Source organism: Enterobacter cloacae complex sp. 372C4 (assembly GCF_050030615.1).
Classification (GTDB): Bacteria; Pseudomonadota; Gammaproteobacteria; order Enterobacterales; family Enterobacteriaceae; genus Enterobacter; species Enterobacter intestinihominis.
This window is the reverse complement of record NZ_JBLGUQ010000001.1, coordinates 3215357-3273027: the sequence shown is the minus strand read 5'-3', so window position 1 is coordinate 3273027 and position 57671 is coordinate 3215357. Positions and strand designations below refer to the sequence as shown.

Sequence of the window (57671 nt, the reverse complement as noted above, 5' to 3'; positions counted from 1 at the left end):
GTGAAACGGTTTCTGGCGATGATGAGCGAGGGGGAACGGGAGCAGGGATGAACCTTTTCAGAAACTGCGGACTGTATTGATGCTCAATTTATTGCGAAGCAGTTTTTGAGGCTGAATTTGAAGGGAGTATGGGCAGGCTGCCATATAAAACTCAGTACCATTACCCTTTAAAAATAAAAAACCCGCACAGGTGCGGGTTAATTTTTATCAGTACAGCTTAACTGCTCGGACTATTGTCTTCATCGCTATCGTACGCCGCACTGATATTTAGCGCGGGTTACAGTGGAGAAACGTTTCCAGCTGCTGGACCTTTTGCGCCATTCTCAATGGTAAAGGAAACTTTCTGACCTTCATCAAGCGTTTTGAAGTTGTCGCTCTGAATTGCAGAGAAGTGTACGAATACATCTTTGCTGCCGTCGTCAGGGGTGATAAAGCCGAAACCTTTATCTGCGTTGAACCATTTTACTAAACCAGTCATTTTATTAGACATAGATAAATCCTTAATTTATGAGCCACATAAGCGCGGCGATGATGGCCTGTATTTCGAGAGTTACTTATTTGGCACTTAGGAGGAGGCTCACGAAGAAGGAGTATCTACTGATAACACCTGAACTGAGGACTGCTTTACTAAAACTGCTTTCATAAGGTCTGTATTCCAAACCGATGACGCTATTAAGACACAGCGAAATTTATTGCGCAATGATTATTATTATTTATTTTAACCATTTAAACGCCCGGATGGCTGGTCGCGGTGCCAGACATCGTTCTGGCTTGAGGTCTACCATGTACTACAAAATGTCTACGCTTTCACTGTGCCGGGAGTTTGGGGTGTTTTGTTCACAGGCGGGAAAATCCTCCCGCGCCACGCAGACGTTATTAGAAGGGATGCTCAAAATGAAAAGGTCTGCGTAAGACGTAATCACAGTGCAAACTGGGCCCGGCGGCGCTGCGCTTGCGCGGGCCTACGGGTCGTATCGCGGTGGTTTTGGAGGCCGGGTCGGGCGTAGCCGCCACGCGGCAATCCCCTTCTGGAAGCCGCCTCGCAAACCTGCAAGCAACCTTATGTAATTCAGGGTTATCCCTTTTCATCCCTTCTTCACGGTCGTAAAGTGCCTGCGTTGCGGAACATCCGTAACCGGGCGTAGGAACCCGTTAGCATAACATGACATTTTTTGGACAACGAGGATGCTAAATGGCGACTACCCCTGGATTTTCATACGTACACGCTGAAGAAAGCGCTCTTCATCACCTTCTTCATCTGCAACTTCCCTATTCTGCGGATCTCTTTGAACTGGCTGACACCTGTGCGGCATACGTGAGCGTACTGGTGGACACGGACGATGCGGTGAAATTTGCCACGCTCTGTATGCAACTGCTGGCAGCGCTGAAGCGGCTGCGGGAATGCTGCGATGCCGAACTGCCTTCGTATCTGGTTGAACAGCTGATCGCAGGGGAAAAGATCGCCTCCTGTGTGCCGGACTGCTGGCAGGATACGGCGTTGCAGGTGGACTATGCCGTAGCGTTAACGCTGGCGGTGATGGGCGGGACGTTGCCTGTGAGCGTGGCGAAAGAACTCACCGGGCTACTGCATGATATGGTCTGGCTGCTGGCGGAGTTTGTGAAAGAGCCTTACATAACGGCGCACTGAGGCGGGTGATGGGAGGCCGGAATACTGCTGGGTGAGAAGCGGGATTTCGGCCTTATGCAAAGGACAACGTTGTTTGATAAATGTCCATTAGGAGCGAGGAGCAGACATTAGAAGCTATCATCTATAGTTGAAGTGCTACAGAAGATCATAAACTGTACACCTTGTTTTCAACACTCCATAATTGCTTTATGATTCAATTGTAATTTTTATGATGGAATCAAACGGATGAATCAGAAAGCATGGTCTTTTAAAGCAATAGGTAATGATGATCTCCGGTACTTTGGGAATAATGGTTATCACGATGACTCAACTAGTTTTTACCAATATGACAACTTTGTCCCAAATCATAAGCAAGTCAAAAAAGGTGATATTGTCATAGTAACTGATAGGAATAACGTTCTGGGAATATCAGTTATAGATAATTTAACATGTACCTCGTATCTAAAATCTCGTAACCGATGCCCATATGAGAATTGCACACCAGCAAAGTTGACCCTTCGAAAATCAAAAAATCCAAAGTGGCGATGCAGCAATGATCATGAATTTGAGCAGCCTAAAGTAGAAAACGTGCCGGCACTCAAATTTAAAGCTGAGTATAAGCAAAACTTTATACCCATTACTTCTATCTCCCTGATGGATTTAATATCTCATACCCCGCGTTACAACGTTCAAAGTTCAATTCAAGAAATTGATTTTGAATGGGCGAGTAGCCTATTCAATGGCATCATTCAGTTGAAGCCTTCTGAAGCAGACACTGATGATACTCCCTTCGATGTAGATGATCAGCGTAAGGCGGTTCTACGGCAAATTAAGCAAAGGCGCGGGCAAAAAAGTTTCCGTGACAATTTGTTAAATCAAGAAGCAAAATGTGCAGTAAGTGGCTGTGGAATCGTTGATATCCTCGAAGCGGCACATATCACTGCATACAAAAACGATACACATAATCATGTAAGTAATGGACTATTGTTGCGTTGTGATATGCATACTCTTTACGATCTGGACCTATTTGCAATCGAACCGGATTCCTTCGTAATTTACTTCGCCCCACAGATCAAAGATAAAGAGTACGTAAGATATCATGGTAAAAAGCTACATGTAACCTATAAAATTAACCACGGAGCTCTTGTCGAAAGATGGAAAAGGTTTACTAAAAAATTTGATTTGAATGAAGTGAGCTCGCTAAATTTTATCATACATAGTTAAAAAACAATCTCACAAATTTTATATTTAATTAAGCAATTATCATGTTTATAGTCCACTCTTAACCAAGAGTGGACTTGATTTAATTCCATCAATTCCGCAAGGAGCGAGGAAGGTACGTTTCTGGATTAAGTGCATCAACCCTCATTATATTTATCACTCCAATATTGCCGATGATTTTGCAAATGAGTGATTAACGGCCAGTCTTTCTTATCTTTTGGTAATCTTAAGTACCTGCCATCTAACTCTGCATATTCCGCCCCAGTTAGCTGTTCTGATATCCTTATTTTTAGTTCGTCATCAATCCAGAGCAAACCACGATCAAATAAAGTATGAATATCTGTTTTCAATAATAAACCATGCTGGGCGCGGGTATGCCAGGAACCGGCATAAGGTGTTATATGAGCAGCCTCTAGTAACACCTGGATAGAACAACCTGTTACCGCACATCTGCCGTCATAAGCTTCGATTAGTTTTCTTCTAAATGCGGGTTGTCCTTCCCGAATAATAACTTCACGTAAAGCCTTTAGACGGATGTCGTCTTCATCCTCCGGCGACTCCGTGAATAATTCATCCTTCATTTCAAGTACTAACCGATCATATGGCCTTGGGACAGCAATCTGAACTGGCGTTTTCCCATCATCACCAATATCCCATATACCGTGCAGTTCTTGGATATACAGTTCATACCGTGTATTTCGTAGGTTTCCTGTACGAAACAACACGTCGTATGGATTGCCTTGGTCAGTACGTGCGTTTTTACGGCTACCAAGATATCGATACCGTGAATTGCTATTAACAGTTAATGCATCCAATTGAATGCGAATCTCGGTTTCTTTCAGAGTGGCGTTGCTGTTACGGATCCACTTAACAATATTTGCAGCAGAGGCGGAACCGAGTTGTGTCACGGCATACCATACACGTAGGTATTGTGGATAGTGCATTTCTTCAGGGATGATACCCGGCTCACTAGCAACAAATGTTGAGAAATTATGATGGCGCATCCACTCTCCCCATTGGCGAGAATGTGTACTAACACCTATGCGATGTGGTTCACGTTTACCAATTTCGTCATTAAATTCCTGGCGGGAGGGGGCTCGGCCTAGTTTCTCATAAAGTTCATCACAGCACTCCCATACAGTCCGTACCAACGGACCTTGTGGATATCCATCTTTGCGCAGATTCAAAATTATTCTCCGTCAATAAACATATCTTGATATAAGTGATATCCAACTCTGACATACAACTCGCAACAATTCATCAGACTTCTGTGAGCAAGAAGACGACTAACCCGATCAGTGCCTACCTGTCACCTTGATTTAATAAACGAGTCTCAGGAAGTCGCTTCAACACTTTGCGACATTTTTTAAGAGGGACCTAATTTACAGCCCCATCAACAATCTTGAAATTCTCAACTTGTCGATACCAGTTCCCTTAGATGCGCGATATCTAAGATTCATTTTGACAAACTTTAGCCATCTTCCCTCGTCCTCTAAATCACCATGCAATGATCCGCCAGAGAATCGATTTATTAAGGCTGTTCAAACACTATGCCATTTTGACATATCAATACTAAGCCAGAGATCAACAAATTCATGAGGTTTGAAACTTGCCAAAATCGGAATATAACCATATATATTTATCTCTCTGAGGCCATTTCTAGAAATTTGTTCACAAAACTTTCCGGTATCTTCCTTTAAATTTATTTTCAGCTCACCTCTAAAAAGTGGATATTTTTTTTCTTAAGGATATTTGTCTATGCTCCATTAATATCTTGTACAATTTCGCTGAGTATTGTCTATAAGAATCATTTATCCAAAATCCATATCCATAAGCTGAATCACGAATTGGATCATATTCTGTGAAGAGATCAGCAGGTAGGAATTTATCATTAGATTGTAATTTTTTAACGTAATCTAAAAAAAATGAATATATTTCATCAAAACTTTTATCAATATGTTGAGCATCTGATAATAAAAACAATACATTAATGGAATGCTGGATTTCACCGTTTTCGACTTACTGCATATTCTCAAAGCGAGCATAAAGTTCTTCTAACGCTTTATCTACCTCTTCCGTTTTGCATGAATCGAAGCTCAAGATAGTAAACCAAGGTCCATAGCTCTCTGGTTTCATAAAATGACGACTTTTACTTATGCAGTCATGGATTTGCTCTTTAATATATACGCCATTAATAATCGTATTGATTAAAATTTCATTTGAAATCAAATCACTTTCAATATTTAAGAGGACTTCGTTTTTTTTATAATTCTCTTTTATTGTATCAAATATGTCTTCTGTATTTTTGTCCTTATTCATGTAATAATAAATAGAGTTTCTTGATTCAATGTCTTTATCTCTTAGTTGGCCTAGCCTAAAGTTTATATCTATTGCGGTAAATAAGGTAAATAATTCTGACAGTAATCTTTTATCATTATATAAGGATTCAGGAATACAAGGTAGGAATCTTGCACAATCATTAATTACGTAATCTAATACTCTTAATGATTTACATTGCGAAGCAATAAAAGATTTATAAATAATGTCTTTAACCCTTTCAAAAGCTTTTGGTGCCTTGCTTCTTTTGATAAATTGATTAAAGGCGTCCTGAATATCTGGTGAGACTTTTAGAATTTGCCCGAAGATTTTCTCTTTTTTATCTGTCAAACCTTCCTGTAATTTTTTATCATGCGCAATTACAATCACTTTGCATTGATGGTGTTCGATGTATTTATTTATTGCACCAAATATATCTTCCTGATCTATTTTACACCTTTCCAAATCATCAAAAATGATTGATTTGGAGTTATCAACTTTTTCTTTTATAAGAGCATTTGCTATGTTTCCGACTAATGGTCCTAATGCGAGTGTTAAGTCATTAGCTTTCATACTGGAGTTTCCAAACCAGTTGAAGAATTTCCTAATCCGAGATCTATTGGGATACATTTTAACAAAAACTGCTGAGTGTACTTCTGGTATTGTTGTTAATCCAAATAGACTTACATAATCGTTTGGTTTTTCTTTGAAAATTTCATTGATAAGATGGGTTTTACCTACCCCCCACTCACCATCAACTAGCACAGCATACTTGGGATTTGTTAAGCCAGTATAATACTCAAGGTATGTTCTCAAATGTTCATTAAGGGGTTCATCATTTTTTGTCATCTTTTTCACCATAATAATTTAATAGCTTTAACTTTAACGCTTCTTCAAGATTATTAGGTGCACAATAAGCGTATCTCATCGTCATTTTTATATTGGTATGACCGAGTTTTTTTGCAACATTCATATATTGTCGTCATTCATCTCAAAATGAGAAGCAAAGGTGTGCCTAAGTACGTGAGTTAACTGTCCAGCCGATAATTCAATCCTAGCTCTCCCTAGTACAGTTCTGAAATCAGAATCACTTATGATGGAAAAGATCTCCATTATTTCTCTTTAAAAGCAAAATATATATTTCTTGCATAGCGAAGCGGCTGTTGATGCTGTGATATGCTGCACCAGCTACACCCACCTTACAGCAATAGATGGGCTTCGCCAGGTTCACCGCAAGTACACTTTTATTAAAAATCAAGATCGACTTTAACTACCCCTGATGCATCTATTTTATCATCCTGAGCAGTAAGCATATCAACAAACTCGTCGAAGGAGTTTGCTATTTTCGTCAGCCCGGAGGTCACTACCGAATCATTGAATATTGGATCAGACTCGTGATCCCAAAACCAGATCTCTCCCGACATACCTCCCTTGAGGCAAAGACAGATTTGATTATCACCAGACGAGGCTCCTATCGGTAACCATTGATCGCGAAAATCACTCCGGTATGTATCAGCCATTTCAAAGACAGTATATTCTTTACCCGATTCTGCAAGGCCGTACAAAGACTCAAGCGTATCGTTTCCTTGCTCATCAGACCACGGAGATGGTTGTAACGCCTTGAAAACAATATTTACATCAAAAAGAACAGAAACGCCAAAATGAAGTAAATAGGCACGATAACTTTCAGGAATAGGCCCTATTGATGTTTCTAATGTATTTAAATTTTTTTTCAGTTCATCTAATGGTAATGATGTCGGTTTCGCTCCAAAGCGCTCTAATTTTTTCAACATTTTCCTTTCCTCCTCATATCTGATGCGGAGCCAATATGTGGCACATTGCCATGAAGATCTCTTGGGACAAGAATTATAGTATTCGCACTCAGATGATGTGGAGTAAGCATTTTTTCCCTTAACAAATTCTGAGCCGCTTTCTGTGTAATGCCTTTTTTCTCTGCAATGGCACTATATACTTTTGAAAAATCTTTATCCGTCCCATTCAGCACACCATCTTCGAAAGTAAGTGTACCTTTTGACCACGCAGAAAAATCAGGCCTTCCTTCACTGAAAGGTATAGGCTGGTTCGATGTAACTGCATTAACTTTGTCATTATATGAATACCAGTTACTTTCTCCTGGTATACCGTCCCAATGGCCATTATTTCTTGGGAGCCTGACACCTGCTAACCCCCACGGATCAATCCACCCCAACGGATTCGGCGCATACTGATAAAGGTTCCACCCGCCATTCAGCCCAATCGGATCCTGCACAATAAACCGCCCGACCTGCGGGTCGTAGTAGCGGAACAGGTTATAGTGCAGCCCCGTTTCACCGTCAGCGTACTGCCCGGCATAGCGAAGCGGCTGGTGTGCCATCGCCGTGCGATTCACCAACCGTGAGAACCCTTCGCTCTGGTGGCGCACCTCGCCAAAGCTGCCGTACTGGCCGCTCCAGCGCACCGCGCCGCGCTCGTCTGTGACCTCCAGCGGAGCACCGTTCAGATCGGTATTGAACCAGTAAATCTCACCGCTGCTCTGGTCACGAAGGTGATCCACACGCGCCAGCGGGCTCCAGGCTTCATTCGGGTCGTATACATAGGTGCAGCGCAGCCCGCTCGCCTGCTGCTCCTGCAACAGGCGGTAGCCCTGCCACAGGAAGCGGGTGTCGGTGGTGCCGTGCGTCGTGGTGACGATTTTGCGCGTACGGCGGCCCAGCGCGTCGTAGTGATAGCGCGCCTCAAACCGCCCTTCCGGCCCGGTTCCCCGGGCGGATACCAGCCGGTTCTCGGCGTCATACGCGTAATGCTGTTCATACAGCCCGTTGCGGCGGCTGACCAGGTTGCCCCAGTGGTCGTATTTCATAAACAGCGCCTGCCAGTGCTGCAGGCGGTTATTCGTGACCGGTACCGCATCGTCACTGGCGGCGAGGTTATCCGCGGCGTCGTAGCTGAACTGCGCGCGGCTGTGTCCCTGTCGGGCCTCGTAGTGCTTCAGCAGACGCCCTTCGGCGTCGTAGCCGTAATCCACCTCACCGCGCAGGGTGTCGCTGACGCCGGAAAGCTCACCGCGCGCGGTGTAGCGGTACAGGCGTTCCAGTAGCGCCTGCTCCGGCAGGGTCACGTCCGTGCTCAATTCGCTGCACTGCAGGGTGCGTCTGCCGAGGCTGTCATACTGGCGGAGCTGCTCGCGCGCACCCTGGGTGCGGCGCACCTCGCGGTGCAGGCGGTCGCGGGTGAACTCGGTCACCAGCTGCTGCCCGAAGCGGATGGCGCTGACGTGGCCGGAGCCGTAGTGCAGCCAGGCCAGCTTTTGCCCGCCGGGCAGCGTCAGGCCGGTCAGGTTGCTCAGGGCATCCCATTCGTAGCCTACCGCGCCGTTAATGCCGGACTCGCTCAGCACGCGCCCGGCGGCGTCGTGGCGGTAAGCGATCTCATCGCTTTCGATACCCAGGGCAACGCCTTCGGCCGTCGGCGTGCGGCGGATGCGGGTAATCTGGCCGCTCAGGTCGCGGAAGTAGCGGTACTCCGCGTGGCGCTGAGTGCGCCCGATCAGCAGCCCGCTGTCGTCATAGCTGAACTGCTGGACGCGACGGGCGATGCCGCCGTCGGCGGCAGGCCGTCCGTTTTCTTCGAGCGCGCAAAGGAACCCTCGCGCGTCCCATTCCATATGGCGCACGGTCTCGTCCGGGCGCGTTTCGCTGAGCGGGCGGCCCACGGCGTCGTAGGTGAAGCGGTATTCCGCCCCGTTGCCGTTATCGAGTCGCAGCAGGTTACCGCGCGGGTCGTAGCGCCACTGGCGCACGCGACCAATACGGTCGGTAAGGCTGACCGGGAGGCCGAGCGCGTTATAGGCCCAGCTCACCTCGCTTTCCAGCGGGTCGCGCCAGCCCGTGAGCTGGCCGCGTTCGTTCCACACCAGCGACTCGCGGCTGCCGTCCGGATGGATCACGGCGCTGAGCAGCCCGGCACGGCTCCACTCCCGCCGCGTGATATTCCCTTCTGCATCTTCGCTGGCAATCAGCTGCCCGAAGCGGTCGTAGGTGAAGCGGGTGACGCTGCCGGAGCAGTCGGTGCGCTGCGTCAGCAGCCCCTGGTGGTTCCAGACCAGGCGCACCACGCCGCCGATGGCGTCGGTGATGCTCTCCGGGAGGAATTCTTCATCATCGGGATAGCGATACGCGGTGGTGCTACCGGCCGGATCCGTCTCCGACAGCAGGCGACCGCGAAGGTCGTACATGGCCTGCGATGAGGTACCGTCCGGGTAAACCGTGCGGGTGATGCGGTCGGTCAGGCGATGCCAGTGATACTCCGTGCGGCGGCCCGCCGGGTCCGTCTCGCTGGTCATGCGGCCGTATTTGTCCCACGTGCTGCGGCGCATCGCCCCGCCCGGCAGAATGACGTGGCAGAGCTCGCCGTCGCGGTAGACAAACGTCGTCTGGCGACCGTCGTAATCCGTGAAGCGCGCGACGTTGTCGTCGTCATCCACCAGCCAGTGCGCCTGCGCGCCGTCTTCGCGGGTCGCGCGGCGGGTGCCGTTCTCAAAATCGTATTCGAACGTCAGCCGTTCGCCGCCGCTATGGCGGAAGCCGACCACGCGCGGCAGGCCGTCAATCTCCCGCCAGCGGTATTCGCTCAGCAGGCCGTTGGCGTCCTCATGAGCGCTCATCAGCCCGTCCTGCCAGCTGAAGCGTCGGCGCACGCTACCGCCCCGGCCGGTCACGGAGACCAGCTGGCGCTGTTCATCATAAGCGTAACTGACCAGGCAGATCTCGTCATCCAGCCAGGCGCCAACGAGCCTGTCGCGGTCGTAGCGGCAGACCACGCGCTGGCCCGCGCTGTCGGTCAGGGCATGCAGGGTATTATCCGCATTCCACTCAAAGAGGATATCGTTGCCGCAGGGTTCGGAGAGGCGCTGGAGCAGCGACGGGGCATCATCCCGCAGCGGCGCATAGTGCCAGCGCTCGCCGCTGACGTCATACACCGACCAGCTGTCGTCCTGGTGATGTTCAAGCCAGTTTTTTTCGCTTTCGCAGTAGGAGCGCATCCCTTTCGGGACCTTCGGGAAGGCGACGTAATCGCCGGACGGTGCGCGCCACACCAGGTCGTCCTGATACGGCTCCAGGCGGCTTTCCCAGAACAGGCTCCAGCCGCGGCCCAGCACGCTGTCGCCGGGATTGCCGCTGCGCCAGTAACGCTGCCAGCGCACCGGCAGACGGGAAGGCAGGACGAAATCGAGTTCATCATCCCCGCTGAGAAACTTCTGTCCGCTGACGATATCCACCGGGCGGGCGATGATCCCCGCGGCCGCCACGCCGGTCATCAGCGTGCCGGCGCGACAGGCGATACGGGCCAGCTTGTTGATGCCGGGGATTTTGCCCAGCAGCTTAGAGAGCGCCCCGACTTTGCCAGCGGCGCCGCCCCAGCCGCCGAGAAGCCCGGCGAACAGCAGGGTAAGATCGGAGACCTTGTAGAGCCACTCGGGGACTTCAGACTGAATGGGGAGGGTTTGCTGCGGGTCGCCGCCGATAATGACGTTGTCTGAACCGGTCATCACCTTCGCGTCGCAGGTGGTGCGATCCCCGATGCGGGACGCTGGCTGGCTGTTAATGGAGACACGCTTAGAGCCTTCGGCCATCTGCTGCGAGCCGTCGTCAGAACAGTCGACGGTGCTATCGGTGGCAAGCGCGGCGGGTTTACCGTTGATAAACACGTTGGGCGAGCCGGAGGTGATGACGCCTTTCTTCGTCATGCTGGATGCCCCGGCGTCGGCGATGCTGTCCCTGGCGGCAGTCGCTAGCTCCCCAGTGTAATATCCCACGGCCAGGCTGGCGCCGACGAGCAGGACGCCCACGCCAAGACAGGATGCGCCGAGACCGGCAATAAACATGGCCCCCGCCAGAATGCCCCCGGCGGCGGCAATCAGGCCACCGACAATCGTTCCGGCAATCATCCCGGCCAGCGCACCGGAGTGGCCGATATCATCACCAACGCGTGCTGCTTCAAACATAACAACGGTCCCTGAAGTTAATGGTGGAAGCGGAAGCTCCTGAGAAGATCGCCAAACAGCGCGCCGTCGGCATCGCCCGGCGCGCGGGTGCAGGTCATAGTGAACACCAGGATTTTATCGCCGTCGACGTTAAACACGGCCTGCTGCTGCCAGATGCGTTTCCCGTCGCGCAGGTAGCTGGCATGGACGGTTTCCCCCTGTAAAAGGCTGTCGCCCAGCGTAGCGGTGCTGCGCTCACCCTGCTTCCAGCCCTTGATGTGCTTTGCCATCAGGGCGAGCTGGCGATCGATATACGCGGCAAGCGCTTCGCCGGGGTTGAGGGCATCGCGGGAAATGTTGAACGCGGGCGCATCCGCTGCAGGCGGCGCGAAGACATTGACGGTACGGTCCTGATAGCCCTCAGGAAAAGCAATCATTCCTTCATTAAACAGGCACTGCGAAGATGGTTCTGACATTGAGCGGGTCCCACCACATTTTTTCAGAAGCGGTAAGTTTCGCATATGTGTTTAAGGCTGACTATCCCCAGATTATTGCTCCACCGTCACGCTCGCCGAACGGAAAAACAGCGGCCGTTAGCCCGGCCCCTCGCTCCCCGCCGCCAGCAGCGGTACCACCACGTCGCTGATGGGCACCGCAATACCATGCCTGCGGCCATAGCGCTGGATCACGCCGTTACGAATATCCCACTCCATCGGGCGTTCGGCCTGACGGTCGGCAAGGATTGACGTGCCTAAATCCTCGGGCGCACGCTGGAAGTTCGCCAGAATCTCCTGGGCCACCGCATCGTCCAGCTTCGCCCCTTCGGCGCGGGCGACGGCAAGCCCCTCGCGCAGGTAGGCCAGGGCCAGCTCGCTGATATCCTCGCGTCTGAACATCCCGGCGCGGCGGTTGGCCAGCACCATCAGCCCGGCGACCGCGTTTTGCAGCAGCTTGCGCCAGGCGACGGTGGTGAAATCTGTCGAGAGCTCAACATCACAGCGCGTCCCGCGAAGCGCCTCGACCACCCGCTGCGCCTGCGGCACATCCGGTAGCGTCAGACGCGGTTTTGCCCGCAGCCAGACGGAGGCGTCCGGCTCGCGCTGCGCCGGGAACCAGACCACCGACGGCAGCACCGTTGCGCCGTTGACCAAAGGCGCAAGCTGGGCTTTCTGCTCCACGCCGTTTTGCAGCGCGCAGACCACGGTGTTTTCATCGCACAGGGCGCGCAGCCACCCGGCGCTGTTGGCATTTTGCGTCGTTTTTACCGCCACAAAAACGAGGTCTACGGGGCGGGTAATGACGGTGGGATCGGTGAGTACCGGACCGGGCACCACAGTTTCATCCTCATCGTGACGCAGGCGTAATACCGGATGCGCGGTGCGACCGCACAGCAGCGGCGTACGGCCCGCGTCATGCAGCACCGCGGCAATGGTGGTGCCAATCGCACCGGGACCAATCAGCGCAATGGTTGGATAGTCAGACATGGGTCACTCCCCTTTTGCTAAGCCTGCTATCAGTTATACCACCCTGAAAAGAGCGCGCCACGCCCATTGTCTATACTCAACACATAACAGACAACGGAGTGCGCCATGCCCTTACCCGATTTCAAGTCCTCTGAACCTTATACCCTCGGCATTGAGCTCGAACTCCAGGTGGTTAACCCGCCGGGTTACGATCTGAGCCAGGACTCCTCTGCCCTCATCGCCGCCGTCAAAGACGACATCAAAGGGGGCGAAGTCAAACACGACATCACCGAAAGCATGCTCGAAATCGCCACCGGTGTCTGCCAGACAATCGACCAGGCGGCGGCGCAGTTCTCCGTGATGCAGCAGAGCATCCTGCGGGCGGCGTCGGAGCAGCACATCCAGATCTGCGGCGGCGGCACGCACCCGTTCCAGAAATGGCAGCGGCAGGAGGTGTGTGACGACGAGCGCTATAACGTCACGCTGGAGCGCTTTGGCTATCTGATTTTGCAGGCGACGGTGTTCGGCCAGCACGTGCACGTGGGATGCCGAAACGGGGACGACGCGATTTACCTGCTGCACGGCCTGTCGCGCTTCGTGCCGCACTTTATCGCCCTCGCCGCGTCGTCGCCTTATATGCAGGGCACGGACACCAAGTTTTCCTCGTCGCGGCTCAACATATTTTCCGGGTTCCCGGATAACGGCCAGATGCCGTGGGTCAACAGCTGGCAGGAGTTCGAGGGGCTGTTCCGCCGCCTGAGTTCCACCAGCATGATCGACAGCATTAAGGATCTGCACTGGGACATCCGCCCCAGCCCGCACTTTGGCACCGTGGAGGTGCGGGTGATGGATACGCCGCTGACGCTCGGTCACGCCATTAACATCGCCGGGCTTATTCAGGCGACGTCGCACTGGCTGCTGACTGCGCGGCCCTATAAGCATCAGGAACGGGATTTTCTGCTGTACCGCTTTAACCGTTTTCAGGCCTGTCGCTACGGGCTGGAAGGCATTCTGACGGACGTGCATACCGGCGAGCACAAAACCGTGGCGGAGGATATCGCCTGGCTGCTGGAGCAGGTTGCACCGTCGGCCGAGAAACTCGGCGCGACGAGCGCCATCAAGGAAATTGCCCTGCTGTTAAAGCAGGGCAAGAGCGAGGCGCAGCGCATGCGGGACTTTATCGCCGATGGCGGCTCGCTGATTTCTCTGGTGCAGAAGCACTGTGAGCTGTGGGCGACGAGTCCGTAAGGCCGTGCCCCCATTCGCGAAGGCGCTGGAACAGCACGAACAGCGCCGGGATGAACACTATCCCCACCACGGTGGCTACCAGCATGCCGCTGAACACCGTGGTGCCAATGATACGGCGGCTCTGGGCGCCCGCCCCGGTCGCCAGCATCATCGGCAGGACGCCTATGATGAACGACACGGCGGTCATCATTACCGCGCGGAAGCGGCGCGATGCCCCTTCCCGCGCGGCATCGACAATCGCCATTCCGTCCATACGCCGGGCGCGGGCAAACTCCACGATCAGGATCGCGTTCTTGGCGGCGAGGGCTATCAATAGCACCAGACCAATCTGCACGTACACGTCGTTGGCATAGCCTGCCAGCCACAGCCAGACCAGCGCTCCGCCGATGGCGAACAGCACCGAGAGCATCACGCTCGCCGGCAGCGTCCAGCTCTCATACTGGGCGACGAGGAACAGCCACGCCATCACCACCGCCGCCAGCACAATCCATATCGCCTGATTCCCGGTCTGCTGCTCCTGATACGACATGCCGCTCCAGGCGTAGTCGTACCCGGCTGGCAGGTTTTCCGCCAGAATCTCGCCCATCGCCGCCATTGCGGTGCTGCTGCTCACCCCTTCCGCTGCCGAGCCGCTCACCGATACCGACGGGAACTGGTTGTACTGCTGAATAAATGGCGCGCCGACGGTCGGCGTGATGGTGACGAGGTTGCTCAGACGCACCCGCTCGCCGCTGTTGCTGCGCACGAACAGCTCGCTGATTTGCTCTGCGCGCTCGCGCCACTGCATCTCGTTCTGCATCACCACGTGATAGACGCGGTTGTTGACGCTGAAATCCCCGGCGCGCGTGCCGCCAAAGGCGGTTTGCAGGCTGCTGAAGATGCGCGACACCGGCACGTCGAGGCGGGCCGCGCGCTCACGGTCAACGGTGAGCGTCATCTGCGGCACGTTGCTGCTCCAGGTGGTGAACACGCGGCTCAGCTGCGGGTGCTGGTTGGCTTTCGCCAGCACCTCGCGAGTTACTCGCTCCAGCTCCGCCGGGCTCTGCCCCGCCTGTGCCTGAATGCGCAGATCGAAGCCGGAGGCGTTGCCCAGCCCCGGCAGCGTCGGCGGTGCAAAGGTCATGATGGTGGCTTCCGGCAGGGCCAGCAGCTGGCGCTGAAGGGTGCCCATCACCTCATCCAGCGGCGGACGCTCGCTCCAGTCTTTGAGCATGATGGAGATAAACCCGCCGTTCGATGCGCTGGTGCCGTTGAGGATGTTAAACCCGGAGACCTGAATCACGTCTTCCACCGCCGGGTTTTTAGCGATCAGCTCGCGCGCGGTGGTCATCACCGCTTCGGTGCGCTCCAGCGAGGCTGCCTCCGGCAGCTGGACGCTGGCGAAGAAGTAGCCCTGATCCTCCTGAGGCAGGAAGCCCTTTGGCATCGACATAAAGCTGAATACCACCACCGCCGCCGCGCCTGCGGTGGCCAGCAGCGCCAGCCACGGACGGAGGTTGAACACGCTCACGATCCGGGTGTAAAGCGTGCGCGTGGCGTCCAGCCCGCGGTTGAACCCACGGAAAACGGCGGCGGGCTGTGCCGGACGCGGGCGCAGCAGCATCGCGCAGAGCGCGGGCGTCAGGGTCAGCGCCACGAGGCTTGAGAGCGTGACGGCGGTCGAGAGCGTCACCGCGAACTGGCGGTACAGCTCGCCCACGATCCCCGGCAGGAGCGCCACCGGTACAAACACCGCCAGCAGCACCAGCGTGGTGGCAATCACCGGCCCGGCAATCTGACGCAGCGCCAGCGCGGTCGCCGCCGTGCGGCTCTGCCCTTCCGCCATCAGCGTTTCGACACTCTCCACTACCACGATGGCGTCATCCACCACCATGGTCAGCGCCAGAATGATGGCGAACAGACTGAGCGTGTTCGCGGAGTAGCCGAGCGCGTAGAGCACCGCAAAGGTGCCCACCAGCGACACCGGAATGGCAAGGGCGACAATCAGCGTCGCGCGCCAGCTTTGCAGGAACAGGGACACCACGACCACCACCGCCAGCATCGTCAGCGCCATCGAGACGCCAATCTCTTTGATGGTAGCGGCCACAAACGAGGTGGTGTCGAATTTGACTTCATAGACCAGATCGTCCGGGAAGCGCGTGGATAACCGTTCCAGCTCCGCGCGCACCGCATCGGCCACGCGCAGGGCGTTAGCGGACGGCGTCGGGTAGATGCCAAGGTAGGCGGAGTCATGCCCGTTCAGCTGCGCGCCCGAGCTGTAGCTGCGCGAGCCAAGCTCAATGGTGGCGACGTCCTTCAGGCGCACCAGCTGGCCCATCTCCCCGGTGCGGATAATGATGTTGGCAAAGTCGTCGGCCTGGTTTAAGCGCCCTAGCCCGTTGATGGTTAGCGTCTGCTGCTGGCCGTTAAACACCGGCGGCGTGCCGACCTGGCCTGCCGCCCCCTGCACGTTCTGCTCGCGCAGCGCCTGCGCCACGTCATCGCTGGTCACGTTCAGGGCATTCATGCGGTCCGGACGCAGCCAGATGCGCATGCTGTAGTCGCGCGCGCCAAACATCTGTACCTGCCCGACGCCCGGCAGTCGCGACAGCGCCTCGCGCACCTGGGTGCTGGCGTAGTTGCTGACGAACAGCGGCGTGTGAGTGTTATTTGGTGAGTAAAGGCTTACCCCCATCATCAGGTTGGTGGCGCGCTTGCGCACCTGCACGCCGTTTTGCTGTGCCTCGGTCGGCAGCTGCGCCACGGCCTGCGCCACGCGGTTCTGCACGTCGATGGCGGCGAGATCCGGATCGGTGCCCGCCGCAAAGGTGATGTTCAGGCTATACGTGCCTTCGTCCGAACTGGTGGACTCCATATAGAGCATATGATCCACCCCGTTCAGCTGCGTCTCCAGCGGCGTGGCGATGGCCTCCGCCACGTCAGCCGAGCTGGCGCCCGGCCATGACGCTGACACATTCACGACCGGCGGTGTGATCTGCGGGTACTGCTCCACCGGAATAATCCTCAGCGCGATGGCCCCCAGCAGGGTGATGACCAGCGCAATCACCATCGCAAAGCGCGGGCGTTTGATGAAAAACGTCAGCATGATGGCTCCTTAATTCAGTATATGAACGGCAGCGCCTGGCTGCACGCGCTGCGCACCGTCAGTAATTGCTCGCTCACCGGGCTTAACGCCGGAGGCAATCTGGAACTGCTGGCCCATCTGCCCGGCGACCTTAAGCGGACGCATTTCGGCTTTATCCTCGGCGTTAACCACCCAGGCGAAGAACCCGTCGCCATTCTGCTGTACGGCAGCGGCGGGCAGGGTCAGCACCGGTAGCTCGCTTGCCGGACGCAGGTAGACGTTCACGTTGCCGCCGGGCAGCAGCTGATGGCGCGGGTTGGCGAACTCGGCACGCAGCATCACGCTGGCGGTACGCGGGTCGATGCGGTTGTCCACGGAGGTGAGTTCCCCGCTGATGCGCTGGCCGTTGCTGTCAATCAGCGCCTGCCAGGCCTGCTTCATGGCGATGATATCCGCATGCTGTCCGGCTTTGGTGGCAAACGCGCCCTCTTCCAGCGCAAAGGCAATGCGGATCGGATCAAGCTGCACCACCTCCACCAGCACACCGCTGGCAGGATTCACCAGACTGCCGACGTGAAAGTTGCTGTGCCCCACGCGTCCGTCAATCGGTGAGGTAATGCGCGTGTAGTTGAGGGTGACGCTGCGGGTGTCGAGCCGGGCTTTCGCCTGCTCCAGCGCGGCGCTCGCTACGTCTCGCTGCATGCGGGCGTTGTCTACGTCGTGGCGGCTGATGGCGTTGCTGCTGCCCAGGCTTTCAAAGCGGGAAAGCTGCTGCTGCGCCTGACGCAGCGTGGCTTCGGCGCTTCTCACCTCGGCCTGCGCCAGGCGCAGGGCGGCGCGCGGCTCGGCGTCGTCCAGCTCGAACAGCACGTCACCTTTTTTCACGTACTGGCCGTCGCGGAAGTGGATTTTGGTAATCACGCCTTCCGTACGCGCGCGCAGTTCAACGGTGTGAATCGCTTCGATGCGACCCGGGATCTGACGTTCGGCGGCATGGGCGGTTTGCTCCACGGTGGCGACACGCACGGGAATGACTGCGGCGAATGCGGGCGGCAGGGTAGCGGCGAGGAGTATGAACAGGAGCGGGAGTTTCATGGGAGTACCTCAGTATTTTCCCCTCACCCTAACCCTCTCCCCAAAGGGGAGAGGGAACTTGAACACCCTCTCCCCTTTGGGGAGAGGGCAGGGTGAGGGGTAAGGTTTTAGTTATGCAGCCTTACGGAACCTGCGGGTCAGTCGCTTCTCGATTTCGACGACGAAGAACATCACCCCCGCCACCGCCAGCGTCACGAACCAGTAGCGCAGCGGCAGTGCTTCGGTGCCGAACAGCATCTGCATAAACGGCAGGTAGATGATCGCCGCCTGGAGCAGGAACAGTACGCCCGTTACCAGCCAGATCCCTTTATTCGCCAGCAGGCCGCGGTTCAGGGAGAACCCTTCGGTGTTGCGGCAGTTAATCATGTACACCCACTGGGCGCAGACCAGCATCTGGAGCAGCACGGTGCGGATGAACTCCGCGCTGTGCCCGCGCGGGGCCAGCCAGGCTTCCAGCGCAAAGGCGGCGATGGCAATCATGGTGCCGACGAAAGCCACGCGCCATACGGCGTAGGCGTCCATCACGTGCTGCCCGGTCTGGCGCGGCGGGCGGCGCATTATGTTGCGCTCGGCGGCCTCGAAGGCCAGGCCGAAGGAGAGCGTGGCGGAGGTCGCCATGTTCATCCACAGGATCAGCACCGGCGTCAGCGGAATGATATTCCCCGCCAGCAGCGCAATCACAATCAGTAGCCCCTGCGCCAGGTTGGTCGGCATGATGAACAGAATGGTCTTCTTCAGGTTGTCGTAAACGCGACGCCCCTCTTTCACCGCGCTGGCGATGGTGGCGAAGTTATCGTCCGTCAGGACCATGTCCGCCGCCTCTTTGGTGACTTCCGTGCCTTTGATGCCCATCGCAATACCCACATCCGCCTGACGCAGCGCTGGCGCATCGTTCACGCCGTCACCGGTCATGCCGACGATTTCGCCTTTGTCCTGTAACGCTTTCACCAGGCGCAGCTTATGCTCCGGGCTGGTACGGGCGAAGATGTCATACTTCACCGCCGCTTCGGCCAGCTCCGCGTCGTCCATCTTCTCCAGCTCATAGCCGGTGACCGCCTGCTCGCTGTTAGTGATCCCCAGCATCTGGCCTATGCTCATCGCCGTCTGCGGGTGATCCCCGGTGATCATCTTCACGCGGATCCCCGCCTGCTGGCAGGCGTTAATTGCCTCAATCGCTTCCGGACGCGGCGGATCCATCATCCCGGCAATGCCGAGGAAGATCAGGCCGTGGCTCAGGTCGTCGTGAGTCAGTGCCTGCTCACCGTTCGCTGGCCTGAACGCCGCGGCGACCATGCGCAGCCCCTGACGCGCATAGCGCTCCATCTCCGTTTCCCAGTACGCGCGGTCAAAGGCTTGCGCACCGTTGCGGGTCTGCTGCTGCTCACACAGGGCGAAAATCACGTCCGGCGCGCCGGTGATCAATATCTGCTCCTCACCGCCAATCTGGTAGTGGGTGCTCATGTACTTGTACTGCGAGTCGAACGGGATCTTGTTGACCAGGGTGGTCTCGACCGGTGCGAGTTGGGCTTTTGCCGCCAGCACCTTCAGCGCGCCCTCGGTCGGGCCGCCGGTGATGCCCCACAGGCCGCGCTCGTCCTGAATCAGCTGGCTGTCGTTACACAGGTCGATGGTGCGCAGGTACTGCTCCAGCACGGTGCCCGGCTGGATCTGCACCGGCTCGTCGCTGCCTTCGAGGTAGAGGTTGCCCACCGGCTCGTAGCTGTTGCCGTCCACGCGATAGCACGCATCGGCGGTAATGATGGCTTTCACCGTCATCTCGTTCATGGTCAGGGTGCCGGTTTTATCCGAGCAGACCACGGTCATCGCGCCCAGGGTTTCAACCGTCGGCAGCTTGCGGATAATCGCCCGCTTACGCGCCATCGCCTGTACGCCCAGAGAGAGGATGATGGAGATAATCGCCGGCAGACCTTCCGGTACGGAGGCTACCGCCAGGCTAATCAGGGAGAGCAGCAGCTCGCCCATCGGGATCTCGCGGAACACCAGGCTGAAGACAAACAGCGCGGCCATCATCGCCAGAATGATGGCGAAAATCGCTTTGCCCAGCTTGTCCATCTGCACCAGCAGCGGGGTGCGGTGCTTTTCAATGCCCGCCATCATCTGGTTGATGTGGCCGAGCTCCGTATCCTTACCGGTCGCGGTGACCAGGCCAACGCCACCGCCCGCGCTTACGGTCGTCCCGGAGAAGACCATATTGGTGCGGTCGCCCAGCGGCAGTTCACCGCTCAGCGGATTAATGTGTTTATCCACCACGGTGGATTCGCCGGTCAGAATTGCCTCTTCCACGCGTAAATTATGCGCTTCGATTAAGCGCATATCCGCCGGAATACGATCTCCTGCGCGCAACACAATAATATCGCCCGGGACGATTTCCGTCGTCGGGATGGTTTCATGGTTACCATTACGAATTACGCGCGCCTCGCTGGAGAGCATATTGCGAATACTCTTCAGGGATTTTTCTGCGTTACTTTCCTGAATGTGGCCAATTAAGGCATTGATTACCGCCACACCCAGGATAACCAGCGTATCAACCCAGTGTCCCATTACAGCCGTTAATACGGCGGCCGCCAGCAGGACGTAAATCAGGACATCGTTAAAATGCGCGAGAAAACGCAGCCAGCCCGGCTTGCCTTTTTTCTCCGGCAGCGCGTTCGGGCCATGCTTCTGCAAACGCGCCTGCGCCTCGGTGCGGCCCAGGCCATTCGCCTGGCTCTGCGCCTGAGCAAGCACCTGCTCTACGGTCTGCTGGTACGCCTGCCCGCCTGCGGGTGGCATATTCTGCGAGAAATTTTTTTTGGTCATGGTATTTTTCCTTCAATATCCGGTGGACGGAAGCCGGAATTCCTTTCTGGCTTTAAATAATTCATTTTTAAGTCTTGCGGGTTAAATTGATCTACCGCAATATATTGACTACCCGGTTATTCAAAACTGATTAAAATTATTTCGACGCGTTGATTTTTACAAAATATTTCTAAACCAACACTAAACGAGGAGGAAGCATGTTTGGTATTTATCGCGGGCGGCGCCTGGCGTTATACATTGTCGCAGCCATTGTTATTGCGACGTTAATTGGATATAGCACCTATAGCTTTGTAAAATTATTTTCGTGAAAAAGACGTTTATTTACATTACGCGATATTAATTTAATCGCCCCGGAAATATTATCTATATTCCGTTATTAACTCGCAAAATAACGGTGGCCTTTCACTCAATTTTGCCAGTGGGGATGATATTGCTTTACGTTTCAGGATGCCGGACAATGACATTTTTAACTCACGATTAACATTACGATGAAACACCCGTTAGAATCGCTGCTCACCGCAGGGGGCATTTTGCTGATGGCCCTGCTCTCCTGTCTGCTGTTACCTGCGCCGTCGCTGGGTCTGGTGCTGGCGCAGAAACTGGTTCAGAGCTTTCATATGGTCGATCTGAATCAGCTGTACACCATTCTGTTCTGTCTGTGGTTTTTGGTGCTCGGCGCCATCGAATTCTTTATCCTGCGTTTCATCTGGCGCCGCTGGTTTTCACTGGCGTCGTAAGCCAGTAAGATCGCGCATCCCGTGGATCAGTGCTTCACACCAGGCCGCGTAGTCGTGGCCGCTGGATGAGGGGTGGAAGCTGACGCGATAGCCTTTTTCCTTCAGCACCTGTTCAAAATCCTGCGTGGTGCGATAAATGCCGCCGCCCGGCCCCGTGGTTTCAAACTTTCCGGCCTGTAACCAGAAGCGCACCGGATACGGCGGCGACTGCTGGTACTGACGCTTCAGCCAGCCGGGGGCGTCACCTTTCGGCGCCCACCAGTAGGAGCCGGAAAGGCTCAGCACGTTGCCAAACAGGCGCGGATAGCGCAGCGCCACCCATGACGACGCGATTCCCCCGTAGCTCGACCCCGCCAGCACCGTTTTCTGCCGCTGCATCGCGATGCCCTGCCCGCGCAGCCACGGCATCAGCTCGTGCGCCATAAAGTCAGCAAATTCCGGGTTCGGCGGCAGCTCGTTGCCGCGACGGGCGTGATCGAGGCTGTCGATAAACACCACGTTAATCGGTGGCAGGTGATGCCGGGCAATCAGACCGTCCAGCACGTTGGCGAAATGGTATTCGTCCTGATAAATCTGCCCGTCGAACAGAATTAACGTCCAGCGTGCGGGCTGTGCGCCGCGCGGTTTGTAGATCATCACGTCGCGGGCGTTGCCGAGGATGTGGCTGGAAAAACTCTGACGGCTCAACGTCCCGTGCACCAGCGGCTTTGCCGTGGCCTGAACGGAGCAGTAGCGCGCCGGGCTGAGATCGAGCAGCGAGTAACGGTTCCATCGATCCGCCTTCTGCTCCCCAAAGGTGTTCGGGTTAAGCGGATCGGCCTGTGCGCTCACCAGGATGGCGCGGCGTTGATCGCGGGCAGAGCCTTCAACGATCGGCACATCGGGGGCGAGCTTATATTGCATCACCGTATCAGCGGGGACCACGTAGCTGCGGAACCAGACGTCGCTGTTGCCCAGGCGGAACAGCGGATCGTGATCCCCCGCCGGAGAGCCGAGAATGAAGACGTTATCCCGCGCGCCGCGCCACAGAAAGGTCACGCGCTTATGGTTCGCATCTACCGGTTCCACCATTGGCGTTCCCTGTCGACGCTGCGCCTGCCAGAACGCCTCGGTACTTCCACCGGCAGAAATGACGTTTGCCAGCGCCTTTAGCGTCGGGCTTACTGGAGCCAGCATCTGCACGCGTGGTAACGGAGAGGTCTCTTTCATCCGCCACTGAAAACGCCACGGCTTGCCGGCTTCTCCGTGTAGCACCAGCGAGGTGTTCTGTTTCACCGGCAGGGCAAACAGCAGCGTGTGTTCCCCGTCCGCAGGACCGTTTTCGATCAGCGTGCGGATGCGGCGGTTTTGCCCATCCAGCAGGCGCGCATCCGTCACGCCATTCAGCGTGGCGGAAACGTAATTTTCACCCAGTTCAGGCAGGGAGAAGCAGACTTCGCCGCTGGCATCAAACTTTCCCTGAACATCGCCCTGCCGGGACGACTGCTCGCACGTTGCCGCCACGGCGGGCAGCGCGCCGATCCCCAACAGCAACCCACTCCATACCCTCTTCATTACCGCTTGTTCCCCAACGAAATTTGTTAACAACGCTAATGCAAATGGTAATAATTTGCAATATCATCAACGGCGATTTACCGGTGTTTTTATGGCGATAGCAACCAAGGACGTTCAATAAAAATGTTTAAAAATAATAAGATAATGTATCTCTGGCTGATGAGTCTGGCGACGACCAGCGTCGCGGCTCATGCAGAAATGAAAGAAGAAACGATTACGGTGACGCAGGGCGTGAGTGAAGAGCCCACTGCGCCCGTAAAAGGCATTGTGGCGACGAAAACGCTCTCCGCCACCAAGACCAGCGCGGAGATTGTGAAGACGCCGCAGTCGGTATCGGTGATCACCCGCGATCAAATGAACATGCAGGACGTCACATCCGTTTCGCAGGCGCTGCGCTACTCGGCGGGCGTGTTTACCGAATACCGGGGCTCGTCTAACCGTAACGACGAGGTGTTTGTGCGCGGCTTTAGCTACGTGCCAAAATTCCTCGACGGCTTAAGCTTTGGCGCAACGGCCTCATCACAGACGGGCACAGTTGACCCGTGGCTGCTGGAGCGCGTGGAGCTGGTGCGCGGCCCGGCGTCGGTCCTGTTTGGTCAGGTGAATCCTGGCGGGTTAATCAGCATGACCAGCAAGCGCCCGACGGCGGAGGCCATTCACAACGTGCAGTTCCGCACCGGCAATAACGATCTCGCCGAAGGTGCGTTTGATTTCGGCGGCAGGCTGAGCGACGACGGCCGCGTACTGTATCGCGTGAACGGTATCGCCCGTACGCAGCATAATCAGGTGGACGATTATAAAGAGACGCGGATGGCGATCGCCCCGGCGATCACCTGGTATCCGAACGATCAGACCCGCTTTACGCTGCTGACCAGCTACCAGAAAGATCCGGATGCCGGATACCGCAACTTCCTGCCCGCGTATGGCACGGTGAAAAGCGTCGACGGGAAGTACATCCCGCGCGACTTTAACGTCAGCGATCCGAATTACAATCAGTCCTGGCGCGAGCAGACGATGATTGGCTACGAGCTGGAACACCAGTTCGCCGACAACCTCACCTTCCGCCAGAACGCCCGTTACGCCACCATCAAGCAGAAATACCGTTATCTGGTTTACGCCAACAGCGCGGCCAACAGCACGGTGTTGACCCGTCGCGCCCAGCGTGAAGAGCGCACGACCAATGAATTTGGCCTCGATAACCAGCTGGAATATCTGCTGGAGACCGGGAGCGTCAGCCATACCCTGCTCGGCGGGTTTGATTACAAGACAAGCAAGGATAAACAGCTGCTGGCGCGCGGGAGCGGCTCACAGTATGACCTCGACTGGACAACCCCGGTTTACGGCGTGAACGTGGATGAAAGCACCTTCAAAACGGCCTCCGACGAGCAGCAAAATCTCGACCAGATGGGGCTGTATCTTCAGGATCAGATGAGCTGGAACAACTGGGAGTGGCTGGTTTCCGGGCGCTACGACTGGAGCGAAGTGCGTACCAACGACTTCACCGATAATAGCTTTACGCAGCAGAACGACAGCAAATTTACCTGGCGCACTGGCCTGCTGTACGCGTTCGATTTTGGTCTCTCGCCGTACATTAGCTACAGCACGTCGTTTGAGCCGAACCTGCAAACCAACCGTGCGCCGGGCGTCGCGCCATTCAGGCCTACTACCGGGGAGCAGACCGAGATTGGCCTGAAATATCAGCCGGTAGACACCACGCTGATGACTCTCGCGCTGTACGATTTAACTCAGGACAACGTAGCGACCTATAACAGCGCTGAAGGCTGGTTCGAAAATGCGGGCAAGGTGCGTTCGAAAGGCGCTGAAGCGGAAATCCACGCCACGCTGATGGATAACATCAACCTGATTGGCTCCTACACTTACACCGATGCAAAAACCGAAAGCACCACGGTGGCGGGCACCGAGGGCAAGACCCCGGCGCGTATCCCGACGCATATGGCATCGGCGTTCGCCAGCTATACCGTTCCGGGCGGCGCGCTGAAGAGCCTGACCGCTGGCGTGGGGATGCGCTACATCGGCACCAGCTACGGCGATGCGAAGAACACCTTTAAGGTGCCATCGGTGGATCTGTATGACGCGATGCTGCGCTACGATCTGGGCGAGATGAACCGCAGCCTGAAAGGGGCAAGCGTGCAGTTCAACGTCAATAACGTGGCGGACACGAAGTATGTGGCGTCATGCGCAAGCGATACGGCGTGCTTCTACGGGATTGGGCGGACGGTGACGGCGACGGTGAATTATCGGTGGTAAGTGATTTGTAGGCCCGGTAAGCGCAGCGCCACCGGGCAATTACGGGCACCGAGCCCACAAAAAAGCCGGGTGGCGGCTACGCCTTACCCGGCCTACACGCGACATGTTAATGTGTCTGGCTATGGTTCTCTTTGCGGTACGCCCCGGGCGGCTGGTTGAAGGTGCGGGTAAAGATGCGGGTAAACGTCTGCTGCGAGTCAAACCCGTAGCGCAGGCAGATATCGTACACGCGCTCGTCTGACTCACGCAGATCGCGCGCCGCCATCAGCAGCTTGCGTTCGCGGATGTAGCGCCCCAGACTTTCGCCTTTGTACTGCATAAACAGCCGCTGTAAATGCCATTTTGAGTAACCCGCATGGCGGGCAATCTCTTCGATGCGTAACGGCTGGTGTAGGTTGTCATCGATCCATTCGACAATCGTATCAATGACCTGAGCGGAAATCGTCATACTGCTCTCCCCCTCTGCTTCTCGCTTAAACATTATTCCCACCACTCGCGAAATTGTTGCGTGGTATCACTCACCCGCACGGGCTCGCCCAGCTCCGGTGTCAGCAGCCGGTAGTTTTTATCCTTACTGGCTTTCGCCAGCTGGATCAGTGGATCGTTCCAGGTATGTTTCGCCAGCACAAAACGCCCGTTATGTCCCGGTACGACCGCTCTGGCATTGAGATCTGCCGAGGCCTGCGCCGTTTCCGCCGGATGCATATGGATGTACTTCCAGTCCTGGTCGTACTGGCCGTTTTCCATAATGGCTAAGTCAACTCCGCCAAACTGCTCGCCAATCGCTTTGAAGTGCGGGCCATAACCGGAGTCTCCGCTGTAGTAGACCTTCTGCTCCGGAGAGACAAACATAAAGCTGCCCCACAGGGTCTGGTTACGCTTAATGCCGCGCCCGGAAAAATGGCGCGCCGGCAACACGTGAACCGTCAGCGCATCGCTGATACGTACCGACTGGTTCCAGTCCCGCTCGTCGATAATCTCAGGGTTCATCCCCCAGTAGCGCAGATGCGAACCCACGCCCAGCGGGGTGACCACGCGCTTAACCTTCGGCAGCAGCGCCTTGATGGTGGCGTAATCCAGATGATCATAGTGATCGTGGGAGATAATCAGCAGGTCGATCTCCGGCATGCTCTCCGCACGCCACGGGTACTCCCCCGCAAAGGCTTTATTGAGGAAGGAGAACGGTGCGGCGTAGTTACTCAGAACCGGATCGATCAGGATTCGTTGCCCCGCCAGCTGCATATACCAGGAGGAGTGGCCGAGCCACACCAGCGTGTCCTGTTCAGGCGACAGGCTCGCCAGATCGGTTTTCACCAGCGGCAGCGGCTGCGCAGGACGGGCGTTTTCGGTTTTACGGGTAAGAAACTGCCACCACGCCACCAGCATATTTTGTTGCCCGGTAAAGCCCGGCGTAGGGAGCGTGTTATGGAATTGCCCGTCGCGATAGTGCGGAGAGGCCTCCACTTCAGAGAGCTGCGCACCCTGCGGTGGCTGGCCAAATCCGGCATTCAGTACAAACGGTAAACTGGCAGCTGAAGCAATAATCATGACTAACACCACGCAGATGAATAGAGGCTTTTTCATTATCCTGACCCGCCAACGCGCCCTGTCCGATAGTTTGCGCGGGTTGAACTTGATTATGAGTGAGTAAGCACTCATTATAGATAGGATGATTACGCCGTCAAGAAGGTTTTCGATCTTTGACATTCCGCGTTGCAGCGTGGCAAAGCACGTGTTTCAATCAGGGTTTTTACAATTGACGGGAGGAAAAATTTAGTGGCACGTCCGAAGAGTGAAGATAAAAAACAGGCCTTACTGGAAGCAGCAACGGCTGCGTTTGCGCAGTCAGGTATTGCCGCCTCAACGGCGTTAATTGCCCGTAATGCGGGCGTCGCTGAAGGGACACTGTTTCGCTACTTTGCTACCAAAGACGATCTGCTGAATGCCCTCTATCTGCATCTGAAGCAGGATCTTTGCCAGACCATGCTGGCAAACCTCGATCGCACCATCACCCAGCCAAAAGAGCATACCCGTAATATCTGGAATAGCTATGTGGACTGGGGCATTCGTAACCCCCTGGCGCATGCGGCTATCCGCCAGATTGGCGTCAGTGAAAAGCTGAACATTGAAACCGAGCAGGCGGTGAAAGACATGTTCCCGGAAATACACGAACTGTGTCACCGCTCGGTGCGCCCGGTGTTTATGTCTGACGAGTTTAAGACCTTCGGTGATGCAATATTCTTATCGCTGGCTGAAACCACCATGGAGTTTGCCGCGCGCGATCCGTCCCGTGCCGTCGATTTTAAAGCGCTGGGCTTTGAAGCCATGTGGCGCGGGCTTGCTGAGGAAGAGAGCCATGGACAGTAAAGCCTTGCAGGAACATGCCAGACGCGTCGCGCTGGAGATGCCTTTTACCGAACATTGCTGGCCGTTTGGCCCGGAGTATGACGTGTTTAAGGTGGGCGGGAAAATTTTTATGCTGATGGCGACCGCTCACGGTCGGGCCCACGTCAGCCTGAAATCCGATCCGGAAAAATCGCTGCTCAATCAGCAGATCTACCGTGGCGTGGAGCCTGGCTACCATCTGAATAAAAAACACTGGATCTCCCTTTATGGCACGGACGACATCACGCCTGAACTGGTCACCGACCTGATTACGGATTCGTGGAATCTGGTCGTTGATAAACTGCCGAAAAAAGATCAGAAGTGGATTCGGCCAGCCTGATTGTTCGTCTGAGACGAACAGAATAAGCGCTCGAATCGCACTTATCTTTTCCCGCTTCGCGCGGTAATCTGCTTTCCTTTCACGCCCGCCCGCGGGCGAATTTCATCACCAGGAGTTGTTATGGATATTATTTCTGTCGCCCTGAAACGCCACTCTACCAAGGCGTTCGACCCAGCCAAAAAACTGACCGCAGAAGAAGCGGAAAAAATCAAAACGCTGCTGCAATACAGCCCGTCCAGCACCAACTCCCAGCCGTGGCACTTTATTGTTGCCAGCACTGAAGAGGGTAAAGCGCGCGTGGCAAAATCCGCGGCGGGCACCTATGTGTTTAACGAACGCAAAATGCTGGATGCCTCTCACGTGGTGGTGTTCTGCGCGAAAACCGCGATGGACGATGCCTGGCTTGAGCGCGTCGTCGATCAGGAAGAGGCTGACGGCCGTTTCGCCACGCCAGAAGCAAAAGCCGCGAACCACAAAGGCCGGTGCTATTTTGCCGACATGCACCGCGTGGATCTGAAAGATGACGACCAGTGGATGGCGAAGCAGGTTTACCTGAACGTCGGCAACTTCCTGCTGGGCGTGGCCGCGATGGGCCTGGACGCAGTGCCGATTGAAGGCTTCGATGCCGCAATCCTCGACGAAGAGTTCGGCCTGAAAGAGAAAGGCTTCACCAGCCTGGTGGTGGTGCCGGTTGGGCATCACAGCGTTGAGGATTTCAATGCCACGCTGCCGAAGTCTCGCCTGCCGCTGAGCACGATTGTGACTGAATGCTAATGAAAATGGGCCGCTGCATGCGGCCCGTTACGCTTTACTGATGACAAGCCTGCGATGCGGATGGACCTCACGATCGTTTCCCCAGGCAAAAGCAATCCAGCGCTCTTCCAGCTCAGCGTAGGAATTTACGGGCGTTAACGTCCACTTTTCTCCCACCGTACCGTCCGCCACGCTAATGCGATAGTTCATGGTAAACGCCCAGTCGATCATGCGCAGCCAGAACCGTTGCCCGTCTCCCGTTTGTTCGCTGTCAGAGACAACGATGTCGTATTCGCTTAGCACCCACTGAAAAAAGAGTTGTGGCAACCCGCTTATCACGCGTTGATGAACGGCACGCGGAGTACGCCACACCATCACCTGCGTGGCGGCACCGTGGGGAAAGGTAATTTCTTTATGAAATTTAAGCTTTACGGCATACGCCGTATAAGGTTTGCCGTCATCGGTGGTCACGAGACGATATTCATCACCATAACGCGATTTCAGGAGCCGGTATCCCACAGGCAGCAGAAACCCCGGCAGATGAAAATCCGCCGTACCTCGTGCCAGGAACGCTTCGGTGTGTTCGACGTTTCGGGAGATAAGGCCGAGTTTTTGGCTGAAGTCTGCGGAATCAATCATCAGTGGCGACATTTGTTGTTTCTCATGGCGTGAGTATAGTCGACTTAATCCCTCATCGAAATGATGTCGATTCAGTCGGTTGGTTTAAGTTAAACGCCACCTTATACCTGTCTCATCCGCTTAGCAGAGCCAGCTCTTATTCCCTGAAAGCCCCTCGCAAAAAATTATTTCCCCTGCGCCTCCAGCCATGCCATCGCCCTCTCCCCCGCCTCGTCCACCGGTAAATAGACCAGCAGCCGCGATCCGTTTCGCGGCGCAGAGTACCAGTACATCTGCTGGAGATGAAAATCCCCCAGCTCGGGATGGGTGAACAGCTTGAGCTGGTTCTCCACGCCGCGCACGTCGTTACGCTGGTGCCACAGGGTTTTGAACTCCTCAGACACCGCAAAAAAACGCGCCAGCTTCGCTTCCCAGAGCGGGTCGCCACGGTGCTCAGCCATTGCCGCGCGGAAGTAGGAGACGAAAATCGGCAGCACGTCGTCACGTTTGCCGAGCCGCGCGCGCCACGCCGGATGGGTGAGGAACAGGTAAATACAGTTGCGATCTTCCGGCGGGATAGCGTTGAAATCGACGCCCATCAGGTGTCCGAAGCTGTCGTTCCACGCCACGATATCGAAATTCGGTTTCTGAATACTGGCAGGCTTCGGCATCAGGGTATCCAGCAGGCGACGCGTGCCTTCGCTGATCCCCTCACAGCACACCGCCTGCGGGGCTTCGCCCGGCGGCAAACCGGCAAGCACAAAAAGATGCCGGGCTTCGGTCGGGGTGCATTGCAGCGCTTTTGCAATGGCGGCCATCACCGCGCTGGACGGATTGACGTCCCGGCCCTGTTCCAGCCAGGTGTACCAGGTCACACCGACATCCGCGAGCATCGCTACCTCCTCCCGGCGCAGGCCCGGCGTGCGGCGACGGCCGCTGCGCGGTAAGCCGAGCCGCTGCGGATCGAGGCTTTCGCGCCGGGCACGCAAAAACGCGCCCAGCTGCTTGCGGGTGTCATCCTGGAGAGAGGTGACAGGTTCAGACATCAGCGCCATAACATCTCCTGCATGGTAGTGCCAGTACCAGTATAAGTAAGAACTGGTACCCGTTTATCAGATGGTTGATGCTACGACTCTACGCTGTTTGACGCAATGGAGTCACCATGAATACGTCAGTTGTTTCACCGGGTCGTGCGGGCCTGATATTGCTGTTAACCGGCCAGATGCTGCCGCTGATTGATACCTCGATCACCAACGTGGCGCTGGATTCCATCACCCATTCGTTACACGCCACCGCCACCGAACTGGAGCTGATCGTCGCCCTCTACGGCGTGGCCTTTGCCGTCTGCCTGGCCCCCGGCAGCAAGCTGGGCGATAACCTTGGCCGCCGTCGCTTGTTTATGTGGGGCGTGGCGAGTTTTGGCCTGGCCTCGCTGCTGTGCGGCATAGCGGGCAATATCGAACAGTTGCTTGCCGCGCGCATTATCCAGGGCGCGGGCGCCGCGCTGATCATGCCGCAAATTCTCGCGACGTTGCACGTGACGTTAAAAGGAACGGCACACGCCAAAGCGATCAGTCTGTTCGGCGGTATCGGCGGTATTGCGTTTATCGTCGGCCAGATGGGTGGCGGCTGGCTGGTGTCGGCGGACATCGCCGGGCTTGGCTGGCGTAACGCCTTCTTTATCAACGTGCCGATTTGTCTGGTGGTGCTGGCGTTGAGCCGTCGCTACGTACCGGAAACCCGCCGCGACACGCCGTCGCGCATTGACTGGACCGGGACTATCCTGCTGACGGCGATACTGTGCTGTCTGCTTTTCCCGATGGCGCTCGGCCCGCAGTGGCACTGGTCGTGGCCGCTGAAGGCCGCGCTGCTGGCGATTGTGCCGCTGGTCTATTTGATGGTGTTAAACGCGCGTAAGAAAGAGCGAGAAGATGCCCACCCGCTCATCGCGCCGCGCCTGTTGCAGCTGCGCAGCATCCGCTTTGGCGTGCTGATCGGGATACTCTTTTTCAGCGTCTGGTCCGGGTTTATGTTCTGTATGGCGCTGACCATGCAAAGCGGTCTGGGGATGGCGCCGTGGCAGTCCGGGAACAGCTTTATCGCGCTCGGCGTCACCTATTTTATTTCCGCCTGGTTCGCCCCACGCCTGATTGCCCGCTACAGCACCAGCGCCATCCTGCTGACCGGGCTTGCGATTCAGCTTGTTGGCCTGGTGGCGCTGATCGCCACGTTCCGTCACTGGGGAATGCAGAATACCGCGCTGACGTTGGCCCCGGCCACCGGGCTGGTGGGATACGGGCAGGCGCTGATTGTAAACAGCTTCTACCGTATCGGGATGCGCGATATTCAGCCTGACGACGCGGGGTCCGCGAGCGCGATTTTAAGCACGCTGCAACAGGCTGCGCTGGGGCTTGGCCCGGCCATTTTCGGCGCGATTTTGCTGCACGGGCTGCAAAATCATCACGGAGATTACACCCAGGCAGTCAACGTCTTCCTGATGGTAGAAACGGCCATGATGGGGGTGCTGGCAGTGGCCACGCTGCGTATGCGCCATCGTCTGTGTTTACCGGTCGTCAAGGCCTGTCCGGCGTCAAAATAAAACTGCCTGAATTTGCATAATAGATCCGCAGCCGCCATTATGGGGCTGCATCAATACAGGAGACGTTATGCAGGAATTAATTGCTCAGGTTGAAGAGTTAGGGATTGAAATTAATCACACCACCTCTTTAGTGATTATCTTTGGTATTATTTTTCTTACAGCCATTATCGTTCATTTTATTCTGCACAAAGTGGTGCTGCGCGCCTTCGAAAAACGCGCGCAGGCCAGCAGCCATTTATGGTTGCAGATCATTACGCAGAACAAGTTATTTCACCGTCTGGCGTTTACCCTCCAGGGGATAATCGTCAACGTTCAGGCGGTTCTGTGGCTGCAAAAAGGCAGCGAAGCGGCGGAAATGCTCACCACCTGCGCAAAATTGTGGGTGATGGTCTATGCCCTGCTCTCCTTCTTCTCGCTGCTGGATGTGATTTTTAATCTGTCGCAGAAAATGGCCACCGCATCACAGCTGCCGCTGAAGGGGATATTCCAGGGCATCAAGCTGGTGAGCGCCATTCTGGTGGGAATATTAATTATCTCCCTTCTGATCGGTCAGTCACCCGCCATTCTGATAAGCGGCCTGGGTGCGATGGCTGCCGTTCTGATGCTGGTCTTTAAAGACCCGATACTGGGCTTAGTGGCCGGTATTCAGCTCTCCGCCAACGACATGCTGAAGCTCGGGGACTGGCTGGAGATGCCGAAATACGGGGCCAACGGCACGGTGACCGACATCGGCCTGACCACCGTTAAAGTGCGCAACTTCGATAACACCATCACCACCATCCCGACCTGGGCGCTGGTGTCCGACGCGTTCATCAACTGGAGCGGCATGTCAGCCTCCGGTGGTCGCCGCATCAAGCGTAGCCTGAATATCGATACCACCAGCATTCATTTCCTCGATGAGCAGGAGCAGCAGAAACTGATTCAGGCGAAACTACTGAAGCCGTATCTGGCCGCGCGTCATGAGGAAATTAACCTGTGGAATCAGCAGAACGGCGAAGGGGAATCGGTATTAAACCTGCGCAAGATGACCAATATCGGCACCTTCCGTGCCTATCTGAATGAATATCTGCGTAACCACCCGCGTATTCGTAAAGATATGACGCTGATGGTGCGCCAGCTCGCGCCAGATGCCAACGGGCTGCCGATTGAAATATATGCCTTTACCAACACGGTGATTTGGGCAGAATACGAAGATATTCAGGCCGACATCTTCGATCATATTTTCGCGGTGGTGGATGAATTTGGCCTGCGTATTCACCAGTCGCCAACCGGAAACGATATTCGCTCGCTGGCTGGCGTCATCGCCAGATAATCAGGTGCTGGCGCGGGAAATAAAGCGCCAGTCCATCATGACCCTTTCCGTGGGCGCATCCGGGTTGTCGATCTTATTTAACAGCAGATTGACCGCCTTGCGCCCGATATCCCGCGACGGTTGTTCAATGGTGGTGAGAGAAATCATCTCCGCCAGCTCGGTGCCGTCAAAACCCACCACCGCGATATCTTCTGGCACCCGCAGCCCTGCCTGCTGAATGGCGCGCAGCGCCCCCGCCGCCAGCGTATCGGAAACGGCAAACACCGCATCCGGCGGGTTTGCCTTTAACAGATTTTGCATCGCCGCCATGCCCGCACTGGAGCTGAGCTCACTGGCGTACTCCACCGCCTGATAGTCCAGATCCCGCAGGTGTATGACGCTCTTATAGCCGCGTTCGCGCAAACGGGCATATTTGTAGCTGAGGTCGTGGTTGATGAGCGCAATGCGTTTGCGGCCCCCGTCGGCAAGCTGGCTGACAACATGCTGAGAGGCATCAACATCATTAATCCCCACGCAGGAGACCGCGCCCGCATCGGCGTATTCGGCGCACTGCACCCACGGCGCGTTGCCAATCAGCGCGGCCAGCTCCGGCAGCTTCGAGAACGCATCCATGGTGATAATGCCGTCGACGATTTTGCCGGAGAGCAGGCTTAAGCCCGAGCGGGAGCGCTCAATATCCGAGCCGGAGTTGCACAGCAGAATGCGGTAGCCGTTTTTCTCCGCCTCGGCTTCGATGCCCTTCACCACTTCGGCACAGAACGGGTTGGCGATGTTCGAGACCATCACCAGGATCATATAGCTGCGGGCGGTGCGCAGCTGACGCGCCAGCAGATTGGGCTGGTAGTTACTCTCCTGGATCGCCTGCAAAACGCGCTCGCGGTTTTTCGCCTTCACGGTATCGCTGTTATTCAGTACGCGAGAGACCGTTGCCACGGATACCCCGGCCAGTTGAGCGATTTTCTGAATTGACATAGCGACGATACATCCTGCGGTTAGCGTTTTGTGCAGGCTACCATAAATTGGTTGCCCGGCGAACCGGGCAATGCGTCAGTATTCCACACGCACCCAGCGCTGCTGCTGATGGCTTTTCACAATCGCATCAAGGATATACATCACACTGGCGCCATCGTGGAAGGTGGCAAACTGCGGCTTATCCGGCATCGCTCCCGCCTGCACGGCACGGTAAAACTGCGCCATCATATTTTTAAAAGCATCCGGCCAGCCTTCAATGTGTCCGCCGGGGAAATGGGCGCTGTCGGCCACATCACGGTTCATCAAACCCGGATCGTCGCTGAGCGTCTGGTTTGCCCGGGCGCGATGGCCGATCCACAGCTGCTGCGGGGTTTCCTGATCCCACGCCACCGATTGCTCGCTGCCGTTAATTTCAAAGGTCAGGCGGTTTTTTCGCCCCGCGCTCACCTGCGAGACGCTAAAGCTGCCCTTGCTGCCGTCGTCAAAACGCAACAGCACCGAGCCGAAGTCTTCGGTGGTGACCAGTTTATCTTCATAGTGAGCATGTTCGTCGTGCGTAAACGTCTGATTGCCTGCCACGTTAGCCTTGCGCGTCGGCCAGACGATGGATAAATCAGCCATCACCTCAGTAATGCGCCTGCCGGTGACATACTGCACCGTATCGCACCAGTGGGAGCCGATATCCGCCACCGCCCGCGATGCGCCGCCGAGCGCGGCATCCACCCGCCAGTTGTAGTCGGTTTCCAGCAGCATCCAGTCCTGCAAATAGCTGCCGTGCGAGGCAAACAGCCGCCCGAGGGTGCCCGCGCGCATCATGCTCGCCGCCTGGCGCACCATCGCAAACTGACGATAGACAAAGCTCACGCCATGCACCACGCCCGCCTGCTCTGCCAGCGCCACCAGCTCGCGCGCCTCGTCCGGCGTCATGCACAGCGGCTTTTCGGAAAACACGTGCTTGCCCGCGCGCAGGATCTGGCGGTTAATCTCCGCGTGCAGGTGGTTCGGCGTGCAGTTGTGCACCGCATGCAGATTGGGGTGCGCGAGCAGTTCTTCCACGCTGGCGTAAGCATGCGGCACATTTAGCTGGCGCGCCTTTTCCTGCGCCTTAACGAGCGAACCGTCGCAGAGCGCGACCACCTGCACAAACCCGAGACGCCTGAGCGCCTCGATGTGTGCCGGGCCAATAAACCCGCTACCGATAATCCCGACGTTAATCATGGCTGCCCCCTGCGGCGAAATCATCAAACGCCCGTCCGGAAACGGGAATAATGTGGCGGCGGATAAATTCGCTGCCTTCACTCGCGCCAGTATCGCCATCCTTCAGGCAGCACTCCCACTCCAGCACCGCCCAGCCGTCGTAGTCGTACTGGGTCAGCTTGCTGAAGATGCCCTTAAAGTCGATCTGCCCGTCACCCAGCGAGCGAAAACGTCCGGCGCGGTTGATCCACGGCTGGTAGCCGCCGTAGACGCCGCTGCGCCCGCTGGGGCGGAACTCCGCGTCCTTGACATGGAACGCTTTAATGCGCGCATGGTAGAGATCAATAAAGGTCAGGTAATCCATTTGCTGAAGCAGCATGTGGCTCGGGTCGTAGAGTATGTTGCAGCGCGGATGGTTATCCACCAGCGCCAGAAAACGCTCGAAGGTTACGCCGTCGTGCAGATCTTCCCCCGGATGCAGCTCAAAGCAGACGTCCACGCCCTGCTCGTCGAAGGTATCCAGTATCGGCCGCCAGCGGGTTGCCAGCGCCTCGAACGCCTCCTGAAAACGCTGCTCGTTGTGCGGCGGCCACGGATAGAAAAACGGCCAGGCCAGCGAGCCGGAGAAGGTGGCGTGCGCTTTCAGCCCTAATCGGGCCGAGGCGACCGCCGCCTGCTTCAGTTTTTCCGTTGCCCACGTCTGACGCGCCGCATCGTTACCGCGCACGGATGCGGGTGCGAAGTGGTCAAACGCCTCGCTGTAAACCGGGTTCACCGCCACAAGCTGCCCTTCCAGATGGGTCGACAGCTCGCTGATGACCAGCCCGTGCGCGGCCAGCTTAGCGGTGATGTCGTCGCAGTAGGCCTGACTCTCTGCGGCTTTCTCCACATCAAAGATATGCGGATGGTTGCAGGGGATTTGCACCGCTCTGTAACCCTTCGACGCCGCCCATTCTGCCAGCCCGTCGAGCGTGTTGAAGGGCGCTTCCCCGCCAATAAACTGCGACAGAAAAATGCCCGGTCCTTTCATTGTCCTCATACCACCTCCAGAACATTACGCCTTGTCATCGTCATACTTAAACGTGAGAAGGAAAATCAGCGCGATCGCCGCGGCAGCCACCGCCGGGATCCACCAGAATGTAACCCACGCCTGCGGCACGGTCTGCCCTGCCACCAGGCGGTTGTAAAGCGCCCCTGAAATCTGCGAGCCGAGCAGCATGCCGATGCCGTAGGTGAACATCACGATCATGCTCTGCGCCTGGCCTTTGACCTTTTCTCCCGCCACGCGGTCGGTGTAGATAAAGCCGACGACAAAGAAGAAATCGTAGCAGACGCCGTGCAGCAGAATGCCCAGATACAGCAGAATGCGCCCCTCCTCGCTGACGCCCAGCGCGAACATGGCATAACGCACGAACCACGCCAGCATGCCGATCAGCAGCATATATTTCACGCCCAGGCGGCGGAACAGCAGCGGAATAACCAGCATGAAGACGATCTCAGACATCTGCCCGAAGGACATGGCGGTGCTGACGTCGGCAATGCCGGCATCCGCCAGATACGAGGCGGTGTAGGCGTAATAGGTGCCGAGCGGGACGGAGATCAGCATTGCGCAGACGGAGAAGACGAAGAAGTGGCGGGTTTTGAGCAGCGCGAAGGCGTCCGCGCAGAAGAGATCGCGCACCTTCACAGGCAGGCCTTTCGCCGGTGCTGGCGTGTGCGGCAGCGTCAGGCTATAGAGCGCCAGCAGCACGGAGCTGACCGCCGCTACCTGGAAGATGGTCACGCTGGACGCCACGCCGGTGACGCCGATAAAAATGCCCGCCACGATCCAGCCGATGGTGCCAAACACGCGCACCACCGGGAAGGTTTTATCCACGTTTGCCAGGCTGTGGAACGCGATGTTGTTGGTCAGCGCCAGCGTTGGCATGTAGCAGAGCGTGTAGCCAAACAGCAGGCCAATCAGCAGCGCGCCGTTCTCAGCAATCAGCGCCCCCGGCACGAACCAGAGGATCGCCGCGCCCGCGAGGTGCATCACCGCCATCACCTTCTGTGAAGCGAAGAAGCGGTCCACCAGCATCCCGAGCACGAACGGCGAAAGAATGGAGGCGATGGGCCCGGCTGAGAACGCGTCGCCAATCAGCAGAGACATGTTGTGCCGGGTCATCACCAGGCCAAGCGTGACCGACCAGCTACCCCAGATAAAAAATTGCAGAAACATCATCAGCGACAGACGCGGCACCAGCAGCCGGTGCTGCGTTATCGCCTTTTCACTACTCTCAGTTGACACCATGATAAGCCTCACCCGGAAAAAGTAATCGATTACAAATTCGTTCAAATGAAAAGTAATCGATTACAAAACAAAGATCCTGTGGATCGAAACAGAATTGGGAGAGGGGTCACGATAATGGTGAAGGGGAGGTGCCGGGTGGCGGCTTCGCCTTACCCGGCCTACTAAATAACGTCCCCGAACATGTAGGCCCGGTAAGCGCAGCGGTGCCGGGCGTGAAGGCGGGCAGTGTGGTGCGGTCTGGTTTGGTGCGGTCTGGTGCCCTCACCCCGGCCCTCTCCCACAGGGAGAGGGGGCAAACACTAAAAACGGCAACCAGGTTGCCGTTTTGCTTTTACCTTCGAGAGAGTTTAAACGCAACAAACAGGAACACCACCCACACCGGCAGCAGCATCGCTGACAGGCGCATCTCATCCATGGTGCACATCAGCACCAGAATCAGGCCGAGGAAGGCGATACAGATGTAGTTCCCCGCCGGATAGAGCAGCGCCTTGAACTGCGTCTCGCGCCCCTTGCGGCGCATCGCGGCGCGAAAGCGCAGGTGCGCCAGGCAGATCATGATCCAGTTCAGCAGCAGCGTGGCGACAACCAGCGCCATCAGCAGGCCAAACGCCTCTTTCGGCAGCAGATAGTTGATCAGCACCACCAGCGAGGTGATAGCGCCGGAAAGGAACAGCGAATTGATCGGCACGCCGCGACGGCTGACGCGGGTGAGGAACTTCGGCGCGTTGCCCTGTACGGAGAGGCCAAACAGCATGCGGCTGTTGGAGTAGACCCCGCTGTTGTATACCGACAAAGACGCCACCAGAATGACGAAGTTCAGCGCGGAAGCCACCACGTTGCTGTTCAGGTCATGGAAGATCATCACGAACGGGCTGCTGTCAGATTTTACTTCCACCCACGGATAGAGCGCCAGCAGCACCACCAGCGAGCCGATATAGAACAGCAGGATACGGTACACCACCTGGTTGACCGCTTTCGGAATGCTTTTGTGCGGATCGCGCGCTTCGGCAGCGGTAATACCTATCAGCTCCAGACCGCCAAAGGAGAACATAATGACCGCCAGCGAGAGGATCAGCCCTTTCCAGCCAGTCGCCAGGAAGCCGCCGTGCTGCCACAGGTTGTCGATCGATGCACGCTCGCCGCCGTGGCCGGAGAACAGCAGCCACAGGCCAAAGCCGATCATGCCGATAATCGCCAGCACCTTGATCAACGCAAACCAGAACTCGGTCTCGCCATACAGGCGCACGTTCACAAGGTTAACGGCGTTAATAATGATGAAGAAGGCCGCCGCCCAGATCCACGTTGGCACGTCCGGGAGCCAGTACTGCATATAGATGCCTGCGGCGGTCAGCTCTGCCATCCCCACCAGCACAAACATCACCCAGTAGTTCCAGCCGGAGAGGAAGCCTGCGAACGGACCCCAGTATTTATAGGCAAAATGCGCGAAGGAGCCGGACACCGGCTCTTCAACAACCATCTCGCCGAGCTGGCGCATGATCAGGAAGGCGATAATCCCTGCGAGAGCGTAACCCAGCAGAACCGCCGGGCCAGCCATTTGAATGGCGGGGCCGATGCCGAGAAACAGCCCGGTACCGATCGCGCCGCCAAGGGCAATTAACTGAATATGTCGATTTTGCAAACCACGTTGCAGCGTCGGACTCTGATCCGACGAAGCTTCAGCGCTACCATGGCCTGAAGCGGATGACGCGTCTTTCACGCCCTACCCCTGTCTCTTTTTTAGAAGGGGCACGTTTTAACACTTCATGCTGGTGGTAGCAAGCTTAACGCCGGGCCAGCGCATGCGCCCGGCGGATAAACGTCACGACCCGATGATCCCGCCGTCTGCTTTGACTATCACCACCGTTGACGATCGCGGACGCCCGTTCGGGCTCGCGTCTGGCCAGCTGGAAACAGCGCGAGGGTTGGCCGGGTCGGTAATATCATCCCCACCCTCCCCCGGATGCTGAATGTTGATAAACAGCGTCCGGTTGTCTGGCGTAAATGCAATGCCGGTGATTTCGCACCCGCGCGGCCCGGTCAGGAATCGGCGATACTCGTTGGTGCCTGGAATGGTAGCCACCATCTGGTTATTGCCCATCCCCTCGTACGCTTTCTTATTGATGGTGCTGGAGGAGACATCGGTCTGGATCCACAGGACGCCCTGGTGGTCAAACGACAGGCCGTCCGGGCTGCCAAATTCCGCGCCCTGCATCGAGCCTTTGGCCTTCGGATCGTCGCCGTCGGTGCGCCCGGCCATGACCAGAATATCCCACTTAAAGCGTGAGGCGGCAGGATCGGCCCCCTCTTCGAGCCAGTGCATAATATGCCCGTACACGTTGTTGGCGCGCGGGTTAGCGGCGTCGACCGGTGCCTTGCCCTCTTTACCGCGATCGCTGTTGTTGGTGAGCGTACAGTAGACGCTGCCGCTGGCGTGCGGATCGACGGCTATCCACTCGGGGCGATCCATCTTCGTTGCCCCCACCACGTCGGCCGCCAGACGGGTTTTAATCAGCAGATCGCCCTGGCTTGCAAAACCGTTGCTTTTATCCAGGCCATTTTGCCCGAAGACAAGCGGCAGCCAGTCGCCGCTGCCGTTTTCGTTGAACCTGGCGACGTACAGCGTGCCGGACGTCAGCAGCTGCATATTGGCTTCGCGGTTCGCGGGATCGTATTTTTTATCCGAAACAAATTTATAGATGTACTCAAACTTTTGGTCGTCACCCATATAAGCCACCACGCGATTATCGGCGGCGAGCGTGACGGCTGCCCCCTCATGCTTGAAGCGGCCCAGCGCGGTGTGCTTGCGCGGGGTGGAGGTCGGGTTGTAGGGATCGATTTCCACGACCCAGCCGAAACGGTTGGGTTCGTTAGGGGTTTTATCGACGCTGAACCGCTCATCCACCTCGTTCCAGCGGTACGATTCATCGCTGTCGCTAATGCCGTAGCGTTTTTCCAGCGGGTTGAGATCGGCTTTTTTCACAAATATGTCCGACCAGTTCTCCTCGCAGGTGAGATAGGTCCCCCACGGCGTGTGGCCGTTGGCGCAGTTCTGCATGGTGCCCAGAACGCGTTCCCCCTGCGGATCGGCGGCGGTTTTCATTAAGTCCTGATGCCGCGCCGGGCCGGTAAGCTGCATCGGCGTATTGACGGTAATACGGCGGGCGAATGAAGACGGACGCACCACCTCCCAGCCGCTGCCCGTTTTTTTCACTTCCACCACCGACACGCCCATCGCGTTCTGCCCCTTGCGGGCTTTGTCGAGGCTCCAGTTCGCCGTACCGTCCGTAAACAGCATTCCGTTGTCGATGTATTCATGGTTCATCGCCAGCAGGCCATGCTCCGGGCTTTGCGCCCCCTGCGGCAGGCTAAACCACGCCATGCCGTCGTGGTGCATGCCCGCCTGCACGGCCTGTTCGTCTGTGGTATTGCTGGCGTCCGGTTTAAACGCCGGCATGTTGTTTTTGATGCCTGTCGGATCGCCCCAGCGATAGAACGGGCGGGCAATATAACCTTCCGGCACCCTGACCGTATCTTCCGTGGAGACGTCAATGCTGGTAAAGCCCAGGGAAACCGCTTTTGCCAGCGCGGACGGTTTTGAGACCGCGGCAATCGCATTCTCGGGTGTGATCAGATACGGGAATGATACGGCTGCCCCCGCTACGGCCCCCATCTGGAGAAAACGGCGGCGGGAGAGGAACACCTCTGCCACCTCGGAGAATACCGGGTTAGCGCTGCGGTTACTGATATCGTCGCGATGTTCTTTTTTAAATACGGATTTGAGGGGTCTGCCCATAGCGGCTTCCTGTCATTGGCCAAGAGGTAAGGATGTGGCGACCAGTGTAAGAAGCTTTTATTACAATTTTATAACACGACAACGAAGGGATTGGGGCGTCCCTGCCCCGGATAACGAGGTGGAACGCTTAGAACTCGTAGCCAACCGAGACCTTAAAGGTACGCGGCTCGCCCTGAGTGATGTAAGTACCGGAATCATCCACGCTTGACCAGTAGTTCTCGTTGGTCACGTTGTCGATGCCTGCGCGCACGGTCATCTGGTTTTCATTGTGGTTCACCGCGAAGCGATAGCGCATACCCAGATCCAGCGTGGTGTAGCTGTCCAGCTTTTTGGTGTTCGCAAGATCGGCATACTGCGTGCCGGAGTGGTTAACGCGCGCGGTCGCCGTCAGGCCCTCAATCGGCTTGATATCGTATTCTGCGCCCAGCACGGCGTAGAAGTTCGGAATACCGATCGCGTCGTTCCCCTGGTTCACGCCGTTTTTAGTTTTGGTCAGCTCGGCCTGAAGCCAGGTGGCGCTGGCGTTCAGACGCATCCCGAGCGTTGGCTCGCCGAAAACGTTCAGCTCCACGCCACGGTTACGCTGTTCAGCGTCCAGGCCGTAGTGGCCGCTGTCGTCGAGGATGGCCGACGGCATTTTGATCTCAAACAGTGCCAGGGAGCCGCCCACGCGGCCAAAGTCCGCCTTTACACCCACTTCGTTCTGCTTAGAGTGCACGATACCGGTGCTCTGGCCGTAGTTGTTTGCTGAGCGAGGCGCGGTTTCACCGGGCTGTAACGCCTCGGTGTGGTTGGCGTAGAGGGAAATTTCCTCCCAAGGCTTATAGACCACGCCGTAGGTTGGCATCCAGCGGCTACCGTCAAAACCGTCCGCGTCGTTTTCCGCACCGGTAATTTTGTTGTACCCGCGAATCACCACTTTCTGATGGCGTGCGCCTGCGGTAAACAGCAGTTTGTCGTCCAGCACGCCCAGGGTATCGCTCAACAGCCAGCCCTGCGTGCGGGTGCGCCCGCTGGTCAGCGGATCGCTGTATTTGCCGCCTGAGCCGCTGAAGTTGCTGCTGTCCGGCATAGCAACGCCAGTGTTGTGGTAGATGTTGGTGGTCGGGTTATCTGCCGCAGCAGACATTTTCCACGCGATTTTTTCGTTTTTGGTCATCGCGGAGTACCCGACATTCACCTTGTGCGAGACGAAGCCGGTCATGAAGTTACCGCGAATGCCCGCCATGCCGCTGACGGAATCGCTGATGCGGTTGGTATCAAGGCGGCTGACCGTCGCATTACCGCTTTTATCCATCAGCTTCGGGGCGCTGTAGATCCCCTCTTCGTGCGCGTGCTGTGCGCCGAGGCCGGTATAGGCCGTCCAGCTATCGGTGATGTCGTACTCGCTGCGCCACATGCCGAATTCGTTTTCGATATCGCTGTAGGCCCACTTCTGCGAGAAGTTGCGATCGTTCTTCGGTGGTTCAGGCACGAAGTCCACCGCCGAGATGTTGACGCTGGTCGGGCTGCCGTGGAAGGTTTTTTTCTGATAGCCCAGGTCCAGCGAGGTGCGGAAACGGTCACCTTTGTAATCCAGACCGGTGGAGAGCAGCGTGGTGCGGCGGCGGTCGTTCGGCACGCCGGTTTCGCCTTCACGATGCACAAGGTTCACCCGCGCGCCGAACTGGTCGTTATCGCCAAAGCGACGCCCCGCATCCAGCGTGGTGCCAATCTGGGAATCCGAGGTGTAGTCGACGCCCACTTTCGCCTGCGGGATGTCGCCAGCGTGTTTTGGCTCAAGGTTGATCATCCCGCCCACGCCCGAGCTGGCCGCGCCGTTCATCAGGGAATTGGCCCCTTTGAAGATCTCGATGCGGTCAACCATCTGGGCATCCACCACCTGACGCGGCAGTACGCCAGACAATCCGCCAAAGGTCATATCGTCGCCGTCAAACTTCAGGCCGCGGATACGGAAGGTTTCCGCGCTGTTGCCGTACCCCTGAACGAACTGCACGCCCGCGTCGTTAGCGACCACGTCAGCAATGGTTTTCGCCTGCTGATCTTCCACCAGCTTCGAGGTGTAGCTAATGATGTTGAACGGCACGTCCATGGCGTTCTGCTGCCCGAGCATCCCCATACGTCCGCCGTTAGCCACCTGGCCGTCGAGGAAGGCCGGAAGCAGCTGGTCACCGCCGGGTTTGAAATCACTCCCCGCCGTGGACTGGACCACGATGGTGTCCTCTTTTTTCTCTTCCGCCGCAAAGGCGGAGTGTGTAACCGCGCCGATGGCAATCGCCAGCAGCGTTTTGTGCATTGTGGTGTTGTTCATAATGAGCTCTTAACGTGCGCGCAAAAATGGCCCGTTGTCGGGCCTTAGTATTTATCAAATGAAATGCAAATGAGAACTATACGCATTATATATACGTAATCAAGCGTCAACGAGGAGCACTGCGCGAGAAGAGGTTAAAAACGATGTGGGGGAGAAGTACGGCGCACAACCACCCCAGAAAGGGGTGGTTGCTAAAGCGTTATTTTTTCTTGTAAATATCGGCGGTGCCGTGAATTTTGTTGTTTGTATTACCGGAAGTCAGCACCAGCACATCAGCACCTTCTTTATCGGCCTTTTCGACCAGCTCTTTTTTCGCATCGTCGACAGAGACTTCGTTAGCCGTGCTCACGGTACCGATTTTTTCGTACTGAGACTCAACTTTTTCGAATTCGTTTTTTGTCATCATTTCAGCCGCAAAGGCGTTGGTGGTAAACAGAAACGCGGTGCCCAACAAAATAGCAGTCGTTTTTTTCATAAACTTTTTCCTTAAGATTAATGAGCAACTACGAAAAGCCCCCACGCGAAACGGTGAGGTGTAATGAGCATGGTAGAGGATTGGCGAAAATGCCATATACCAGGGAAAATTCTTTTATAACAGGCTGTTGTCCTGCATGAATAAAGGGTTTAAGCGGTATTTGAACGCGCCAGATACTTCCTCTGGACGATTTTATGGTGTCGTCTGATTTTTTTTGCGATCAGGCGTTTTTCCCAACGCCGGTGGGATTCAATGGGAATACCAATGCGCAGGCTGGCCGTCACGTTGTCTTCAACAATCCTTTTCGCGTTACAACGCTTTCCGGACAGATCGATGATCCTTATTCCTTTTTCACTCAGGATGAAGTTCCCGCCGTGCGCATCGCCGGAAATGATTTTCAGATTGTGCATTTTCTGCATACTGTGTCGGATTTCACGCTTTATGTCCGGCGTGATCGCGGGAAGAACGCGTAACTCCGGACCGGGGACATACTCAAACAACATGAGCGAGATTGTTGCGAATCTGAAAATCCGGCGTTCAGCCAGGAGATAAAAATCATTCGGGAAGGTATGACCTTGCCTGCCAGCATAGTCGATCCGCTCAATCAAATTTTCGTTGGGGTTGGGCGTAAAAAACGATTTGAAAAATTTTTCTATCCTTTTTTTCCTGGGGGAGTAAATCTTTAATACAAACTGTCCGTAGGGGGTATTCAGTAAAGAGACGTGGGTATGCGGAAGGCTTTTAAATACCATCTGAACGCTGAGTCTTTTTACATTACAGGACAATATATCGTCCAGTATTTCCAGGTATCGTGTATCGTTATTTTTATAACAGACGTGAAAACCACGGTATTTCATTTTTGTAATCATAATAATGTGCTTAGTATGATTTTTCCACGGTGGTATTAGAACCCGTTGTGATGATACGAACTTTGTCGCCAGGGTTAAATGTCAAACCATTATTGTGCTGCACCACCTGAATAGTCTGCCCGGATTGAGTCTTGATAAGTAACTTCACTTCCTGTGCTGCCAGTTCGTTAGACTGCCGGTTATGAGAAGCCGCCGCCCCGGCTGTTGCACCGGCTACCGTCATGGCGGTTTTCCCTTTGCCGTTACCGAACTGGTGACCCACTACGCCACCAATCGTGCCCGCGGTTAAGGTACGCAGCGGATGATACCCTTCTCGCGTATGCGTAATAATTTGGCTCTGCAGAACCGTGCCATCCTCCACCAGCGATCGGATGCCAGCGTAACTCGCCGGACTGGTGATAGCCAGAAAGCTCAACGCGATGAGTAAATATTTTTTCATTTTAAGCCTTTATTATTCATTGAAGGTGACACTATTCTGCCCGGCGAAAAATCATCTCCTTTAGCTAAATATGCTTTACCAGGCAAATAATTTATTTTTACACAAAACGACCATAAATTTAAAAATAAACAATTTAAAACTGGAAAGGTATATTGACTTCAATTGTCAATAACGTGTTTTCCAGATACATTGTCAGAGTATTTGATTCAGACGAAGCAATATCCATTGCACAATTCTCAATAATTACCAATCATCGTTATTAAAATAATGGTCCCTGTCCATACAGGGAAAACATCAGGAGTTATATTATGAAAAAAGTCATTCTCGCTCTGGCTTTCACTGCGGCATCATTTTCTGCATTTGCAAATCATCCGGTAGCCCGTGCGACTGCCGTCGCCTCCGCCGATCATCCTGTTGCCGTTGCGGCGGCCACCGGTGAAGGTAACCATCCTGTCGCCCGCACCACGGCGGTGGTATCTGCCGATCACCCTGTCGCCGTCGCAGCCGCAACAGACGGTAGTTATCATCCCGTCGCCCGTGCAACTGTGGTCGCTAACGCTGACCATCCGGTCGCCGCCGCGGCCGTTACAGGGCACTAATGGCGCTCTCCCCCGGCAAGTAAGTTGGGGGAAAAGTCAATGTGTCGTATGACCCTGGAAGGCCAGTTATTAAAGGTAATGAAAACACGATTCAGGCTGGTCAGGAACGGCTGAGTGCCGGAGGGTTAATGGCACGCCCTGTAGGATTCGAACCTACGACCTACGGCTTAGAAGAACGTAGAGTACTGTTTAACACACTGTAATATCATTGGTTTTTCCGCGCTCGCACCGCGTTTGTGTCATAACGTGTCATTACATGCTGTCGTATTTCCTTCTGATTCATCCATGCATGACACAGCTGTGACACAGAGAGTACACAGCCATGCCTCATGGTATAGCTGTGTAGTTTCCTTCACATCACCGGGCAATCATCAAACTCACCCGTCCGCGCATCGTTGATGATGTACGTGATGACTCCAAATATTGGTAGCGCTCCGCTGATACCCTCGTCGTTGCCAGGCAGCCTCTCCTTTCTCCCGTTCGCCACATTCTCAAGATGCGGCTGCGGGTATGTGCGATACCTCTTTACTTTAAACTCACCGTTACAGTCACAGATAAGCAGCGAGCCGTCACACGGCTTAAGCGACGAATCGATGACAAGGAGCGCATCCTTCATGATGCCGCAGCGGTATATCGTCTCACCCGCCCGCATGTAGTACGTAGCAGCAGGTTTCATGATAAGCGCCTCATCAAGTGACAGGCGACTTTCAACGTAATCAGCAGCTGGACTCGGGAACCCCATAACTCACCTCCGATAGTTACTGCATATTCATACAGTATTATCGATCGGCGGTATCGATCAATAGCGTTTGTGGTGCTACACTTCAGACCTTTCAGAATTCACTGATTTTTATCATGTTAAAGTTATTCGCCAAGTACACATCAATAGGTGTCATCAACACGCTCAAATGTTCTGAAATTGAGCCAGGATGGAGTTAATAATGTTCAGAAATCAATATGCTATATCAGAGTCCTCGCTAAGAGGAAACATCACCCCCGACATGGAATGGCACGGAATGAGCGTACACCTAGGGGAGGGATCAGAGGTTTGCGCTAATGACAATTGCCTAATCATAGGCAAAATCGTCAATAGTTGCGACCCTGGCATGTCGCCTAGAGATATAGTAGACGCTGTATCATCATGCGATAGCCTTGAAAGTGTTTTCGAATTTACCGATGGGATGGCGGGAAGGTACGTAATTGCTTTCATCATAAATTCAGATGTATATATGCTGACTGATGCTTGCGGATTCAAAAGAGCGCTATTTATGATGCATAATGGCGCAAAATTAATTACTTCATCTGAAAATTACGCTGCTCACATATTTGGATTTAACACAGTTATTAATGAAAATATAAAAGAGATGATGCGTGATGAAGCCTACAGAAGAAAAGAAAGCCCATGGTTTGGAGTAACTTCTATAGATGAAAGGTTCAGATATTTAATACCAAACCACTACCTGTCTATACGTGATTTTTCGTTGCATCGCATGCCTCCCCCAAGGATTGGTGGTGATGCAATTGCCATCTCGTCATCAATGATAAAGAATACAATTTCAGCACTCTCTGAAAGGTATAGATTGATGCAGCCTATAACGGCTGGCATTGACAGCAGGATTCTTCTTGCGGCATCTGAATCTGTTAAAGATAGCATCGATTATTATGTATTTGGAGAAGAAAACTCAAACCACGAAGATGTGTCCATTCCAAAAGAGCTATCAAAGATAGTTGGTGTAAATTTCAATGCTATAACCCCTCCGTCCGCACCAAATGAGTTCAAAAATGAAATCAAAAAAACAGTTCTTGGTGGGAGGGATTTGCCTAAGATTGATAATATATACTACCACTATAAGAAATCTCACTTTGAAAAGGTGAACATTAATGGTAATGGCGCAGAGATATTCAGATCTTATTATGGCACATCAATATTTGGATTTAGCGCTAAATCGCTCTCCATACTTTCTGGAACTAAAAAATGGCCAATACTGGAAAGAAAGATTAATGATTGGCTAACCTTAACTGGAGCTAAAAGATATTCTCAAGATAACAACATATCAATTACCGATCTTTTCTACTGGGAGCAAAGAATGGCAATATGGGGGTCTATGTTCCCCTTAGAGCAAGATATCGCAATGGATGAGGTATCCCCATTTAGCAATAGAAAATTAATTTTCACAATGCTGAGCGAACCTTCAATAAAACGCAGATCTCCTGATTTCAAATCGGCCACTTTGTTGATTGAATATTTGGATAGCAGGTTAAATAAAGTTCCTGTCAATCCTAAATCATCAAGCACTATTTTAGACCTTGTAAAGGCTCACACAATAACTCAGCTAATTGTTAAGAAAATAATCTAACAATTCAATTTATAAATATCGGGGTTTGCCACCCCGATATTTATTTAATTTGTACAAATGCTGTGCATTTAAGTGATTGATAGGGTTCTTATGTCATTGCTGGCAGGAGAGGTCATTACTATTTGCGTGACGTTCTGCCCTGACACTGTGTAGGTTAGTATTAGATTGCCAGCAGATCCAATGTTGAAGTTCTGCTTAGCTCCAGATACACCAATCGCTCTTGAGCTCGTGAGAGTATATGTTCCTCCCGCAGAAAAGCCGGTAGCGATAACAAAATGCTGTCCAACTTTAAATGGAACTGACATGGTGGCAGATGTTGACTCTACAGTAGCAAACGGCAAGCTGGACTGTTTAACCCCTGTCACATCCCAAAACTCACAGTTTCGCAGTACTGCCCTACTTATCAGGCCTCTTGTTACAGGCAGTGCGGTCTGGTCTTGCGACAAGAAAGCACAGATAATCTGCACATTATCAAGGTCGATCTCGTGCGCTGTAGTTCCGTCTATAGGGCTCAATGTAGTAGATGCGCTCCAGAGCTTACCTCCTTTCATTTTGATACTTACAGGCCCGTTAGGGTCTGTCCCACTAAAAGCTCGTATACGCTCAAATTTGCAATCTGTGAATTCATAGCTTCCGCGTTGATTTGTTTCGAACAATGTGTAAGCCTCTCCTGGCACACCGTGCCTAACATTGCTGGCAACAACACGCGGATTGTGACGGGATGATGCTGACGTCACAGAGAAGAATGGCGCACAGATGTCATTGATAAGAATGTCAGTGGTATATCGACCGGTAATAGAGCTCTCCGAGTTAGACATATCTGAATATAGCGCCTTGAAGCGGGAGAAGTCTATGTTAAGCCCAACTCCTGCACTCTTGGGGAGAGTGCCAAAATCTAGACCGTCAATAACAATTTTCTTAGGAAAGTAAAGAGTATCGTCACGACCGACAGTTATCAATGTTCCAGGATATGCCGACAAGCTGCCAGGGAAAACTTTGATATCTTTCAGGGTAATACTGTTGAATAACGTAGGGCTTATCGGGGACCCACTGCTTGGCCCCTGTCCGGCTGTGATGGCTGCATTTATAATCCCGTTGCCAGGCACTCCGTTGCGCAAACCAGTTAGCTTGATATTCTCCATATATAAATCGCCATCAAAGTAACCACCAGCATCGGAGCGAGTTGCAATGATGTTTCCAGGCATGTCGGGTGATGAATTGAATGTCGAGTTTGTGACGTACAGGTCACCAATCCCAGTTACGAGAACTCCGCTGCGGCCGATATTGCAGTCATTAATTTTTAAATAGTTCTGGAATGGCATGTGGAAATCAATTCGGCTTAAGTCACACCGTTCAAATCTCACATTGGCGCAATTATTGCTGCCGGTTGCGCCCCACCCTTCGCCGTTTGCTGATGCGTTTTTGATAGTGACATTCATCGAATTACCTAGGCCGATGGCGTAGGAGTAGATATCGCCAGTACCGGTAAACGAGTCTGCCACTGAAGGCGCGAATAGGCCGTCTACTATGACATCATAGCTTTCGTTGATTTCAAGACGGCTATCACTGAAGTTTTGTGTTATGGGTCTATTAATAAATGAAGTATTAATCAGGCGGACTCGTGACGCTTGATTAATGTAAATAATTCGATAATTCCTAGTGAGACTTTCATCTATGGTTAGCCCTTTAATAGTTTGCACATCCTTGCGTATTTTAAGGGCTTTAATAGATGTAGCGTTTGTGCCAAGTCCATACCTAAGCGGGTTTTCAATATTTCCACGGTTATATACCCTGTTGAAATCAACGCGAGTATACGCCGTATCCCTGAATATAAACATCGGTTGAGATGTCGATAACTGAATGAAGCAACCGTCAAGGTCGGTATTAGAAGCCAGACCATCGAGATAGTTACTGCCTACACCGCGAGAGTTACCTGTTGACGCATTAACTCCATTAACTGGAGCAGAGCCAGGGCCGTAGGTAACAGGGGTAACAGGCTGGCTAATAACAATCTGACCTGTCCATGTCGCAGTCGGTTTTAAAACTGACCCCGTCAGATCAACGTTTAAGTTTTTAATGTCGAGGTATGTTCCGCCATCAAGCAAGAACGTTCCACTTGATTGTCGAACATCTAAATTATTGACAAAAGCATAGTTCAGCGCCTGAGCTATGGCTGGTGCGTCATTTGTCACTCCATCACCTATAGCACCAAATTCTAAAAAAGAGATGCTTTGTTTTTTTGGTGATGATACTTGATGCCACGCATTTTTACCCTCACCACCTGTAGAGCTTGGGCTTGAGGCTGCCGGAACTTGCTTCGGTAAATCTCCACCCCAGTAATACCAGTTTTTGCTTTCCTCATCCCATATAAAATCAGATCTGGATGCCAGTGATGCGCCAGCAACAAAAGTGCTCGAACCGTCGATAAAAGCAGTAAGCTTGTCATTTACCTCATCTACTGATGGGACATCAAGGTTCGCGCGCGCCTGAACAATATCGGCAAGGTCAGAAAGGTTGTTTTTTGCGCGAAGAAAATGCGTTACTGGAAGTTTTTGGTCTGTGCTGTTCTGGTTTATCAGCAGCTGTGCGGTATCAATGGTATCTGTTGCTGCGGGTAAGTCGGTTAACTTTACTTTTTGTTCGGCCATTTATGCAGTCCTGTACCATCCGGCAAGTTTGACGTATTGGTTAGCTACGGAGAATTGGGTTCCGTCGCCTGTGCTTCCAGTATCCCCCTTCACGGGGTGGTCATGAGCGCCTATAGCAACGGTATGGGAATGTTGATAACTAGACGTGTTTGTAGATTGAGAAGAGCTGATATCGTCGCTACTTCCGTCCTGAGACCCACCCGTCCATTTGCCAACACTCTTCAATGGAACGGTGTGACCATGAGTATCCTGGCTTGTGTTTTTTGTCCCGTAGTCAAACTGACCGGTTCGTAAATCTACTGGGTGAACATGCGGTGGAATATTCGCGCTTGTCAGAGTTACAGAATCACTACCACCCTGCTGGAGAACGTCACTTCCAGTGCTGTTAGCTAGACGGATAGTTCTGCCAGCACCTGGAATCCTCGCCCACGTTGAACCCTGCCAGATTGCATTTGGATTGACGTCATTTGCGAACCACTCTACTTTTCCAACCGGATAGCGCATGTTGAATAAGGCAGTGGCAAGAGCATCCAGAGTGATTGAGCGGTCGTTGCCGTTCTGATTGATATGCATCAGGTCTGTTGATTCTGCATCTGATGCTGATGGCAGATCAGTAAGATACTTGAGAAGAATATCAGCCATTAAGCCCCCTCAAGTGCTGTAACGCGAGCCTTCAGGTCAGCTATTTGCGCATACAAGTCGTTTAGTAGTGTATTGAGGTGATTTGCAGCTAGCTTGCTACCTGCTGAGATTGATCCATCCGGCATGCGAACGGGAGGCACAAACCCGCCGGCAAGAATTTCATCTGGAATTGGTTCTTTGTTTTTCTGCCCGTCAGCATAAGTGACGTCAGTATCTGCAAATGATGTGATAGCCATTTAATTTCTCACTTAGGCATAGCGCCGCAGAGCATCGTCCCGGTGACGCCATAGTCACGGGAGAAGATAAGAAGGTAATCGTCGTCAGCGACGCCGAGATATGAGCCGTTTACTTCAAGTACGCCTGACACTGACCCAGCTGCATCAAGATATGATCCAGCAATGAATACAGACCCACGGTTAAGTCCTAGCGCTGTATCTGTGTCTACCTGCATTGCTGTGTTATCGCCGACCTGTAACGCCTGGCCTGAATTGGTGTCTATTCCTGCCAGGGAGAATCCGTTTAGCCCATAATCGTGTGTGGAATAAGCTCTGGCGCCAGCCACAGAAGCGCGGTCGACGATGGCGTTGATGTTTGTGGGGACATAAGGTCCGGTTGCGTGAACGCTGAATGCGGCAGGATAGAGCTCAACCAATTCGACATCAGTGCTTGAAGTAGTGGTTGCCGTTACGACCATGACGTTATCTGGAGTTCCGCTAAAAGCAGTTGCCAGCTTTGCCTGCATGATTGCCCGACGATAATCATCGTCAGACATCCCATCACGCCCGACATCAACGTACTGTCCGAATCTGTCCAGCTCTATGCCGTGGGCGTTGTAAATGCTTTGCGTCAGGTAGATGTATTTAGCGCGAGCTTCAATTTCGGGATGGAGAACGCCAATAGCAGCAAAGAGATCGGGAACCTGTCCGCCTTTTTTAAGCCAGTCAGTAGGCCTTTGTCGTATCAGCGCAAGAAAATCGATATCAATCCAATCATCAGACACCTGTGACCTCCACATTGGCAGCGGAGAACGAAGCAAATGAGTTTTCAGCAACGGAAATGTTACTTTCTGCAAACGTAGTTCCGTCAGTGCTGACGGTGATGGTCATCTTCCCGATGCCGGTAGTATTGGCATAGATGTATCCGTAAATGCGCTGGGTAATAACGTCATCGCCAAGACCAAGCGTCGCACCGTAAGCCACAACACCCTGCTTGATAGCATCCACAACAGTCGCAGGTAATGGCTCCTCAGTATCCAGAAGGACAACGTCAACTTTGACGTAAATATCCACTTCTGTAGGTCGTGAAAAGTTAACGAGGTGTGGTCTTTCGTACCGGTCATATACAGTGATCGCAATTGAGCCGTATGTCGCTATGCCAGCCCCTTTGTACTTCCAGATTGCGTCAGCAATATCCTGCTCAAGACCGCCAGAAACGATAGTGTGGATGGCTTTTGGAGGAATGCTGTCCACTGTCGCCATGGTGTCGTTTTCAATGACTTTGGCTAAGGTTACGCCGCTGACTTCAGTAATCAGGCGTGTCTCAATTGCTGGGATGGTTGCAGCACCGCCAGATGATGCTCTGCTCTGGTATAAACGTTGGCGGTAATCTGTGTCTGATTCGCGATCTGAACCAGTGGCTCCCTGAACGAGGTTATTAACTCCTGTCCATCCGGTTATCGCACTTACAGGATTGTTTAATCCACCAACAGGAACGACAATCGGACCTGCTTCAGTAGCCTCAAAGATTGCCGGTGAACCAATTAACTGCCACCCAAGCCCAGCGCTAAGCGACACTGCATAACCTTCAATCAGGTTTTCAGAGGTGAGCCTGATTACTGAGCCGTTTGCTGTTGCTGAATACTGGCTTGTTGAGTCCACTACTGCGGCAAGGCCTGTAGCAATGGTGTTTACCGTGTCTCCTGCAACTTTCGTGTAGGTATGATCAACGCCAGCAATCCGAACCGTGTAACTGGTTTGTGTGTTGTTAGATACCCTCACCTCTCCATCCAGAAGCGTCGAGCGTGAGATGGTATAATCTGCCGTCAGTCTGAACTGGTAATTACCGAAAGAAGCTAAAGAACCAGAAGGAACAAGTCGTGATTCAGAGCCATAAATAACGGCGTTCACTTTTGTCGTGGTTTTGCCATGCCGGGTAATCCCACCCATCCAGTCGCCTAGAGCATCAAGGGCGAATCCCTCAGCAGAAGCAAGAAAACGGCTGGCCCACAACTCCTCTTCAGTTTCGAAGTGAATTGCGTTTTGCTCAGCTTCAATTCCGATCCACTGTCCGGTGGTCGAATCAGCTTCTCTGTTAATCGGTCCTACGACCGTTTCCATTGCATCACCGATTTCCTGAACCATCTCCGGTAATGTCGGCTTGTCAAAGCCTGTCGCAGTAATGTAATCAGCCATATGCACCTTATTTCAGGCATAAAAAAGCCCCGCACATTGGCGAGGCATATTGAAGGGGTTATTTATCAGGGGTACTGCACCAACCCGTACTCAGTGTTGGCTGTAAACTCGATGCTAAGCTTTCGTTCGGCCCGGTCAAAGTTGTAGGTAAATTCTACGATTCCGGTAACACCCTCTACAGCCAGGATTTCTGTACGGATGGCTGATAGTGCACCATTAAGCGTTACCTGCTTGCCAAGAACATCCTGTAGGTAAGGCGTTCCGAACTGGCTATCCAGGAACCACTCTCCGCGCCACAGATTAAGCCTGAACTCTATCTGCTGCCTGACTCGCTCAGCACCATCTACGTACTGAAGAAGGCCGTTAGTGAACACGACTTTGTTATCTGTAAGTCTGAAATCAATCATTAGTTCTCCGGACCGCCTGTAGTGCCACCGCTATCACCCTGGTGACGGTGAGTGCCGATTCTGATGCCATTGATGACCACATCACCAATCACCTGCATCGTCCCTGTAATGGTAGCTACCGATGTTTCACCACCTGAGCCCGTCATGCCGCCCTGGTAGGTAAATAACTGCTCAACGGTCATGCTTCCTTTAACGGTATGCAATGGGGTTGTTTCTTCCACGCCACCGGGCGCGTTTATGGTCATTTTCCCGCTGGCATCAATAGCAATGAAGGCGTCGCCAAAATACATTCTCACGTCATCGTTGCCAGGAACAGCATCGCTATATCCCGCACCTGGAATAACGTATGAGTCGATGATGTCGAATCGCCTTGTGTCATCGCTTCCATCGGTCGCCTGCTGGCAGACCACCAAAAGGCACTTATCTCCTGCCTGAACGGGGCCTTTCAGCCCAGCCTGGCCGTTTGCGAACTGCGGCCACACCATGCGTAAATCGCTTAGTACCGGGTACGCATTGGTATCACCATCAGCATATATTTTCTCACCATCAGGCTTTACCGTTACCTTGCCGCCTGAGTAACTCACAACAGTACATGGAAGTGCAGTGTTTACCGTGTCCATTTCGGAGCTTACAAGCCGCCTAAGCGCTTCTACTACATCACTGTTATCAGCCATCAGATAAACCTCAATAGCGCTTCCACGCTCCATTCCTGCCCGTGTGTATCTCCGGTGTAATGTGCTTCTTCAACCCTGAAGAACTCCCCGTCTATGCCGCGTGATTTAAGCTGCACATAAGCGCCAGGATAAATGGCAGGGTTAAGCAGTGATCTCACCCGGTAGCCCTGCACTTCAAGAGTTACTCTGTCTTTGAGCTTTGCCGTAGGGTCTTCGACATCCACCACCGTCCTGACTATACCTTTCTGACCATATTTGATGCCCTGCTTGGCGGCAGTCTTTTCTGTCATGGTTTTAGCTTCTCGGCGGGGATATCCGATCATGCCAGTGTCTTTCGACAGCACGACTGCCGTGTCTGCATAGACGCCACCCTTTTTGATAATCTGTATTTCGCTATCCTGAGCGCTCCACTCCAGCCCGAGATAATTACAGACCCTGTCCATGGCATCACGAACCCTACCGTTATAGGCATACCCGCCGACGTACTGCTTATCCTGAACCTTGCTGATGCTCTTCTTGATTGGCAGTCCAAAGTTCTTCGCCACTCCATCCAGAACGGTCATTGCTGACGTATTTGGAGGGAAGGAAACGCTTATCTTGGCGTCGCGTAAAGGTATGACGCTATCCCTTAACTCCATCTCCGTGATGATGTCAGGACCGTCCTGATACGTCAGGCTACGGCATGTTGTACCAGTGAAGATGGTGATAGCTCCGATGTCATTGACGTAGCCAGCCTTGATGATGACCACGTTATTTACGGTCTCCATCAAAGTGATTGTCGTGGGGGCGGCGTTGTAGATTTTTAGTGATGCTTCGTTGGCGGTTTTGCTGGCTGTTTTGGTGATATCGAACTCAAATCGCAGGTCTTTAATGCTTACTGCCTCACCCTGAGGCTGACCTACGATGATTTCACCCGTTCGCAGAAACAAACTCATCTATTTCTTCCTTAGTGGCATACACCAACAGGTGATCGCCTCCAATCGAATCGATATCAGGACGAACCTTTTCACCATAAGTACGGATGAAGTAGATATCTCCGGAGAAATTATCGAAACTGAAGTTCTTTAGAAGCGGGTAATTCTGTACAAGCTTAACTCCAGTTATGATCGGCAATGACTCACGGTCATAGATACCAAGCGACCAGAAGCCAAAGCGCTCATTCCATCGCAGGCGAAGCGTAACCGGTGTATCGTCGAAAACAGCCTGCAATGTCTGGTCAGTAAATCCAGCCTGAAAATTTAGTGGGGTCATGGGGTGACATTACCTATGATGTTGCCGAGATATTCCTGAAGCTTACCGCCAGAGCCAGATAACCCATCCAAAGCCTGACTCAGGATTGAACCAGTGTTCTTACCAACGTTTTTGGTTGGTGTAGCCCGGTTAGCCGTAGCTGGGTCTGCTGAGTTTGATGTCCCGGCTTTAGCGGTAGCGCCATTACTGGTCGCATCCGTTTTCCTGACGCCTACACCAGGCGGAACCTCTGTCGTAGCTGTGCTGACGATATTTGCCTGAACAGCATCTATCGTAAAATTGACCGCATCACCATCATCCACCCTTCTGGGAATGTTAATTCCCTGAATGAGCATATTCTCGTAGGTGTAATTTTTGGTGTAGATGGTTACCAGTTCGTTTGAAAGATAGAGCGAGTCAAGCAGCTTGATCGCTGTGTTAACCCTGTCTTCCCCGTCAAATCCGCTATCCAGAGCGTTTGCTGCCTGAGTTAATACCCCCGTCACCGGCGCGTTGCTTATCATGCCGGCAACGGTAATCTTTTTCGGCTGACGGATGATGTGATCTGATATTGGCGACCCGTTTTCTACGGGATTCATTGTCACATCGCGCGTCCACTCATGCGTTTCCTGATCCAGCGTGTCGAACTCAAGATTGCCGACGCCCGGGTCATTAAGCCTGAAGGTGCTATCGCCTGACGAGTTCCAGAGGAAGCCAAGCACATCAGTTGCCATGCTAACCTCCAGTGTTGAAGTTTAATGTGTTACCCAGCGCATTCCATCCGTAGTCACTGAATGCTGATTTGGCGCTATCCTGAAGGAATTTAACCTGCTCTTCAGACGTTCCGGCAGGCACTGAGATATTGCCGATGTTGACGTCTATCTTAGGGCCAGACGCTGCTGATGGCGGTGGCAATGCAAGAGATTGATAGCTGGGGAGTAGAGTATTTCCACC

50 protein-coding genes and 1 pseudogene (2 of these 51 running past the window's edge) are annotated in these 57671 nt (G+C 54.2%); 13 read left to right on the top strand and 38 right to left on the bottom strand.

From position 1 onward, the window contains the following. Positions 1 to 51, top strand: the end of a protein-coding gene (locus ACQG11_RS15940) for a LysR family transcriptional regulator (protein WP_023305644.1). It extends 846 nt beyond the left edge of the window; the window shows 51 of its 897 coding nt (coding positions 847–897); its start codon lies off the left edge, out of view; the stop codon is at positions 49 to 51. Positions 52 to 277: 226 nt separating this feature from the next. Here ACQG11_RS15940 and cspE read toward each other — a convergent pair whose 3' ends face one another. After that, the gene (gene cspE, locus ACQG11_RS15935) at positions 278 to 490 is read right to left on the bottom strand and encodes a transcription antiterminator/RNA stability regulator CspE (protein WP_022647355.1); all 213 of its coding nucleotides are present in this window, start codon (positions 488 to 490) and stop codon (positions 278 to 280) included. A 702-nt stretch (positions 491 to 1192) separates the two neighbouring features. Between cspE and ACQG11_RS15930 the strand changes: the two genes are divergently transcribed. Both ACQG11_RS15930 and ACQG11_RS15925 read left to right on the top strand, forming a co-directional pair. Further along, positions 1193 to 1648 (top strand): hypothetical protein, encoded by a 456-nt coding sequence (locus ACQG11_RS15930; RefSeq protein ID WP_199159988.1) that lies wholly within the window; start codon positions 1193 to 1195, stop codon positions 1646 to 1648. 225 nt (positions 1649 to 1873) lie between these two features. Then, positions 1874 to 2851 (top strand): HNH endonuclease, encoded by a 978-nt coding sequence (locus ACQG11_RS15925; protein ID WP_426728565.1) that lies wholly within the window; start codon positions 1874 to 1876, stop codon positions 2849 to 2851. A gap of 134 nt (positions 2852 to 2985) precedes the next feature. Here the strand turns inward: ACQG11_RS15925 and ACQG11_RS15920 are convergent, their stop codons facing one another. The 7 genes and pseudogenes from ACQG11_RS15920 to ACQG11_RS15890 form a co-directional block, all read right to left on the bottom strand. Continuing rightward, a complete protein-coding gene (locus ACQG11_RS15920; RefSeq protein WP_063150386.1) occupies positions 2986 to 4035 on the bottom strand; it encodes an HNH endonuclease in 1050 nt (349 codons plus the stop codon). An 832-nt stretch (positions 4036 to 4867) separates the two neighbouring features. Next, positions 4868 to 6013, bottom strand: coding sequence for a P-loop NTPase fold protein (locus ACQG11_RS15915; protein ID WP_426728564.1), 1146 nt, complete (start codon positions 6011 to 6013; stop codon positions 4868 to 4870). Then, positions 6000 to 6244, bottom strand: a pseudogene (locus ACQG11_RS15910) (tyrosine-type recombinase/integrase); the annotation flags it as partial. The gene ACQG11_RS15915 and the pseudogene ACQG11_RS15910, both read right to left, overlap by 14 nt. Before the next feature lie 167 nt (positions 6245 to 6411). Continuing rightward, a complete protein-coding gene (locus ACQG11_RS15905; protein ID WP_063150387.1) occupies positions 6412 to 6957 on the bottom strand; it encodes an SMI1/KNR4 family protein in 546 nt (181 codons plus the stop codon). Further along, the gene (locus ACQG11_RS15900) at positions 6951 to 11168 is read right to left on the bottom strand and encodes an RHS repeat-associated core domain-containing protein (RefSeq protein ID WP_426728563.1); all 4218 of its coding nucleotides are present in this window, start codon (positions 11166 to 11168) and stop codon (positions 6951 to 6953) included. The genes ACQG11_RS15905 and ACQG11_RS15900 overlap by 7 nt, the downstream gene beginning before the upstream one ends. A 17-nt stretch (positions 11169 to 11185) precedes the next feature. After that, the gene (locus ACQG11_RS15895) at positions 11186 to 11623 is read right to left on the bottom strand and encodes a DcrB-related protein (protein ID WP_023299516.1); all 438 of its coding nucleotides are present in this window, start codon (positions 11621 to 11623) and stop codon (positions 11186 to 11188) included. A gap of 117 nt (positions 11624 to 11740) precedes the next feature. Continuing rightward, positions 11741 to 12631: an oxidoreductase gene (locus ACQG11_RS15890; protein ID WP_426728562.1), complete on the bottom strand. Its 891-nt coding sequence runs from the start codon at positions 12629 to 12631 to the stop codon at positions 11741 to 11743. Between the two features lie 105 nt (positions 12632 to 12736). On the opposite strand from ACQG11_RS15890, the gene ACQG11_RS15885 reads away from it, so the two are divergent. Further along, a complete protein-coding gene (locus tag ACQG11_RS15885) occupies positions 12737 to 13858 on the top strand; it encodes a YbdK family carboxylate-amine ligase (protein ID WP_022647338.1) in 1122 nt (373 codons plus the stop codon). On the opposite strand, the gene ACQG11_RS15880 is transcribed toward ACQG11_RS15885, so the two are convergent. The 3 genes from ACQG11_RS15880 to ACQG11_RS15870 all read right to left on the bottom strand — a co-directional run bounded on the left by ACQG11_RS15880 (position 13788) and on the right by ACQG11_RS15870 (position 20837). Continuing rightward, entirely contained in the window at positions 13788 to 16943 is a 3156-nt protein-coding gene (locus tag ACQG11_RS15880) for an efflux RND transporter permease subunit (RefSeq protein WP_426728561.1), read from the bottom strand. The two genes, ACQG11_RS15885 and ACQG11_RS15880, sit on opposite strands and share 71 nt — an antisense overlap. Positions 16944 to 16952: 9 nt before the next feature. Next, on the bottom strand, positions 16953 to 18017 hold the full coding sequence (locus tag ACQG11_RS15875; protein ID WP_426728560.1) for an efflux RND transporter periplasmic adaptor subunit: 1065 nt from the start codon (positions 18015 to 18017) through the stop codon (positions 16953 to 16955). A 111-nt stretch (positions 18018 to 18128) separates the two neighbouring features. Then, complete coding sequence (locus ACQG11_RS15870) at positions 18129 to 20837, bottom strand: cation-transporting P-type ATPase (protein WP_426728559.1); 2709 nt, start codon at positions 20835 to 20837, stop codon at positions 18129 to 18131. A gap of 488 nt (positions 20838 to 21325) precedes the next feature. Here ACQG11_RS15870 and ACQG11_RS15865 point away from each other — a divergent pair, with 488 nt between their 5' ends. Beyond that, complete coding sequence (locus tag ACQG11_RS15865) at positions 21326 to 21574, top strand: DUF1158 domain-containing protein (RefSeq protein WP_048965785.1); 249 nt, start codon at positions 21326 to 21328, stop codon at positions 21572 to 21574. Here ACQG11_RS15865 and ACQG11_RS15860 read toward each other — a convergent pair. Beyond that, positions 21560 to 23128 (bottom strand): alpha/beta hydrolase-fold protein, encoded by a 1569-nt coding sequence (locus ACQG11_RS15860; protein WP_426728558.1) that lies wholly within the window; start codon positions 23126 to 23128, stop codon positions 21560 to 21562. The two genes, ACQG11_RS15865 and ACQG11_RS15860, sit on opposite strands and share 15 nt — an antisense overlap. A gap of 123 nt (positions 23129 to 23251) precedes the next feature. Here ACQG11_RS15860 and ACQG11_RS15855 point away from each other — a divergent pair, with 123 nt between their 5' ends. After that, a complete protein-coding gene (locus ACQG11_RS15855) occupies positions 23252 to 25396 on the top strand; it encodes a TonB-dependent siderophore receptor (protein ID WP_284098009.1) in 2145 nt (714 codons plus the stop codon). A 106-nt stretch (positions 25397 to 25502) separates the two neighbouring features. Here the strand turns inward: ACQG11_RS15855 and ACQG11_RS15850 are convergent, their stop codons facing one another. Both ACQG11_RS15850 and ACQG11_RS15845 read right to left on the bottom strand, forming a co-directional pair. Next, positions 25503 to 25844 carry a RamA family antibiotic efflux transcriptional regulator gene (locus ACQG11_RS15850; protein ID WP_017694370.1) on the bottom strand — a complete coding sequence of 114 codons (342 nt, stop codon included), beginning with the start codon at positions 25842 to 25844 and terminating at the stop codon, positions 25503 to 25505. 32 nt (positions 25845 to 25876) lie between these two features. Next, entirely contained in the window at positions 25877 to 26980 is a 1104-nt protein-coding gene (locus ACQG11_RS15845; protein ID WP_022647332.1) for a RomA family MBL fold metallo-hydrolase, read from the bottom strand. A gap of 192 nt (positions 26981 to 27172) precedes the next feature. On the opposite strand from ACQG11_RS15845, the gene ACQG11_RS15840 reads away from it, so the two are divergent. The 3 genes from ACQG11_RS15840 (at position 27173) to nfsB (ending at position 28895) form a co-directional block, all read left to right on the top strand. Then, a complete protein-coding gene (locus ACQG11_RS15840) occupies positions 27173 to 27763 on the top strand; it encodes a TetR/AcrR family transcriptional regulator (protein ID WP_023299509.1) in 591 nt (196 codons plus the stop codon). Further along, entirely contained in the window at positions 27753 to 28121 is a 369-nt protein-coding gene (locus ACQG11_RS15835; protein WP_022647330.1) for an MmcQ/YjbR family DNA-binding protein, read from the top strand. Before ACQG11_RS15840 ends, ACQG11_RS15835 begins: the two co-directional genes overlap by 11 nt. Before the next feature lie 120 nt (positions 28122 to 28241). Beyond that, complete coding sequence (gene nfsB, locus ACQG11_RS15830; RefSeq protein ID WP_003858884.1) at positions 28242 to 28895, top strand: oxygen-insensitive NAD(P)H nitroreductase; 654 nt, start codon at positions 28242 to 28244, stop codon at positions 28893 to 28895. Between the two features lie 27 nt (positions 28896 to 28922). Here nfsB and ACQG11_RS15825 read toward each other — a convergent pair whose 3' ends face one another. Continuing rightward, a complete protein-coding gene (locus ACQG11_RS15825; RefSeq protein ID WP_302215542.1) occupies positions 28923 to 29525 on the bottom strand; it encodes a hypothetical protein in 603 nt (200 codons plus the stop codon). Positions 29526 to 29677: 152 nt separating this feature from the next. Next, the gene (locus tag ACQG11_RS15820; protein ID WP_022647328.1) at positions 29678 to 30547 is read right to left on the bottom strand and encodes a helix-turn-helix transcriptional regulator; all 870 of its coding nucleotides are present in this window, start codon (positions 30545 to 30547) and stop codon (positions 29678 to 29680) included. Between the two features lie 107 nt (positions 30548 to 30654). Here ACQG11_RS15820 and ACQG11_RS15815 point away from each other — a divergent pair, with 107 nt between their 5' ends. Further along, the gene (locus ACQG11_RS15815) at positions 30655 to 32091 is read left to right on the top strand and encodes an MFS transporter (protein ID WP_426728557.1); all 1437 of its coding nucleotides are present in this window, start codon (positions 30655 to 30657) and stop codon (positions 32089 to 32091) included. A gap of 67 nt (positions 32092 to 32158) precedes the next feature. After that, positions 32159 to 33403 (top strand): mechanosensitive ion channel family protein, encoded by a 1245-nt coding sequence (locus ACQG11_RS15810; protein WP_022647326.1) that lies wholly within the window; start codon positions 32159 to 32161, stop codon positions 33401 to 33403. Here the strand turns inward: ACQG11_RS15810 and ACQG11_RS15805 are convergent, their stop codons facing one another. The 10 genes from ACQG11_RS15805 to ACQG11_RS15760 form a co-directional block, all read right to left on the bottom strand. Further along, positions 33404 to 34375: a LacI family DNA-binding transcriptional regulator gene (locus ACQG11_RS15805; protein ID WP_023299504.1), complete on the bottom strand. Its 972-nt coding sequence runs from the start codon at positions 34373 to 34375 to the stop codon at positions 33404 to 33406. It lies immediately after the preceding gene. Between the two features lie 75 nt (positions 34376 to 34450). Next, a complete protein-coding gene (locus tag ACQG11_RS15800) occupies positions 34451 to 35593 on the bottom strand; it encodes a Gfo/Idh/MocA family protein (RefSeq protein ID WP_155025017.1) in 1143 nt (380 codons plus the stop codon). Further along, positions 35586 to 36611 carry a sugar phosphate isomerase/epimerase family protein gene (locus tag ACQG11_RS15795; protein WP_038415576.1) on the bottom strand — a complete coding sequence of 342 codons (1026 nt, stop codon included), beginning with the start codon at positions 36609 to 36611 and terminating at the stop codon, positions 35586 to 35588. The genes ACQG11_RS15800 and ACQG11_RS15795 overlap by 8 nt, the downstream gene beginning before the upstream one ends. Before the next feature lie 15 nt (positions 36612 to 36626). Continuing rightward, positions 36627 to 37862, bottom strand: a complete 1236-nt coding sequence (locus ACQG11_RS15790; RefSeq protein WP_023299501.1) for an MFS transporter — start codon at positions 37860 to 37862, stop codon at positions 36627 to 36629. A gap of 331 nt (positions 37863 to 38193) precedes the next feature. Further along, positions 38194 to 39579 (bottom strand): phenylalanine transporter, encoded by a 1386-nt coding sequence (pheP, locus tag ACQG11_RS15785; protein ID WP_023305623.1) that lies wholly within the window; start codon positions 39577 to 39579, stop codon positions 38194 to 38196. Between the two features lie 102 nt (positions 39580 to 39681). After that, positions 39682 to 41655, bottom strand: coding sequence for a PhoX family protein (locus tag ACQG11_RS15780; RefSeq protein WP_105322517.1), 1974 nt, complete (start codon positions 41653 to 41655; stop codon positions 39682 to 39684). Positions 41656 to 41782: 127 nt separating this feature from the next. Further along, a complete protein-coding gene (locus tag ACQG11_RS15775) occupies positions 41783 to 43966 on the bottom strand; it encodes a TonB-dependent receptor (protein WP_058646014.1) in 2184 nt (727 codons plus the stop codon). A 199-nt stretch (positions 43967 to 44165) separates the two neighbouring features. Continuing rightward, positions 44166 to 44441, bottom strand: coding sequence for a DUF1471 family periplasmic protein YahO (gene yahO, locus ACQG11_RS15770; protein WP_022647318.1), 276 nt, complete (start codon positions 44439 to 44441; stop codon positions 44166 to 44168). Positions 44442 to 44590: 149 nt separating this feature from the next. Continuing rightward, positions 44591 to 45310: a lipopolysaccharide core heptose(II) kinase RfaY gene (locus ACQG11_RS15765; RefSeq protein ID WP_426728556.1), complete on the bottom strand. Its 720-nt coding sequence runs from the start codon at positions 45308 to 45310 to the stop codon at positions 44591 to 44593. 10 nt (positions 45311 to 45320) lie between these two features. Continuing rightward, on the bottom strand, positions 45321 to 45749 hold the full coding sequence (locus ACQG11_RS15760; protein WP_022647316.1) for a glycine zipper 2TM domain-containing protein: 429 nt from the start codon (positions 45747 to 45749) through the stop codon (positions 45321 to 45323). A 308-nt stretch (positions 45750 to 46057) separates the two neighbouring features. Here ACQG11_RS15760 and ACQG11_RS15755 point away from each other — a divergent pair, with 308 nt between their 5' ends. Further along, the gene (locus ACQG11_RS15755; RefSeq protein WP_022647314.1) at positions 46058 to 46348 is read left to right on the top strand and encodes a hypothetical protein; all 291 of its coding nucleotides are present in this window, start codon (positions 46058 to 46060) and stop codon (positions 46346 to 46348) included. A gap of 352 nt (positions 46349 to 46700) precedes the next feature. Here the strand turns inward: ACQG11_RS15755 and ACQG11_RS15750 are convergent, their stop codons facing one another. Further along, on the bottom strand, positions 46701 to 47090 hold the full coding sequence (locus ACQG11_RS15750; RefSeq protein ID WP_426728555.1) for a S24 family peptidase: 390 nt from the start codon (positions 47088 to 47090) through the stop codon (positions 46701 to 46703). 199 nt (positions 47091 to 47289) lie between these two features. On the opposite strand from ACQG11_RS15750, the gene ACQG11_RS15745 reads away from it, so the two are divergent. After that, entirely contained in the window at positions 47290 to 48705 is a 1416-nt protein-coding gene (locus tag ACQG11_RS15745; RefSeq protein ID WP_426728554.1) for a hypothetical protein, read from the top strand. Between the two features lie 68 nt (positions 48706 to 48773). Here ACQG11_RS15745 and ACQG11_RS15740 read toward each other — a convergent pair whose 3' ends face one another. From ACQG11_RS15740 to ACQG11_RS15690, 11 genes are all read right to left on the bottom strand, one after another. Next, positions 48774 to 51353: a hypothetical protein gene (locus ACQG11_RS15740; protein WP_426728553.1), complete on the bottom strand. Its 2580-nt coding sequence runs from the start codon at positions 51351 to 51353 to the stop codon at positions 48774 to 48776. Next, on the bottom strand, positions 51354 to 51995 hold the full coding sequence (locus tag ACQG11_RS15735; protein ID WP_426728552.1) for a phage baseplate protein: 642 nt from the start codon (positions 51993 to 51995) through the stop codon (positions 51354 to 51356). Then, positions 51995 to 52231 (bottom strand): phosphoglycolate phosphatase, encoded by a 237-nt coding sequence (locus tag ACQG11_RS15730; protein ID WP_426728551.1) that lies wholly within the window; start codon positions 52229 to 52231, stop codon positions 51995 to 51997. The genes ACQG11_RS15735 and ACQG11_RS15730 overlap by 1 nt, the downstream gene beginning before the upstream one ends. An 8-nt stretch (positions 52232 to 52239) precedes the next feature. Next, positions 52240 to 52995 (bottom strand): hypothetical protein, encoded by a 756-nt coding sequence (locus ACQG11_RS15725; protein ID WP_426728550.1) that lies wholly within the window; start codon positions 52993 to 52995, stop codon positions 52240 to 52242. After that, on the bottom strand, positions 52988 to 54406 hold the full coding sequence (locus tag ACQG11_RS15720; protein WP_426728549.1) for a baseplate J/gp47 family protein: 1419 nt from the start codon (positions 54404 to 54406) through the stop codon (positions 52988 to 52990). Before ACQG11_RS15720 ends, ACQG11_RS15725 begins: the two co-directional genes overlap by 8 nt. A gap of 65 nt (positions 54407 to 54471) precedes the next feature. Further along, on the bottom strand, positions 54472 to 54813 hold the full coding sequence (locus tag ACQG11_RS15715) for a hypothetical protein (RefSeq protein ID WP_426728548.1): 342 nt from the start codon (positions 54811 to 54813) through the stop codon (positions 54472 to 54474). Then, positions 54813 to 55487, bottom strand: a complete 675-nt coding sequence (locus ACQG11_RS15710) for a Gp138 family membrane-puncturing spike protein (RefSeq protein WP_411356060.1) — start codon at positions 55485 to 55487, stop codon at positions 54813 to 54815. The genes ACQG11_RS15715 and ACQG11_RS15710 overlap by 1 nt, the downstream gene beginning before the upstream one ends. Then, positions 55487 to 56422: a phage protein gene (locus ACQG11_RS15705; protein WP_426728547.1), complete on the bottom strand. Its 936-nt coding sequence runs from the start codon at positions 56420 to 56422 to the stop codon at positions 55487 to 55489. The genes ACQG11_RS15710 and ACQG11_RS15705 overlap by 1 nt, the downstream gene beginning before the upstream one ends. Next, on the bottom strand, positions 56397 to 56738 hold the full coding sequence (locus ACQG11_RS15700; protein ID WP_006809747.1) for a phage baseplate plug family protein: 342 nt from the start codon (positions 56736 to 56738) through the stop codon (positions 56397 to 56399). Before ACQG11_RS15700 ends, ACQG11_RS15705 begins: the two co-directional genes overlap by 26 nt. Continuing rightward, a complete protein-coding gene (locus tag ACQG11_RS15695; RefSeq protein WP_063948569.1) occupies positions 56735 to 57451 on the bottom strand; it encodes a phage baseplate protein in 717 nt (238 codons plus the stop codon). Before ACQG11_RS15695 ends, ACQG11_RS15700 begins: the two co-directional genes overlap by 4 nt. A gap of 1 nt (position 57452) precedes the next feature. After that, a protein-coding gene (locus ACQG11_RS15690; protein ID WP_426728546.1) for a tape measure protein crosses the window boundary here: on the bottom strand, positions 57453 to 57671 show its 3' portion. Its footprint extends 1353 nt past the window's final position; 219 of the gene's 1572 nt are visible here — the last part of the coding sequence; its start codon lies beyond the right edge, outside the window — the gene reads right to left on this strand; it ends in the stop codon at positions 57453 to 57455.

Bases quoted from the DNA above. Each gene is read 5' to 3' on its own strand.
- cspE (WP_022647355.1), bottom strand. From the start codon at position 490: ATGTCTAATAAAATGACTGGTTTAGTAAAATGGTTCAACGCAGATAAA.
- ACQG11_RS15930 (WP_199159988.1), top strand. From the start codon at position 1,193: ATGGCGACTACCCCTGGATTTTCATACGTACACGCTGAAGAAAGCGCT.
- ACQG11_RS15925 (WP_426728565.1), top strand. From the start codon at position 1,874: ATGAATCAGAAAGCATGGTCTTTTAAAGCAATAGGTAATGATGATCTC.
- ACQG11_RS15915 (WP_426728564.1), bottom strand. From the start codon at position 6,013: ATGACAAAAAATGATGAACCCCTTAATGAACATTTGAGAACATACCTT.
- ACQG11_RS15905 (WP_063150387.1), bottom strand. From the start codon at position 6,957: ATGTTGAAAAAATTAGAGCGCTTTGGAGCGAAACCGACATCATTACCA.
- ACQG11_RS15900 (WP_426728563.1), bottom strand. From the start codon at position 11,168: ATGTTTGAAGCAGCACGCGTTGGTGATGATATCGGCCACTCCGGTGCG.
- ACQG11_RS15895 (WP_023299516.1), bottom strand. From the start codon at position 11,623: ATGTCAGAACCATCTTCGCAGTGCCTGTTTAATGAAGGAATGATTGCT.
- ACQG11_RS15890 (WP_426728562.1), bottom strand. From the start codon at position 12,631: ATGTCTGACTATCCAACCATTGCGCTGATTGGTCCCGGTGCGATTGGC.
- ACQG11_RS15885 (WP_022647338.1), top strand. From the start codon at position 12,737: ATGCCCTTACCCGATTTCAAGTCCTCTGAACCTTATACCCTCGGCATT.
- ACQG11_RS15880 (WP_426728561.1), bottom strand. From the start codon at position 16,943: ATGCTGACGTTTTTCATCAAACGCCCGCGCTTTGCGATGGTGATTGCG.
- ACQG11_RS15875 (WP_426728560.1), bottom strand. From the start codon at position 18,017: ATGAAACTCCCGCTCCTGTTCATACTCCTCGCCGCTACCCTGCCGCCC.
- ACQG11_RS15870 (WP_426728559.1), bottom strand. From the start codon at position 20,837: ATGACCAAAAAAAATTTCTCGCAGAATATGCCACCCGCAGGCGGGCAG.
- ACQG11_RS15865 (WP_048965785.1), top strand. From the start codon at position 21,326: ATGAAACACCCGTTAGAATCGCTGCTCACCGCAGGGGGCATTTTGCTG.
- ACQG11_RS15860 (WP_426728558.1), bottom strand. From the start codon at position 23,128: ATGAAGAGGGTATGGAGTGGGTTGCTGTTGGGGATCGGCGCGCTGCCC.
- ACQG11_RS15855 (WP_284098009.1), top strand. From the start codon at position 23,252: ATGTTTAAAAATAATAAGATAATGTATCTCTGGCTGATGAGTCTGGCG.
- ACQG11_RS15850 (WP_017694370.1), bottom strand. From the start codon at position 25,844: ATGACGATTTCCGCTCAGGTCATTGATACGATTGTCGAATGGATCGAT.
- ACQG11_RS15845 (WP_022647332.1), bottom strand. From the start codon at position 26,980: ATGAAAAAGCCTCTATTCATCTGCGTGGTGTTAGTCATGATTATTGCT.
- ACQG11_RS15835 (WP_022647330.1), top strand. From the start codon at position 27,753: ATGGACAGTAAAGCCTTGCAGGAACATGCCAGACGCGTCGCGCTGGAG.
- nfsB (WP_003858884.1), top strand. From the start codon at position 28,242: ATGGATATTATTTCTGTCGCCCTGAAACGCCACTCTACCAAGGCGTTC.
- ACQG11_RS15825 (WP_302215542.1), bottom strand. From the start codon at position 29,525: ATGTCGCCACTGATGATTGATTCCGCAGACTTCAGCCAAAAACTCGGC.
- ACQG11_RS15820 (WP_022647328.1), bottom strand. From the start codon at position 30,547: ATGGCGCTGATGTCTGAACCTGTCACCTCTCTCCAGGATGACACCCGC.
- ACQG11_RS15815 (WP_426728557.1), top strand. From the start codon at position 30,655: ATGAATACGTCAGTTGTTTCACCGGGTCGTGCGGGCCTGATATTGCTG.
- ACQG11_RS15810 (WP_022647326.1), top strand. From the start codon at position 32,159: ATGCAGGAATTAATTGCTCAGGTTGAAGAGTTAGGGATTGAAATTAAT.
- ACQG11_RS15805 (WP_023299504.1), bottom strand. From the start codon at position 34,375: ATGTCAATTCAGAAAATCGCTCAACTGGCCGGGGTATCCGTGGCAACG.
- ACQG11_RS15800 (WP_155025017.1), bottom strand. From the start codon at position 35,593: ATGATTAACGTCGGGATTATCGGTAGCGGGTTTATTGGCCCGGCACAC.
- ACQG11_RS15795 (WP_038415576.1), bottom strand. From the start codon at position 36,611: ATGAGGACAATGAAAGGACCGGGCATTTTTCTGTCGCAGTTTATTGGC.
- ACQG11_RS15790 (WP_023299501.1), bottom strand. From the start codon at position 37,862: ATGGTGTCAACTGAGAGTAGTGAAAAGGCGATAACGCAGCACCGGCTG.
- ACQG11_RS15780 (WP_105322517.1), bottom strand. From the start codon at position 41,655: ATGGGCAGACCCCTCAAATCCGTATTTAAAAAAGAACATCGCGACGAT.
- ACQG11_RS15775 (WP_058646014.1), bottom strand. From the start codon at position 43,966: ATGAACAACACCACAATGCACAAAACGCTGCTGGCGATTGCCATCGGC.
- yahO (WP_022647318.1), bottom strand. From the start codon at position 44,441: ATGAAAAAAACGACTGCTATTTTGTTGGGCACCGCGTTTCTGTTTACC.
- ACQG11_RS15765 (WP_426728556.1), bottom strand. From the start codon at position 45,310: ATGATTACAAAAATGAAATACCGTGGTTTTCACGTCTGTTATAAAAAT.
- ACQG11_RS15760 (WP_022647316.1), bottom strand. From the start codon at position 45,749: ATGAAAAAATATTTACTCATCGCGTTGAGCTTTCTGGCTATCACCAGT.
- ACQG11_RS15755 (WP_022647314.1), top strand. From the start codon at position 46,058: ATGAAAAAAGTCATTCTCGCTCTGGCTTTCACTGCGGCATCATTTTCT.
- ACQG11_RS15750 (WP_426728555.1), bottom strand. From the start codon at position 47,090: ATGGGGTTCCCGAGTCCAGCTGCTGATTACGTTGAAAGTCGCCTGTCA.
- ACQG11_RS15745 (WP_426728554.1), top strand. From the start codon at position 47,290: ATGTTCAGAAATCAATATGCTATATCAGAGTCCTCGCTAAGAGGAAAC.
- ACQG11_RS15740 (WP_426728553.1), bottom strand. From the start codon at position 51,353: ATGGCCGAACAAAAAGTAAAGTTAACCGACTTACCCGCAGCAACAGAT.
- ACQG11_RS15735 (WP_426728552.1), bottom strand. From the start codon at position 51,995: ATGGCTGATATTCTTCTCAAGTATCTTACTGATCTGCCATCAGCATCA.
- ACQG11_RS15730 (WP_426728551.1), bottom strand. From the start codon at position 52,231: ATGGCTATCACATCATTTGCAGATACTGACGTCACTTATGCTGACGGG.
- ACQG11_RS15720 (WP_426728549.1), bottom strand. From the start codon at position 54,406: ATGGCTGATTACATTACTGCGACAGGCTTTGACAAGCCGACATTACCG.
- ACQG11_RS15715 (WP_426728548.1), bottom strand. From the start codon at position 54,813: ATGATTGATTTCAGACTTACAGATAACAAAGTCGTGTTCACTAACGGC.
- ACQG11_RS15710 (WP_411356060.1), bottom strand. From the start codon at position 55,487: ATGGCTGATAACAGTGATGTAGTAGAAGCGCTTAGGCGGCTTGTAAGC.
- ACQG11_RS15705 (WP_426728547.1), bottom strand. From the start codon at position 56,422: ATGAGTTTGTTTCTGCGAACGGGTGAAATCATCGTAGGTCAGCCTCAG.
- ACQG11_RS15700 (WP_006809747.1), bottom strand. From the start codon at position 56,738: ATGACCCCACTAAATTTTCAGGCTGGATTTACTGACCAGACATTGCAG.
- ACQG11_RS15695 (WP_063948569.1), bottom strand. From the start codon at position 57,451: ATGGCAACTGATGTGCTTGGCTTCCTCTGGAACTCGTCAGGCGATAGC.